Annotated in this window: 58 protein-coding genes and 1 pseudogene (2 of these 59 only partly in view); 31 read left to right on the top strand and 28 right to left on the bottom strand. The window is 68.7% G+C overall.

Features of this window, described 5'->3' with window-relative positions; genetic code table 11:
* Positions 1–599, top strand: partial view of a class II fumarate hydratase gene (locus ACRWNM_RS06880; protein ID WP_431964648.1) — the 3' end only. It extends 805 nt beyond the left edge of the window; only the last 599 of its 1,404 coding nucleotides appear in the window; its start codon lies beyond the left edge, outside the window; the stop codon is at positions 597–599.
* Between the two features lie 63 nt (positions 600–662).
* Here ACRWNM_RS06880 and ACRWNM_RS06885 read toward each other — a convergent pair whose 3' ends face one another.
* From ACRWNM_RS06885 to ACRWNM_RS06895, 3 genes are all read right to left on the bottom strand, one after another.
* Complete coding sequence (locus tag ACRWNM_RS06885; RefSeq protein WP_431964650.1) at positions 663–1,532, bottom strand: acyl-ACP desaturase; 870 nt, start codon at positions 1,530–1,532, stop codon at positions 663–665.
* Positions 1,533–1,637: 105 nt separating this feature from the next.
* On the bottom strand, positions 1,638–2,216 hold the full coding sequence (locus tag ACRWNM_RS06890; RefSeq protein WP_431964652.1) for an LGFP repeat-containing protein: 579 nt from the start codon (positions 2,214–2,216) through the stop codon (positions 1,638–1,640).
* A gap of 204 nt (positions 2,217–2,420) precedes the next feature.
* Positions 2,421–3,695 (bottom strand): PhoH family protein, encoded by a 1,275-nt coding sequence (locus ACRWNM_RS06895; RefSeq protein WP_431965371.1) that lies wholly within the window; start codon positions 3,693–3,695, stop codon positions 2,421–2,423.
* Between the two features lie 643 nt (positions 3,696–4,338).
* Between ACRWNM_RS06895 and ACRWNM_RS06900 the strand changes: the two genes are divergently transcribed.
* On the top strand, positions 4,339–4,611 hold the full coding sequence (locus ACRWNM_RS06900) for a hypothetical protein (protein ID WP_357452528.1): 273 nt from the start codon (positions 4,339–4,341) through the stop codon (positions 4,609–4,611).
* Between the two features lie 93 nt (positions 4,612–4,704).
* Here the strand turns inward: ACRWNM_RS06900 and ACRWNM_RS06905 are convergent, their stop codons facing one another.
* The gene (locus tag ACRWNM_RS06905; protein ID WP_431964654.1) at positions 4,705–5,130 is read right to left on the bottom strand and encodes a limonene-1,2-epoxide hydrolase family protein; all 426 of its coding nucleotides are present in this window, start codon (positions 5,128–5,130) and stop codon (positions 4,705–4,707) included.
* Between the two features lie 78 nt (positions 5,131–5,208).
* A complete protein-coding gene (locus tag ACRWNM_RS06910) occupies positions 5,209–5,964 on the bottom strand; it encodes a TetR/AcrR family transcriptional regulator (protein WP_431964656.1) in 756 nt (251 codons plus the stop codon).
* 112 nt (positions 5,965–6,076) lie between these two features.
* On the opposite strand from ACRWNM_RS06910, the gene ACRWNM_RS06915 reads away from it, so the two are divergent.
* From ACRWNM_RS06915 to ACRWNM_RS06925, 3 genes are all read left to right on the top strand, one after another.
* Complete coding sequence (locus tag ACRWNM_RS06915; RefSeq protein WP_431964659.1) at positions 6,077–7,258, top strand: FAD-dependent monooxygenase; 1,182 nt, start codon at positions 6,077–6,079, stop codon at positions 7,256–7,258.
* Between the two features lie 86 nt (positions 7,259–7,344).
* Positions 7,345–8,901, top strand: coding sequence for a hypothetical protein (locus ACRWNM_RS06920; protein WP_431964661.1), 1,557 nt, complete (start codon positions 7,345–7,347; stop codon positions 8,899–8,901).
* The gene (locus ACRWNM_RS06925; protein ID WP_431964663.1) at positions 8,901–9,638 is read left to right on the top strand and encodes an ESX secretion-associated protein EspG; all 738 of its coding nucleotides are present in this window, start codon (positions 8,901–8,903) and stop codon (positions 9,636–9,638) included. Before ACRWNM_RS06920 ends, ACRWNM_RS06925 begins: the two co-directional genes overlap by 1 nt.
* A gap of 65 nt (positions 9,639–9,703) precedes the next feature.
* Here ACRWNM_RS06925 and ACRWNM_RS06930 read toward each other — a convergent pair whose 3' ends face one another.
* The gene (locus ACRWNM_RS06930; protein ID WP_431964665.1) at positions 9,704–10,573 is read right to left on the bottom strand and encodes a helix-turn-helix domain-containing protein; all 870 of its coding nucleotides are present in this window, start codon (positions 10,571–10,573) and stop codon (positions 9,704–9,706) included.
* Between the two features lie 102 nt (positions 10,574–10,675).
* Between ACRWNM_RS06930 and ACRWNM_RS06935 the strand changes: the two genes are divergently transcribed.
* Together ACRWNM_RS06935 and ACRWNM_RS06940 are read left to right on the top strand one after the other, a co-directional pair.
* Positions 10,676–11,713: an SDR family oxidoreductase gene (locus ACRWNM_RS06935; protein WP_431964667.1), complete on the top strand. Its 1,038-nt coding sequence runs from the start codon at positions 10,676–10,678 to the stop codon at positions 11,711–11,713.
* A gap of 79 nt (positions 11,714–11,792) precedes the next feature.
* Entirely contained in the window at positions 11,793–12,725 is a 933-nt protein-coding gene (locus tag ACRWNM_RS06940) for an alpha/beta hydrolase (RefSeq protein WP_431964669.1), read from the top strand.
* A gap of 89 nt (positions 12,726–12,814) precedes the next feature.
* On the opposite strand, the gene glyA is transcribed toward ACRWNM_RS06940, so the two are convergent.
* Both glyA and ACRWNM_RS06950 read right to left on the bottom strand, forming a co-directional pair.
* Complete coding sequence (gene glyA, locus ACRWNM_RS06945) at positions 12,815–14,110, bottom strand: serine hydroxymethyltransferase (RefSeq protein WP_431964671.1); 1,296 nt, start codon at positions 14,108–14,110, stop codon at positions 12,815–12,817.
* A gap of 55 nt (positions 14,111–14,165) precedes the next feature.
* Positions 14,166–14,723, bottom strand: coding sequence for a TetR/AcrR family transcriptional regulator (locus ACRWNM_RS06950; protein WP_431964673.1), 558 nt, complete (start codon positions 14,721–14,723; stop codon positions 14,166–14,168).
* Positions 14,724–14,817: 94 nt separating this feature from the next.
* On the opposite strand from ACRWNM_RS06950, the gene ACRWNM_RS06955 reads away from it, so the two are divergent.
* Both ACRWNM_RS06955 and ACRWNM_RS06960 read left to right on the top strand, forming a co-directional pair.
* Complete coding sequence (locus tag ACRWNM_RS06955; RefSeq protein ID WP_431964675.1) at positions 14,818–15,270, top strand: PaaI family thioesterase; 453 nt, start codon at positions 14,818–14,820, stop codon at positions 15,268–15,270.
* 11 nt (positions 15,271–15,281) lie between these two features.
* The gene (locus ACRWNM_RS06960; RefSeq protein ID WP_431964677.1) at positions 15,282–15,722 is read left to right on the top strand and encodes a nitroreductase family deazaflavin-dependent oxidoreductase; all 441 of its coding nucleotides are present in this window, start codon (positions 15,282–15,284) and stop codon (positions 15,720–15,722) included.
* A gap of 248 nt (positions 15,723–15,970) precedes the next feature.
* Here ACRWNM_RS06960 and ACRWNM_RS06965 read toward each other — a convergent pair whose 3' ends face one another.
* Positions 15,971–17,167: a DUF885 domain-containing protein gene (locus ACRWNM_RS06965; RefSeq protein WP_431964679.1), complete on the bottom strand. Its 1,197-nt coding sequence runs from the start codon at positions 17,165–17,167 to the stop codon at positions 15,971–15,973.
* A 181-nt stretch (positions 17,168–17,348) separates the two neighbouring features.
* Between ACRWNM_RS06965 and coaA the strand changes: the two genes are divergently transcribed.
* Together coaA and ACRWNM_RS06975 are read left to right on the top strand one after the other, a co-directional pair.
* Positions 17,349–18,281, top strand: coding sequence for a type I pantothenate kinase (gene coaA / locus ACRWNM_RS06970; protein ID WP_431964681.1), 933 nt, complete (start codon positions 17,349–17,351; stop codon positions 18,279–18,281).
* Between the two features lie 206 nt (positions 18,282–18,487).
* Positions 18,488–18,727: a hypothetical protein gene (locus ACRWNM_RS06975; protein ID WP_431964683.1), complete on the top strand. Its 240-nt coding sequence runs from the start codon at positions 18,488–18,490 to the stop codon at positions 18,725–18,727.
* Between the two features lie 4 nt (positions 18,728–18,731).
* On the opposite strand, the gene ACRWNM_RS06980 is transcribed toward ACRWNM_RS06975, so the two are convergent.
* Together ACRWNM_RS06980 and ACRWNM_RS06985 are read right to left on the bottom strand one after the other, a co-directional pair.
* Entirely contained in the window at positions 18,732–19,343 is a 612-nt protein-coding gene (locus tag ACRWNM_RS06980; RefSeq protein WP_431964685.1) for a hypothetical protein, read from the bottom strand.
* A 29-nt stretch (positions 19,344–19,372) separates the two neighbouring features.
* Positions 19,373–20,161, bottom strand: a complete 789-nt coding sequence (locus ACRWNM_RS06985) for an isoprenyl transferase (RefSeq protein ID WP_431964687.1) — start codon at positions 20,159–20,161, stop codon at positions 19,373–19,375.
* Positions 20,162–20,309: 148 nt separating this feature from the next.
* Between ACRWNM_RS06985 and trhA the strand changes: the two genes are divergently transcribed.
* Both trhA and ACRWNM_RS06995 read left to right on the top strand, forming a co-directional pair.
* On the top strand, positions 20,310–20,984 hold the full coding sequence (gene trhA, locus ACRWNM_RS06990; RefSeq protein WP_431965373.1) for a PAQR family membrane homeostasis protein TrhA: 675 nt from the start codon (positions 20,310–20,312) through the stop codon (positions 20,982–20,984).
* Positions 20,985–21,211: 227 nt separating this feature from the next.
* Positions 21,212–23,212 (top strand): adenylate/guanylate cyclase domain-containing protein, encoded by a 2,001-nt coding sequence (locus ACRWNM_RS06995; RefSeq protein WP_431964689.1) that lies wholly within the window; start codon positions 21,212–21,214, stop codon positions 23,210–23,212.
* Positions 23,213–23,248: 36 nt separating this feature from the next.
* Here ACRWNM_RS06995 and ACRWNM_RS07000 read toward each other — a convergent pair whose 3' ends face one another.
* The gene (locus ACRWNM_RS07000) at positions 23,249–24,130 is read right to left on the bottom strand and encodes an NAD(P)-dependent oxidoreductase (RefSeq protein ID WP_431964691.1); all 882 of its coding nucleotides are present in this window, start codon (positions 24,128–24,130) and stop codon (positions 23,249–23,251) included.
* Between the two features lie 49 nt (positions 24,131–24,179).
* On the opposite strand from ACRWNM_RS07000, the gene ACRWNM_RS07005 reads away from it, so the two are divergent.
* Positions 24,180–24,587, top strand: a complete 408-nt coding sequence (locus ACRWNM_RS07005; RefSeq protein ID WP_431964694.1) for a MerR family transcriptional regulator — start codon at positions 24,180–24,182, stop codon at positions 24,585–24,587.
* 157 nt (positions 24,588–24,744) lie between these two features.
* Here the strand turns inward: ACRWNM_RS07005 and ACRWNM_RS07010 are convergent, their stop codons facing one another.
* Together ACRWNM_RS07010 and ACRWNM_RS07015 are read right to left on the bottom strand one after the other, a co-directional pair.
* Entirely contained in the window at positions 24,745–26,799 is a 2,055-nt protein-coding gene (locus tag ACRWNM_RS07010; protein ID WP_431964696.1) for a thioredoxin domain-containing protein, read from the bottom strand.
* 298 nt (positions 26,800–27,097) lie between these two features.
* Positions 27,098–27,496, bottom strand: coding sequence for a DUF255 domain-containing protein (locus ACRWNM_RS07015; RefSeq protein WP_431964698.1), 399 nt, complete (start codon positions 27,494–27,496; stop codon positions 27,098–27,100).
* Between ACRWNM_RS07015 and ACRWNM_RS07020 the strand changes: the two genes are divergently transcribed.
* Positions 27,403–29,580: a HEAT repeat domain-containing protein gene (locus ACRWNM_RS07020; RefSeq protein WP_431964700.1), complete on the top strand. Its 2,178-nt coding sequence runs from the start codon at positions 27,403–27,405 to the stop codon at positions 29,578–29,580. The genes ACRWNM_RS07015 and ACRWNM_RS07020 overlap by 94 nt on opposite strands.
* Positions 29,581–29,946: 366 nt before the next feature.
* Here ACRWNM_RS07020 and ACRWNM_RS07025 read toward each other — a convergent pair whose 3' ends face one another.
* Positions 29,947–30,369, bottom strand: coding sequence for a hypothetical protein (locus ACRWNM_RS07025; RefSeq protein WP_431964702.1), 423 nt, complete (start codon positions 30,367–30,369; stop codon positions 29,947–29,949).
* Positions 30,370–30,567: 198 nt separating this feature from the next.
* Positions 30,568–30,666 (bottom strand): annotated as a pseudogene (locus ACRWNM_RS07030) (recombinase family protein); the annotation flags it as partial.
* 202 nt (positions 30,667–30,868) lie between these two features.
* On the opposite strand from ACRWNM_RS07030, the gene ACRWNM_RS07035 reads away from it, so the two are divergent.
* Positions 30,869–31,558 carry an esterase/lipase family protein gene (locus ACRWNM_RS07035; protein ID WP_431964704.1) on the top strand — a complete coding sequence of 230 codons (690 nt, stop codon included), beginning with the start codon at positions 30,869–30,871 and terminating at the stop codon, positions 31,556–31,558.
* 276 nt (positions 31,559–31,834) lie between these two features.
* Entirely contained in the window at positions 31,835–32,398 is a 564-nt protein-coding gene (locus ACRWNM_RS07040; RefSeq protein WP_431964706.1) for a GyrI-like domain-containing protein, read from the top strand.
* A 54-nt stretch (positions 32,399–32,452) separates the two neighbouring features.
* Here ACRWNM_RS07040 and ACRWNM_RS07045 read toward each other — a convergent pair whose 3' ends face one another.
* From ACRWNM_RS07045 to mca, 3 genes are all read right to left on the bottom strand, one after another.
* The gene (locus ACRWNM_RS07045) at positions 32,453–33,016 is read right to left on the bottom strand and encodes a TIGR03086 family metal-binding protein (RefSeq protein WP_431964708.1); all 564 of its coding nucleotides are present in this window, start codon (positions 33,014–33,016) and stop codon (positions 32,453–32,455) included.
* Between the two features lie 363 nt (positions 33,017–33,379).
* Positions 33,380–33,655: a hypothetical protein gene (locus ACRWNM_RS07050; protein WP_431965375.1), complete on the bottom strand. Its 276-nt coding sequence runs from the start codon at positions 33,653–33,655 to the stop codon at positions 33,380–33,382.
* Positions 33,655–34,521: a mycothiol conjugate amidase Mca gene (gene mca / locus ACRWNM_RS07055; protein WP_431965377.1), complete on the bottom strand. Its 867-nt coding sequence runs from the start codon at positions 34,519–34,521 to the stop codon at positions 33,655–33,657. Before mca ends, ACRWNM_RS07050 begins: the two co-directional genes overlap by 1 nt.
* Positions 34,522–34,639: 118 nt before the next feature.
* On the opposite strand from mca, the gene ACRWNM_RS07060 reads away from it, so the two are divergent.
* Positions 34,640–35,104, top strand: a complete 465-nt coding sequence (locus ACRWNM_RS07060; RefSeq protein WP_431964710.1) for a DUF4307 domain-containing protein — start codon at positions 34,640–34,642, stop codon at positions 35,102–35,104.
* Positions 35,105–35,496: 392 nt separating this feature from the next.
* Positions 35,497–35,994, top strand: coding sequence for a transcription elongation factor GreA (gene greA, locus ACRWNM_RS07065; protein ID WP_355001973.1), 498 nt, complete (start codon positions 35,497–35,499; stop codon positions 35,992–35,994).
* Positions 35,995–36,137: 143 nt separating this feature from the next.
* Here the strand turns inward: greA and ACRWNM_RS07070 are convergent, their stop codons facing one another.
* Entirely contained in the window at positions 36,138–37,283 is a 1,146-nt protein-coding gene (locus ACRWNM_RS07070; RefSeq protein WP_431964713.1) for a cystathionine gamma-synthase, read from the bottom strand.
* Positions 37,284–37,436: 153 nt separating this feature from the next.
* On the opposite strand from ACRWNM_RS07070, the gene ACRWNM_RS07075 reads away from it, so the two are divergent.
* Positions 37,437–38,615 (top strand): acyl-CoA dehydrogenase family protein, encoded by a 1,179-nt coding sequence (locus ACRWNM_RS07075; RefSeq protein ID WP_431964715.1) that lies wholly within the window; start codon positions 37,437–37,439, stop codon positions 38,613–38,615.
* 99 nt (positions 38,616–38,714) lie between these two features.
* On the top strand, positions 38,715–39,086 hold the full coding sequence (locus ACRWNM_RS07080; protein WP_431964717.1) for a DUF6401 family natural product biosynthesis protein: 372 nt from the start codon (positions 38,715–38,717) through the stop codon (positions 39,084–39,086).
* 52 nt (positions 39,087–39,138) lie between these two features.
* Here the strand turns inward: ACRWNM_RS07080 and ACRWNM_RS07085 are convergent, their stop codons facing one another.
* On the bottom strand, positions 39,139–40,251 hold the full coding sequence (locus ACRWNM_RS07085) for a mechanosensitive ion channel family protein (RefSeq protein ID WP_431964719.1): 1,113 nt from the start codon (positions 40,249–40,251) through the stop codon (positions 39,139–39,141).
* Positions 40,252–40,663: 412 nt separating this feature from the next.
* Positions 40,664–42,052: a cystathionine beta-synthase gene (locus ACRWNM_RS07090; protein WP_431964721.1), complete on the bottom strand. Its 1,389-nt coding sequence runs from the start codon at positions 42,050–42,052 to the stop codon at positions 40,664–40,666.
* Between the two features lie 187 nt (positions 42,053–42,239).
* On the opposite strand from ACRWNM_RS07090, the gene ACRWNM_RS07095 reads away from it, so the two are divergent.
* The 3 genes from ACRWNM_RS07095 to ACRWNM_RS07105 all read left to right on the top strand — a co-directional run bounded on the left by ACRWNM_RS07095 (position 42,240) and on the right by ACRWNM_RS07105 (position 45,018).
* Positions 42,240–42,698 carry a hypothetical protein gene (locus ACRWNM_RS07095; protein ID WP_431964723.1) on the top strand — a complete coding sequence of 153 codons (459 nt, stop codon included), beginning with the start codon at positions 42,240–42,242 and terminating at the stop codon, positions 42,696–42,698.
* Positions 42,699–42,761: 63 nt separating this feature from the next.
* Positions 42,762–43,754: an SGNH/GDSL hydrolase family protein gene (locus tag ACRWNM_RS07100; RefSeq protein WP_431964725.1), complete on the top strand. Its 993-nt coding sequence runs from the start codon at positions 42,762–42,764 to the stop codon at positions 43,752–43,754.
* 43 nt (positions 43,755–43,797) lie between these two features.
* A complete protein-coding gene (locus tag ACRWNM_RS07105) occupies positions 43,798–45,018 on the top strand; it encodes an acetyl-CoA C-acetyltransferase (RefSeq protein WP_431964727.1) in 1,221 nt (406 codons plus the stop codon).
* 157 nt (positions 45,019–45,175) lie between these two features.
* Here ACRWNM_RS07105 and ACRWNM_RS07110 read toward each other — a convergent pair whose 3' ends face one another.
* Both ACRWNM_RS07110 and ACRWNM_RS07115 read right to left on the bottom strand, forming a co-directional pair.
* Positions 45,176–46,030 (bottom strand): Bax inhibitor-1/YccA family protein, encoded by an 855-nt coding sequence (locus tag ACRWNM_RS07110; protein WP_431964729.1) that lies wholly within the window; start codon positions 46,028–46,030, stop codon positions 45,176–45,178.
* 127 nt (positions 46,031–46,157) lie between these two features.
* Positions 46,158–47,309 (bottom strand): class I SAM-dependent methyltransferase, encoded by a 1,152-nt coding sequence (locus ACRWNM_RS07115; protein WP_431964731.1) that lies wholly within the window; start codon positions 47,307–47,309, stop codon positions 46,158–46,160.
* 621 nt (positions 47,310–47,930) lie between these two features.
* Between ACRWNM_RS07115 and ACRWNM_RS07120 the strand changes: the two genes are divergently transcribed.
* The 4 genes from ACRWNM_RS07120 to ACRWNM_RS07135 all read left to right on the top strand — a co-directional run bounded on the left by ACRWNM_RS07120 (position 47,931) and on the right by ACRWNM_RS07135 (position 50,763).
* Positions 47,931–48,509, top strand: a complete 579-nt coding sequence (locus ACRWNM_RS07120; protein WP_431964733.1) for an AMIN-like domain-containing (lipo)protein — start codon at positions 47,931–47,933, stop codon at positions 48,507–48,509.
* Positions 48,510–48,675: 166 nt separating this feature from the next.
* Positions 48,676–49,338, top strand: a complete 663-nt coding sequence (locus ACRWNM_RS07125) for a hypothetical protein (RefSeq protein WP_431964735.1) — start codon at positions 48,676–48,678, stop codon at positions 49,336–49,338.
* An 88-nt stretch (positions 49,339–49,426) separates the two neighbouring features.
* Positions 49,427–50,041 (top strand): DUF305 domain-containing protein, encoded by a 615-nt coding sequence (locus ACRWNM_RS07130; protein ID WP_431964737.1) that lies wholly within the window; start codon positions 49,427–49,429, stop codon positions 50,039–50,041.
* 188 nt (positions 50,042–50,229) lie between these two features.
* On the top strand, positions 50,230–50,763 hold the full coding sequence (locus ACRWNM_RS07135) for a hypothetical protein (protein ID WP_431964739.1): 534 nt from the start codon (positions 50,230–50,232) through the stop codon (positions 50,761–50,763).
* A gap of 40 nt (positions 50,764–50,803) precedes the next feature.
* On the opposite strand, the gene ACRWNM_RS07140 is transcribed toward ACRWNM_RS07135, so the two are convergent.
* Positions 50,804–51,142, bottom strand: coding sequence for a hypothetical protein (locus ACRWNM_RS07140; RefSeq protein WP_431964741.1), 339 nt, complete (start codon positions 51,140–51,142; stop codon positions 50,804–50,806).
* A gap of 157 nt (positions 51,143–51,299) precedes the next feature.
* Positions 51,300–51,767, bottom strand: coding sequence for a hypothetical protein (locus ACRWNM_RS07145; RefSeq protein ID WP_431964743.1), 468 nt, complete (start codon positions 51,765–51,767; stop codon positions 51,300–51,302).
* A 347-nt stretch (positions 51,768–52,114) separates the two neighbouring features.
* On the opposite strand from ACRWNM_RS07145, the gene ACRWNM_RS07150 reads away from it, so the two are divergent.
* From ACRWNM_RS07150 to ACRWNM_RS07160, 3 genes are read left to right on the top strand one after another with little or no spacing between them, the layout of a single operon-like run.
* Positions 52,115–52,345, top strand: a complete 231-nt coding sequence (locus ACRWNM_RS07150; RefSeq protein ID WP_431964744.1) for a DUF6480 family protein — start codon at positions 52,115–52,117, stop codon at positions 52,343–52,345.
* 55 nt (positions 52,346–52,400) lie between these two features.
* Positions 52,401–53,042, top strand: coding sequence for a GntR family transcriptional regulator (locus ACRWNM_RS07155; protein WP_431964746.1), 642 nt, complete (start codon positions 52,401–52,403; stop codon positions 53,040–53,042).
* Positions 53,042–54,280 (top strand): MFS transporter, encoded by a 1,239-nt coding sequence (locus ACRWNM_RS07160; protein WP_431964748.1) that lies wholly within the window; start codon positions 53,042–53,044, stop codon positions 54,278–54,280. Before ACRWNM_RS07155 ends, ACRWNM_RS07160 begins: the two co-directional genes overlap by 1 nt.
* A 46-nt stretch (positions 54,281–54,326) precedes the next feature.
* Here the strand turns inward: ACRWNM_RS07160 and ACRWNM_RS07165 are convergent, their stop codons facing one another.
* Entirely contained in the window at positions 54,327–55,031 is a 705-nt protein-coding gene (locus ACRWNM_RS07165) for a flavodoxin family protein (protein WP_431964750.1), read from the bottom strand.
* Between the two features lie 144 nt (positions 55,032–55,175).
* Positions 55,176–55,661, bottom strand: partial view of a DsbA family oxidoreductase gene (locus ACRWNM_RS07170; RefSeq protein WP_431964752.1) — the 3' portion only. It continues 228 nt past the right edge of the window; 486 of the gene's 714 nt are visible here — the last part of the coding sequence; its start codon lies off the right edge, out of view — the gene reads right to left on this strand; the stop codon is at positions 55,176–55,178.

Below are 55,661 nucleotides of genomic sequence, written 5' to 3' on the forward strand. Positions count from 1 at the left end.
ACGGTCTCGTCGAGCTGTCCGGCGCGCTGCGCACCGTCGCGGTGAGTCTCACCAAGATCGCCAACGACATCCGGTGGATGGGATCCGGCCCGCTCACCGGCCTGGCCGAACTCCAGCTGCCCGATCTGCAGCCGGGCAGCTCGATCATGCCGGGCAAGGTGAATCCGGTACTGCCCGAGGCGGTCACGCAGGTGGCGGCGCAGGTCATCGGCAACGACGCGGCGATCGCCTTCTCCGGCGCGAACGGCGCCTTCGAGCTCAACGTCTACATCCCGGTGATGGCGCGCAACGTGCTCGAATCGATTCGCTTGCTGGCCAACGTGTCCCGGCTCTTCACCGACAAGTGCGTGCGCGGCTTGACCGCCGACGTGGAGCGGCTGCGGACGCTGGCCGAGTCCTCCCCCTCCATCGTCACACCGCTGAACTCGGCCATCGGCTACGAGGAGGCGGCCGCGGTGGCCAAGGAGGCGTTGAAGGAGAAGAAGACCATCCGGCAGACGGTGATCGATCGCGGTCTGCTCGGCGACCGGCTCACCGAAGCCGAGCTCGACCGCCGCCTGAACGTGCTGTCCATGGCCAAGGTGGAAGACGAGAAGTAGACGCACGGTGCGCCGGGCGGATCGAAACCGCCCGGCGCACTACGTGATTCAGGACCCGCGAAATCAGGCGGGCGAGACCACGCGCAGGTGCTCCAGTTCGGCGCGGGCCTGCTCGCCCTCGAGACCGAGGTCGGTCCGGTCGAAGACGTTCCACCGGCGCAGCAGCGGCGCGAAGACCAGTTCGCCCTCTTTGGCGCGATCGTAGATGCCCGCTTCGGCCAGCACCTCGTCGCTGCCGCGGCCGTCCGGCAGCGCGACGGCGGGCACCTCGAAACCGGCGACCCGGTCGGCGATCGCGCGCATCGTCTGATCGGGCGCGATGGCGAACGCCGCGGCGACCAGGTCGGCGAAGAACTCCGACTGCAGCTCGTCGTCGGCCGCGATGCGCGCGGCGATGGCGGTGACCATCGGGTTCTCGTTCAGCGCGGCGATATTGCGGTGCCGGATCCCGGAGGCGGCCTCCTCGAACGCACAGCTGGCGAGGATGTCGAGCAGATGCAGGGCCGGACGGCGGAATCCCGCCGTCATGTGTGCCATCCGCTGCCGTTCCAGGTCCACCGGGTCCACCGACCTGGTCACCATCAGGTAGTTGCGGATCAGGATCTCGTGCCGGTTCTCCTCGGCGGTCCAGCGACCGACCCAGCGCCACCACGAGCCGGTGCGCAAGTGCTTGCCGATCTCCCGGTGGTAGGAGGGCAGGTTGTCCGCGATGAGCACGCTGACGGTCAACGCCACCTTGGCGAGCTCGCTGAGCTCGGACTGCTCAGGGGTCCAGTCCTCGCCGCCGAGGAAGGCGAAGTTACGGCCGTCGTCCCACGGGACGTAATCGTGCGGCTGCCACCCGTCGGCGACGGCGATGTGGCGCCGCAGATTCAGTTCCACCTCATCCGCGAGCGCCTCGAGCAGCTCACGGTCGGTCAAGAGATTTTGCACGATGACAACCTAGCCGTTCGGCCCGCGCCGCGGGACTCTACCGATGGGAATGGGAACGGCGCCCGAGCCGCGCTGGTGCGCGATCTCGGGCGCCGTGTCGATTCACTATTTCATGGTGACGGTGATCTGCCCATTCACCCAGGTGATGGTCCCCCCGCTGAACTCGGTCTGCTTGCCGCCGGGGATGTCGGTCTCGTCGCTGACCGGGTAGCCGAGCTCACCCGCGGCGCCGCCGTTCTCCTCCCACGCCTTGCGGATCTCGCCCCACACGATGTGCGGCTCGCCGTCCTCGGGCTCGTAGATGGTGCCGCCGACGAAGTCCTGGTACTTGCCGTTGTTCGGGGCGTTCTCCACCGGCTCCAGTGGCGCACCGAGCGGGCCGGTCGGGCCGCCCGCCGCCATGTACTTGTCGTAGATGTCGCCGGAGACGGTCACTTCGGCGCCGCCCGCGGTGGGGATCTTGGTCTCGTCCGGGGTCTCGTCGCGCTCCGGGGTCCCGGTGCCCTGGGTGCCGTGCGCCTCGCTGTGCGTGGTGGCCATCGCACCGGTCGTCGTCATGCCGATGGTGGGGGTGGTCAGGACCGACTTGGAGTCGCTGTCGTTGTCGTCACCGCAACCCGCGACCAGCAGTGCCGCGGCCGCCAGTGCGATGGTGAATCCAGCCGTGCGTCGAGCGTGGTGCATCAATCGTCCCCTCTCGAGTGTGGCTCCGACGGCGCCCTGACACCGGCGCCGCGCGTAGCCTAGGCCGATGTTCGGCAACAGTCCGGCGAATCGCTTCGCGACGCGCCGGACTGCTGCTCAACTGGTAACTCGGCGGATATTACCCACTCGATGTGAGACGAAACACACCCCGAGTATTAGCTCAGGGTGTGTTTGCGCCCCTGCTCATGCGTTCGGGCCGTACTCCTCCAGCATCTCGGTGACCAGCGCCGCGATCGGCGAGCGCTCGCTACGGGTCAGCGTGATGTGCGCGAAAAGCGGGTGTCCCTTGAGCTTTTCGATCACCGCGGCCACGCCGTCGTGCCTGCCGACGCGCAGGTTGTCGCGCTGGGCCACGTCGTGGGTGAGCACGACGCGCGAACCGGTGCCCAGTCGGCTGAGCACCGTGAGCAGCACGTTGCGTTCCAGCGACTGCGCCTCGTCCACGATCACGAAGGAGTCGTGCAGCGAGCGACCGCGAATGTGGGTGAGCGGCAGCACCTCCAGCATGTCGCGGCTGAGCACCTCCTCCATCACCTCGGGCGAGGCGAGGCCGTCGAGGGTGTCGAAGACGGCCTGCGCCCACGGACCCATCTTCTCGCTCTCGCTGCCGGGCAGGTAGCCGAGGTCCTGGCCGCCGACCGCGTAGAGCGGACGGAACACCACGACCTTGCGCTGCGTGCGCCTTTCGAGCACCGCCTCCAGACCGGCGGTCAACGCCAGCGCCGATTTGCCGGTGCCCGCCTTGCCGCCGAGCGAGACGATGCCGACGCTCTCGTCCATCAGCAGATCCAGCGCGATGCGCTGTTCGGCCGAGCGCCCGTGCAGCCCGAAGGCCTCACGCTCGCGCACCAGTTGCACGCGCTTGTCCGGGGTGACCCGGCCCAGCGCGCTCGAGCTCGTGCCGAGCAGCCGGATTCCGGTGTGGCAGGGCAGTTCCCGCGCCTCGTCCAGGTCGATCACCGACTCGGCGTAGAGCTGATCGATCCGAGTGGAGGAGACGTCGATCTCGACCATCCCGGACCAACCGGAGGTCACCACGTCCTGCGCGTGATATCCGTCGGCGTGCAGACCCACCGCGCTCGCCTTGACGCGCAGCGGAATGTCCTTGGACACCATGACGACCTGGCGACCTTCGGCCGCGAGATTCAAGGCGCAGGCCAGGATCCGGGAATCGTTGGTTTCGGTGCGGAAGCCCACCGGCAGAACCGTGGGGTCGGTGTGATTGAGTTCCACCTGCAGCGTTCCGCCCTCGGTGCCGATCGGCACCTGCTCGTCCAGCCTGCCGTGCCGCAGGCGGAGGTCGTCCAGGTTGCGCAGGGCTTCCCTGGCGAACCAGCCCAGTTCGTGGTGGTGCCGTTTGGCCTCGAGTTCGCTGATGACGACCAGCGGGAGGACGACATCGTGCTCGCCGAACCTGGTGAACGCCCAGGGATCGGAGAGCAGGACCGAGGTGTCGATGACGAACGTCTTGGCACCGGGAGTGTGGGAGAGCGAGGGGCGGGCCCCCTTGGTGTCCGAAGAGACAGCGGCGCGCTTTCCTGTGCCAGCGGAACGGGAGGAGTGCGCCGAGGGGGCGGGAACGGAGCGTGCAGCAGTCACGGTGGGCTCCTTTTGTGTCCACACGGCACCCGCGTGGACGATCTCGCTGGACCGGTCCGTCCTTCTGGATCCGACTTGCGTCAGATGCCACGAGGGCCGGGTGCCGGCCCCCTCGTACTGAGTAGCTCAGTCACGGTCAGGACCTCCCGTACGAACCACACCGACGCGGTCCGCATCTCCGAAGTTACCGCCGACTGGCCGGTCTGCGCTCGGGGACCGTGAGGCGTGTCGGTGAAGATCCCGTTAACGCGCGCCTCAGCTCGGCCGCCGGATCTGTTGTCGCCGCAGCTCACCGGAGGCGAACCGTCATCTACGCCCCGGCCATTCGCGGGTTTTCGCCAGAATGCGTCCAGCCCTGCGGACCGCCTCCGTTCCGGCTATGCGCGGGGTCTTCGGCGGACTTCACCCGGCTGCGCCGACCAGGCGCACCTCCGGCTTCAGTTCCGGCAATGCGCGAGATTTTCGACGGACTTCGCCCGCCTGTGCCGACTAAAGTCGAAGCATGGCCGGTAACGAGGAATTCGAGAACCTGTCGTCCAAGGAGCTGCACGACCGGGCGGTGCGGCTGGCCGTGCGCCGCGGTGACATCAAGTACCTGTGGCAGCTGCTCACCCGCATTCCCGCCGCCGAGGCCGCCGCCGGGAACGTCGGCGACAGCGAGGCGGACATCAAGTACGTGCTGCCGCTGCTCGACAATTACATCCACGCGGGCGACGGCGCGGTGGCCGAGCAGCTGCGGCCGTTCTACCTGGACTACCTGATCGCGCATTCGTGACAGCACGGCCGCGGGCAACGCGGCCGCGACCGTCCGGCAATCGGCGCCGAAAGCCGCTGCGCCCCGGGCGAATCGATAACGGCGAGCGTGGATTCAGTGGCGGGCGAACACGGCGCGGAAGAGTCCGACGGCGGTACCGCGCAGGAAATTCTCCCAGCTGAAGTGGTCGTGCCACAGCGCGATTCGGCCGTCGCGCAGTGCGAAGGTGCCGGTCACCCAGAACCCGATCTCCACCCGGCCCAGGCGCAGGTAGTCGGTGCGGTCGGTGAGCACGATGTCACCGTCGCCCGCGATGTGGTGTATGTCGACCCGGAAGCCGAACACCGGCCGGTCGAGCCCGCGCAGCACGCCGCCGACGCGTTGGATGCCGCGCACGTCCGGTAGCGAGGTGTTCTTCCAGACGATGCCCGGGTCGAGCAGTTCCAGCGCCTCGCCGACCGCGCCGAGCTCCAGCGCGGCGAAGAATTCCCGCACGGTGGTGATGGCGTCCTGCTGCAGTTCGGGTTCGTCGTCGGACATGCTTCGACTCTAGGCCCTGTGTCGAGGTCCGGCCGGATGCCTTCGTGAATCGGATCGTCGCCTGGCAAGGCGGAGGACCTATGCCGCCGGGCCGCCCGCTGTGGTGTCGGCGGCCCGGCGCGCCACCAGGACCGCGAGGCCGTCGAGGACGCGCTCGATCCCGAAGGAGAGTGCGTCACCCGGGTCCTGTGTGTAGGGCGGGTGCGCCGCCTCCTCGGCGAAAGCCGCCTTGACCGCGGGATAGCGATCGGCGGCCGCGTCCATCGTCTCGGCGAACTGCCGGACCACCTGCTCGGCGAGATCCGTGTCGCCGACGGCGCCGACCTGCTGGGCGAGGCTGCGCACGTGGCCGTTGAGCAGGACCACGGTGTCCAGCCGCTCGGGCCCGGTGAGCCCCATGCCGTCCATCGCGGTCACGGCGGCCTCCAGCCAGCCCATCTCGTTGGGGCCGATCGGGCGCGCTCCGACCGCGACCTCGATCGTCCACGGGTGCGCGCGGTAGCGCTCGAAGATGGCCAGCGCCCAAGCGCGCAGGGCCGCCCGCCAGCGCTCGGGACCGGAGGCGTTCCCCGGCGGTTCGGGCGGCTCGCCCATCGCGGCGTCGAGCATCAGCGCGATGAGCTGCTCCTTGCCGGGCACGTACCGGTACAGCGACATCTTCGTGTAGCCGAGCCGCTCGGCGAGGCGCTGCATGGACAGGTTGGCCAAGCCCTCGGCATCGGCGAGCGCGATGGCTTCGCCGACGATCCCGCCCAGCGTGAGCGAGGGCTTGGGCCCGCGCCGCGGCGGCTGCCTGGTCCCCCACAGCAGTTCGACGGTGGTCGGTGACGGCATTGGCGAATCCTCCAGGACTGACGGGTTGACCCGGAACTGTGTCTACCATACGCTGATCTGCGTCCGCCGGAAACAGAATACGTCGGACGCAATTCCTATCTCAGGAGAGATCATGCGCAACCTGTCCGTTCTCATCTCCGGCGCCGGGATCGCGGGCCCCTCGCTCGCGTACTGGCTGCGCCGCTACGGCTTCGCCGTCACCGTGGTCGAGCGCGCCGCCGCGCCGCGCCCCGGCGGGCAGGCCATCGATTTCAAGGGCCGCACGCATCGCACCGTGCTGGAGCAGATGGGCGTCTGGGACGAGATCCAGGCGCACCGCACCGGCGCCTCGGACGTCGTGTTCGTCGACGAGCGCGGCACGCGGCTGGCCGTCATGTCCGGCGATTTCACCGGCGGCGACGTCGAGATCCTGCGCGGCGACCTGGCCGAAATCCTGTACCGCCGCAGCGCGAGCGACTGCGAATACGTCTTCGGGGATTCGATCACCGGACTCACCGAGACCGCCGACGGCGTGCAGGTGACCTTCGAGCGCGGACCGGCGCGCACCTTCGATCTCGTCTTCGGCGCCGATGGAATCCATTCCCGGGTCCGGAGTCTGGCGTTCGGGCCGGAGCGCGACTTCGTGCGGCACCTCGGGCACTACTACTGCGTCGCGGGCGCGAGCCCGTGGAGCGACTCGGCGACGCCGCGCGAGCGCGCCGTCGCCTTCGGCTACAACGCGCCCGGGCTGCTCGCGATCAGCGGCGGCTCCAAGGCACAGCAGCTCTATCTGTTCGCCGCACCGGAACTGGAATACGCGCGCGACGACGTCGACGCCCAGCGGCGCATCATCGCCGAGCACTACGCCGGATTGGGCTGGGAGGTGCCGCGGATGCTCGCCGAACTCGCCGAGTTCGACGACGTGTACCTCGATTCGATGGGCCAGGTGCGGATGGACAGCTACACCGCGGGGCGGGTCGCGCTCGTCGGCGACGCGGCGTACGGAAACACGCTGGGCGGCTTCGGAACCGGGCTCGCGGTGGTCGGCGCGTACGTGATCGCGGGCGAACTCGCGCTCGCCGATGGTGACCACGCCGCGGCCTTCGCGCGCTACGACGAGATCATGCGCCGATACGCCAAGATCGCGGGCAACTCCAGCGCAGGCCGGTTCCTCGCGCCGACCACCGCTTTGGGTATCCGGCTGCGCAACTGGTTCCTGGAATCGCGGCTCTTCTCGCTGATGACGAAGTACGGCGACAACGCCGCCAACGACATCGACCTGCGCGACTACCCCGCCCTGCTGGCCGCCCGCTGAACGGATTTCGCGAGTTTCGGTGGAACCGCGCCGGGCTCGGGCGCGTCTATTAGGTTCAAACAGCACTGACGGAAGGGGCCACCGCGATGGCAGTGCATGGCACCGACGGCCGCGCGATCACCAATCCCGAGAACGCGCAGAGCTTTTCCCACGCGGAGATCAAACAAGCCGCGGACCGAATGAATCCCGCCGGGCTGGCGAGCGCCCACGCCTCATGGTCCGCGCTCTCCGCCGCGGTCGGCACGGCGAGCGAACAGTTCGGCTCCGCGCTGCAACGCGCGGTCGAGCAGCGGTGGGAGGGCGCGGCGGCCGATGCGGCGGTGCGCGGCGTCCGCGACTTCGTCGCGCAGCTGGGGGAACTGGGGGCGGCGCTGGGCCGACAATCCGAGCCACTCACGGCGGCGGGGAGCGCCGCCGCCGAATTCAAGGCGGCTATACCGGATGCGGCGGCCGGGAATTCGACGGCGCCCGAGGAGCGCAACGGGCGCGAGGAGCAGGCGCGCGACGACATGCACAGGCTCTACATCCGGCCGTACGGCGCGACGGCGCCGCGCATTCCGACGCTGCCGTCGCCGGTGGGTCCGAGCGGCGGGGGAATGATGGACGGACTGCTCGGCGGAGGTGGGCGTCCGGGGTCCTCGTCCGGGGCGGCGCGGCCGGATGGAGCGCATCCGGTGACCGATTCGGAAGCGGCGGAGGGGGTTTCGGGGTCGCATCGCGACGAGGTGGTCGGCTCGTCGACGTCGTCGGGACAAGGGGCCGACGGGCAGGCATCCACCGGGGTTCAGCCCGGTGCGGGTGCACAGGGTGATCGAACCGGCAACGGAGCCCGACCGGAGGCGGGAGACCCGATCTGGAGCGGTGCGCAACCGGGGAACGGCGCACAGTCCGACCCTGGTGCGCAACCGGAGCCCGGCAAACCGCCCGAGTCCCATGCGCAGCCCGAGGGCGACGCGCCGCCGCCCGATACCGGAAACCGACCCGGTGGTGGAGGCGAGCCCGAGGGCGGACCGCCTTCGGATACCGGAGCGCACGGGTCGGCGGTGACCAAGCCGGAGACCGGCCAGGGAGACGAATCGGAACCGTCACCCGGCGCGAACGCTCAACCGCATGCCGATACGGATTCCGTCGCCGCGCAGTCTGTCTCGTCGCCGACAAGCACCCCATCGGCACCGCCGTCCCCCTCGCCCGCACCTTCCTCGTCACCCACGCCTTCCCCCGCACCTGTCTTCTCGACGCCGACCACTCCCCTCGCACCCACCGCCCCGCTCGGCGCATCCCCCGTCGCGAGTCCGCCGTCTCCCCTCGCTTCCGCCACGCTCCACGAAACCTCCGCCCGACCCGCCGCGCCCGTCCCACTCGGATCCACCAGCGCTCCGGCGACGCCGCCACCCGGGCCCGGCTCCTCGGTACCCGCCCAACCCGCGGCCGCCCCGAACTCCGCACCGCCGTCGGGCGTTCCGGCCCGTCCGGGCGCTCCCGGTGCCACCGGCTACGCGGGCGTGATGCCGTCCGCTCCCCGGACCCGCACCGAGGAGGACGGCGAACACCGGACGGCGCGGTACCTGCGTTCCGAGGAGCACGGCCAAGAACTGATCGGCGAGACGCCCAAGACCGTCCCGCCCGCTTTGGGAGCCGACTGATGGCGCAGTGGACACTCTCGGCCGAACAGTTCGCGGCGGTGTGGTTCGGCACCGGTCTGGATCGGATGCCCTTCCCCTTCCGCTTCACCAGCCGCTACCCCGGCCTCCGCGAGTACCAGGCCTTCCAGCGCGATTTCCGCACCGAGCTGGATCACGACGAGCACATGCCGCTGCGCCGCGCCATCGGTGTGCTGGCCCGACCCGATTGGCGCATCGAGCTTTTCGGCATCGACAACCGGCGGGGCGGCGCCGAGCTGCGCGCCATTGGCTGCGCGCACCGGGGCGGTTCCGGCGTCGTCGCGTTGCAGAACCCGGCGCCCGACGGCGGGAAGATCCGCCTGCGCCGCTGCCGAACCGACCAGCTCGCCACCGAACTCGTCCGGCTGCTTCCCGACCACGAACCGGGGACCGTCGCCGAAAGGACCTATCTCCTGGACGATCTCGCCGACGACCGCCCCGACCCCTTCGGCTCGGCACCGGCCGCCGGGACCCGGGACCGCTACCGCCGCTTCTGGCGGCAGTCGTGCACCACCCGAGGCACCGTCACCGTTCTGCTCGGCCCCCGCAACGCCGACCCACTGCGCACCGGCAAACTCCGCTGGATCGACACCGACGACGGGCGCTACTGCGAGATCCCCGCCAACCGCGCCCTCATGATCCGCCCCGGCTCCAGCGCCGACATCGGCCGCTACCTGGACGAATCGATCATCCGAGCGCGGGCCCGCATGGACGGGTAGCCATTCGTCACCGAGCCCGTCCGCAATCGTGACGACCAGTGCGATGGCCTCGGTCGACAGCCGGGTCAGGTAGCTGCGTCGGCGCTCTTGTCGGTGGCCACGTCACGAGCTGTTGCTGGGGGCAGGGTGGCGGAGGCGAGGATCGCGAGTTTGTCGGCGTCGTCGCTTCCGGTGTCGGCGTGGTACATGACGAGCATCATTCCGTTGGTACTGGTGATGAGGAGCTTCTCGCGGTTGAGAACCAGGCGGCCGACCTGGGGGTGGTCGAAGCGCATGAGCGTGCCCTGTCGCGGTTTGACGTCGTGCCGGGCCCAGAGCCGGAGGAAGCGGGGGCTGGCGAGGGAAAGTTCGCCGACGAGCTCGATGAAGCGGGGATCGTCGATGTCGGTGCCGACCGACTGTCGGAAGCCCGCGATCAGACCCTCGGTGGCGATCTCCCAGTCCGGGAACAGGGAGCGCTCGGCGGGGTCGAGGAACACGTCGCGCAGCCTGTTGGCTCCGACCGTGAGGCGCGGCGACAGCGCCGTGGCCAGGGGATTGGCGGCGAGGACGTCGAGGTAGCGCCCTTCCACGAACGCTGGCAGCGGAAGAGTTCCCAGAAGCTTCACGATGCTGGGCGGCACGGTCTCCTTGACCGGTCGCCGCCGGCGTCGGGGCTTGTCGGCGGCGAGCCCGAGCAGGTAAGCGCTGGTGTCCTCGTCGAGTTGCAGTACGCGGGAGATGGATTCGAGGACCTGGACCGAAGGCTTGCGGTCGCGGCCTTGCTCGAGGCGCAGGTAGTAGTCGGCGCTGATGCCGGCGAGCATGGCGACCTCCTCGCGGCGCAGGCCGGGGACCCGCCGCACACCCAGGACGGGGATCCCGACCTGCTCAGGGGTCACGAGCTCGCGGCGGGCGCGCAGGTAATCGCCCAGCAAGTTCTGTTCACCGGTCACGTCCCCACCGTAATCCGCGAGGCCGGAACGTGACTGGTCCTGACACCCCCAGGAACGCGAAGGCGCTGGCTGTCGGCCTGCCCGACACGGAACATGGCGGTTATGACCCAGCAACTCGTGCTTGTCACCGGCGGATCGGGCTTCATCGCCGGTCACTGCATTCTCCAACTCCTCGAACAGGGCTACCGCGTGCGCACCACGGTCAGGTCCCTGCGCCGCGAGCCCGCTGTGCGATCCGTGCTCACCGACGCGGGCATGGCGAGCGGCGACAACTTGAGCTTCGCCGCCGCCGACCTCACTGACGACGCCGGCTGGGCCGAAGCCGTCGCCGACGTCGACTTCGTACTGCACGTCGCCTCCCCCGTCCAACCCGGACACGTCCACATCGAGGACGACCTGGTCCTCCCCGCCCGCGAAGGCGCCCTGCGAGTCCTGCGCGCCTCCCGCGACGCCGGTGTCGAGCGCGTCGTCCTCACCTCCGCGTTCCACGCCGTCAGCTGGGGCCACCCGCACGACGGCCACGTCTTCACCGAGGCCGACTGGACCCTCCTCAACGGCCCCGGCGTCGACGCGTACGCCAAGAGCAAGACCCTCGCCGAGCGTGCCGCCTGGGACTTCATCGACGCCGAGGGGGGTTCGATGGAACTGTCCACGTTGCTCCCCGTCGCAACGATGGGGCCTGTCATGGGCGCGGACGTCTCGGGTTCGAACCACCTCATCCAGGCGCTACTGGGCGGCGAAATGCCTGGTCTCCCAAACCTTTTCATCCCGATCGTCGATGTACGCGACGTGGCCGCGGCACATATCCTGGCGATGACGACGCCGGAGGCCGCCAGCCAGCGCTTCCTGCTCTCGAACGGGCCGGCGATCCCGATGAAGGAGATCGCCGCCATCATCAGGGCACACCTCGGCGACGCAGCCGACAACGTCCCGACCCGCAACATCCCGAACATCATCGTGCGGATCGGCGCCGTGTTCTCCACACAACTGCGTTCTGTCGCGCCCGACCTCGGCTACGCCAAGAAGACCTCCAACGAGAAGGCCCGCCGCGTACTGGGCTGGCGGACGCGCAACCCCGAGGACGCCATCATCACCGCCGCGCAGAGCATGACAGCGAAAAACCTGGTGAAAAAGCAGTGAAGAGGACCGCCCCGGCGCCCTGGCTGCACACAAATTGCACCGCCGCCACCAGCGCCGGCAACCGACAGGAACGACCCGCATGAGCAAGCAACAACGCGCCCGGCTCGACGCGATGCTCCGACAGCCCCGACCGCAAGGCCCGCAATCGGTCGAGGCGTTCCGAGACCGATTCAAGGCGACGATGGACCAGATGATCATCCCGGGTGGCCTCCGCACCACGCGGACGACGCTCGGTGACCGACCCGCACTGCACGTCGAGCCGGACAACAACCCACGCCCCGCAACGATCCTGTACTTCCATGGCGGCGGCTGGGTGGCCGGTTCCCCCCAGACCGCGCTCTCGTTGACCGGGAACCTCGTGGCCAAGACCGGGTTCAGGTCGTACTCACTGGACTACCGGCTCGCCCCTGAGCACCCGCTCCCAGCCGCGATCGACGACGCACTCAGCGCCTACCGCGCCCTCCTCGACAGCGGGCACGATCCCTCGGCCATCGCGTTCGCCGGAGACTCCGCCGGCGGCGGCCTCACCGTCACCACCTGCCTCGCCGCCCGCGACGCAGGACTCCCGCTACCCGCCGCGATCGTCGCCTTCTCCCCATCCCTCGACGCCACCGGGTCGGGCGAGAGCATGGACACCAAAGCAGGTATCGACCCGATCTTCACCCGTGAGTACCTCGAGGAAACCATCGCCCCCCTCTACCTCGCCGGGCAGGACCCACACCAGCCGATGGCGAGCCCGGCCCTGTGCGCCGACCCGACAGGTCTCCCGCCGATGCTCCTCCAGGCCGGTACCAACGAGGTCCTCCTGGACGACTCGACCCGTATGGCCGCTCGCGCCCGCGACGCCGGCGTGAACGTGATCCTCGACATCACCGCCGACGTGCCCCACGTCTTCCAGTCCTACGCCGGCGTTCTCGACGAAGCCGACCAGGCACTCGAGCGCGCAGCCCTCTTCCTGACCCAACACATCCGCAGCAGCAACACAGCAGCCACGCCACCACGGTCAGCGTGACCCACGGCGATCCCGCGTCAGTTCCGACAGCGCAGCGAAAGGCGAACGCCCCCACGGTGTCCCGTGAGGGCGTTCGCCAAAGGCACGGCTCAGCCGAGCAGGCGCCAGTCCTCCAGGCCCTGGTAGAGCGGCACGCTCTGGGCCAGCTTGGTGACGCGGCCGCGCAGGGTCTCGACGTCGGAGCCGCCGACCAGTGCGGTGGCGATGGTGTCGGCGACCTCGGTGAACTCGGCGTCGCCGAAGCCGCGGGTGGCCAGTGCGGCGGTGCCGATGCGCAGGCCGGAGGTGACCATCGGCGGGCGCGGGTCGAACGGAACGGCGTTGCGGTTCACCGTGATACCGATCTCGTGCAGCAGATCCTCGCCCTGCTGGCCGTCGATCGCGGAGTTGCGCAGGTCGACGAGCACCAGGTGCACGTCGGTGCCGCCGGTGAGCACGCTGATGCCCTTGTCCTTGACGTCGGCGCCGTTGAGGCGCTCGGCCAGGATCTTGGCGCCCGAGAGGGTGCGCTCCTGGCGGTCACGGAACTCGTCGGTGGCGGCGATCTTGAACGCGGCGGCCTTGGCGGCGATGGCGTGCATGAGCGGGCCGCCCTGCTGGCCCGGGAACACCGAGCTGTTCAGCTTCTTGGCGAACTCCTGCTTGGCCAGGATCAGGCCGGAACGCGGACCACCGAGGGTCTTGTGCACGGTGGAGGAGACGACGTCGGCGTAGGGCACCGGGGAGGGGTGCAGACCGGCGGCGACCAGACCGGCGAAGTGTGCCATGTCCACCCACAGGTAGGCGCCCACCTCGTCGGCGATCTCGCGGAATGCGGCGAAGTCCTGGTGACGCGGGTAGGCCGACCAGCCCGCGACGATCACCTTCGGCTGTGCCTCCAGCGCGATCTTGCGGACCTCGTCCATGTCGACGCGGTGGTCTTCCTTGCTCACCCCGTACGAGTGCACCTCGTAGAGCTTGCCGGAGAAGTTCAGCCGCATGCCGTGAGTCAGGTGACCGCCGTGCGCGAGGTCGAGGCCGAGCAGCTTCTCACCCGGGTTCATCAGCGCCATCAGCACCGCGGCGTTGGCCTGCGCACCGGAATGCGGCTGCACGTTCGCGAATTCGGCGCCGAACAGTTCCTTGACGCGGTCGCGGGCGAGGGTCTCGACGACATCGACGTGCTCGCAGCCACCGTAGTAGCGACGGCCCGGGTAGCCCTCGGCGTACTTGTTGGTCAGCACGCTGCCCTGTGCCTGCAGCACGGCGCGCGGCACGAAGTTCTCCGAGGCGATCATTTCCAGGGTGTCGCGCTCGCGGGCGAGCTCGCCTGCCATCGCGGCAGCGAGCTCGGGATCGAGCTCACCGAGGGACTGGGTATTGACAGAGGCGGTCGTCTGCGTCACGGGCCTCAGTCTATTGGGGCCTGGTCGGGCTTCCGGCAGGGGGTTGGCGGTCCGTTCACCCGGCGCGGAGCAAGATCACGAGGTTGTCCCGTACATCGTCGAGCGGGCGGGTCGATTTCGTCGCGCGCGCCTGGACGATCGCACCCTCCACGGCGCTGATCACGAAGCTCGCCAGTGAGCTCGCTCGCGCGGCGTCGACGCCGCGGTTCGTCAGGGCGGCGGCCAGCACTTCGGTCCAGCCCGCGAAGGCGATGCCCGCGGCGGCCTGCACACCGGGCTCGGATTCGGCCAGCGCGGCGCCGACGACCGGACAACCGGCGACGAAGCCGCTGGACTCCAATGCCTGCTTCCACCAGCCGACCAGCGCGCCGACCCAGCCCTCCGGCTCGCCGGTCCGGGTCAGCGCTTCGATGACGGCCGACATCCTGCGGCCCGCCACCTCGGTCGCGGTCGCGACCAGCTCGCTCTTGCCCGAAGGAAAGTGCTGGTAGAGCGAGTTGCGCGAGGTATTGCTCCGGTCGAGCAGCGCGGCCAGCCCTGCGCCGTGCACACCCTGCTCACGCACCAGTTCGATGGCGCCCTCGATCAACCGCGCGCGCGGACCCTGCGTCATGACCTTCCTCTCCGGCAGCTTGCGTGAACCGATCGGTCCATGCTCCAATCATGACAGATGTGGACCGATCGGTTCATCGAAAGGACGGAAATCCATGAATGCGCCCGCGCAGATCGATCCGGCCCGCCTTTCGGGCCTCGAATTGCTGAAGATCGCGATGACGCTGAAGGACCGTCCGCCGTTCATCGGCGACCTGCTCGGCATGGAGGCCGAGACGCTCGAGCACGGCAAGGTGGTGTTCAGCCTGCAGACCCGCCAGGAGTTCGCCAATCCGCTCGGCAGCACGCACGGCGGCATCTGCGCGACGCTGCTCGACTCCGTGATGGGCTGCGCGGTGCACAGCACCCTGGAAGCCGGCGTCGGCTACAGCACGCTGGAGCTCAAGGTCAACTACATCCGCTCGGTGCCCACCGACGGCCGCAAGCTCACCGCCACCGGCACCACCATCCACGTCGGTCGCACCACCGCGACGGCCGAGGGTCGCGTCGTCGACGACCAGGGCCGCCTCGTCGCCCACGCCACCACCACCTGCGTCATCTTCCGCTGAGGAGCATCGCCGTGACCGAACGTGACACCCTGCGAAAGTTCAAGCGGGAGAGGCTGATCGGCCGCTACATCGCGAACCCCGCGGTGGCGGCGCTCGACCGGCTCGGCATCCGCACCGCGCTGGTCTCCGAGCTGGAGACCACCGGCGCGAAAACCGGCCTGCCCCGGCGAGTTCCGGTGACGGCGTCGTTCGACGACGCGGGCGCCTGGATCATCTGCCAGCACGGACCGCGTGCGGGCTGGGCGCGCAACATCACCGCCGACCCCCGGGTCCGGCTGCGCCGCGGCGACCGCTGGTACACGGGAACCGCGGCGTTCGTCCCCGACGACGACGTGGTGGCCAGGGCACGCAGCTTCGCCACCGGCAGGATCGCCCGGCCGGTCCTGGCGTGGACGATCAAGGCGCTGGAGACCGAGCCGATCTCGGTGCGCGTCACCTTCTCGGCGGCCTGAGCTCCCTGCCAACGCTTTTGGGGGCAGCTCGGAGCGTAACGAGGCGGATGGGGCGGACCGGTTTCACAGGTGACGTCGTCCCCGTCGAGTCACCGAGGAGATCACCGTGCTTCATCTCGCCTCCGTCCCCAGCAACCCGATCGAAGCGCTGCTGCGGACGCTGTCCCTGCTGATGTGTTCCCTTTCCTCCGGCGAGGGGTGCGCGGTCATTCAGTGACGAACCGCGCGCCCACGCCGTACCTTGCCGTTCACATTTCGCGCAGTGCGCCGGGGGTGAGCGGCTCGTCGAGCAGTCGCCGGAAACGGTCGGCGCGGTCGTCCGCGTCGACGGCGCGGTCCAGCCAGCCGCCGAGCAGGCGATATCCCTCGACATAGGTGCTGATGTAGGCGCGCCACAGCGGCGAGGAGAGGAACCGCAGCGACTGACGCGCCCGCTCCGGCGTCACCAGATTCCACCGCTGCAAGAACTCCGCGACCTCGGTCTCGTCGCGGCGCCGATCGTGCAGCAGCAGGGCCGCGTCCTGGCGCACGGAGAGCAGCTTGGCCGAGGCCGTCGACAGGCGCTCGGCGCGGTCGCCGTCGAAACGCAGACCGAGGTCGGCGTAGATCTCCTGCGCCCACTTGCCCCAGCCGGGCCCCACGATCGAGCGCAGCGCCTGATCCGCGAGGCCCTCGGCCATCAGACACTGGGGCGTGTTGACCACGAACAAGGTCTGCTCGGCCTGCCCGGCCGCCACCAGACCGGCCTCCTTGCGGCAGTGCTCGGTGTGGTGGCCGGGGTAGGACTCGTGCGCGATCAGGTGCGGCAGGTTCGCCATGTGCTGCTTCAGATCGGAGTTGATCGCGACCGTGGAGCGGTAGTTGCCCAGGTAGTAATTGAATCCGGACCACGGCTTGTCGCCGACCACCTCGTAGGTGACGTGCTCGTGGTCGGGCAGCGGATAGCGTTCGCGCACCAGCTCGCGCAGCGCGCCGGAGAATGCCTCGACACAGTCGCGCAGCCGCTCCGGCGGAATCTCGTCGGCCTTGCGGTGTGCGGCGACCCGCTCGGCCAGCAGTCCGTCGCCCGCGAGCACCTCGTCCATCTGACGGTGCGCGTCGCGATAGGCCTCAGTGTCGCCTGGCGCGATGTCGACGTCGAAGTAGGCGCGCACCTCGTCGACGAAGCCGATGTTCTCGCCGGCGAACTTGCGACCCGAGCACTCCAGCGCGCGCAGGTGCACGTCGAGGAACTCGGTGCGCTCCGGCGCGAGACCCGCGTCGGGCAGCGCCGCGCGCAGGTCGGCGGCGCGCCGGGCCAAGTCGCGGGGCTGGGGTGCGGGGGCGTTGTCCACCTCGCGACGCAGCCGCGGATCGCCGGTGTAGGCGTCGACGAAACCTTCCTCGAGCCGGTCGAAGGCCAGGCCGAGTCGCAGGTACTCGGTGACGAGCGGATGCGCTTCCATGCCAGCCGACACTAGCGGGTACCGCGCACGGTATCGAGGTGGTTACCAGCCGGTAGCGGCACCCCCCGTTTCACACAATGGTGAAGCGGAGGAGAATTCGACCATGCGGCGAGAGCTAGATCGAATCTCACAGGGCCGAACCGGCTTGTGTGCGTGTTTGCCGAAATGGAGCGTCGGGTAAGTGGCACGAATGAGCGAGCCGAGCCCCTATGTGGAATTCGACCGTAAGCAGTGGCGAACGCTGCGCAAATCGACTCCGCTGGTGCTCACCGAGGAAGAACTGATCGGCCTGCGCGGCCTCGGCGAACAGATCGACCTCGAGGAAGTCGCGGAGGTCTATCTGCCGCTCGCTCGTCTCATCCACCTCCAGGTGGCCGCCCGGCAGCGCCTGTTCGCCGCCACCGCCACCTTCCTCGGGGAGAAGCACCCGGATCAGCAGGTGCCGTTCGTGATCGGCGTCGCGGGCAGCGTCGCGGTCGGAAAGTCGACTACTGCGCGTGTGCTGCAGGCGTTGCTGGCCCGCTGGGATCACCATCCGCGTGTGGATTTGGTCACAACCGATGGGTTCCTCTACCCCACCGCCGAACTCACCCGGCGCGGCATCATGCACCGCAAGGGTTTTCCGGAGAGCTACGACCGGCGCAAACTGCTGCGCTTCGTCACCGAGGTGAAATCGGGTGCGCCCGAGGTGTGCGCCCCGGTGTATTCGCACAATTCCTACGACATCGTGCCCGGCAAATTGCACTGCGTGCGTCAGCCGGACATCCTCATCGTCGAGGGACTGAATGTGCTGCAAACCGGTCCGCGCCTGATGGTTTCGGATCTGTTCGATTTCTCCATCTACGTCGACGCGCGTATCGAGGACATCGAAAAGTGGTATGTGCAAAGGTTTCTCACCCTGCGCAAGACCGCCTTCGCCGACCCCAACGCCCACTTCCACCACTACGCGGGCTTCACCGACGACCAGGCGACCGCCACCGCCAAAGAGATCTGGAACTCCACCAACCGCCCCAACCTGGTCGAGAACATCCTCCCCACCCGCCCCCGCGCCACCCTCGTCCTCCGCAAGGACGCCGACCACAGCATCAACCGCCTCCGGCTTCGGAAGTTGTAAATCACCTCCCCACAACGGGTTACGCTGCGAACGGGAGTACCATCCAGCCAGTAGCAAACAGCTGCAATCCCCCAGCCCCTAGTTCCTATCGCCTATCTCCTTGCTGCCCAAGGGTTTCCAGCCTGCACGCGGCAAGCTAGTATCGGGGCGATCGATGCGGGGGCACAACGGGGGGTACTGTGCAATCTCTGACGTGGTGGCGATTCTTGACGATTCCGGCCGCCTTCGCTGCGGCATATCCGTTCATGGGCGTGTACATCGGCACCTTCCCTGACCACGAGCTGATTCCCTACCCGTGGAACTGGCGCACGGTGGCGCTTGCGGCACCGCTGATTTCGGCTGTTGTGTGGTGGAAGTTTCCACGCGCTCGCGACGAAGCCGTCGCATTCGTGGCGGGGGTCTGGGCGTGGACCGCGGTCTTCGCCAGCATCTTCTTGGGTCTGTAAACCCCTACAACCGCCAGGCCTGGTCCAACCGGCTCGCCACATCGATGTCGAGCACCGCCGCGATGTGGGGTTTGCGGATTTCGGTGGCGATGTAGCGGGCGACGAAGCGGCGGATCTCGTGGTCGACGCCGACGAGGACGCGCAGGAGTTGGGCGCGTTTGGTGCCCGCGGCCACGTTGACGTGCACGTCGCGCCGGCGAGGTTCGGCGATGTCGATGAGGACCCGGAGCGGCTCGGCGGTGCGGGCGGTGAGGTGCAGGTGAACCGTGCCGTCCACCTCGAAGCGGTGCCGATCGATGCCGAGGTCGACGAGAATGCCGACGCGCAGCGGGAGGACCAGTTCGAAGGTGATGACCTCGTCGAGGCGGCGGTGCACGCGCGGAATGCCAAGGCGCACATGGGCGACGACCTTGGCCAGCCGCGCCGGGCCGACCCGCAAGGGGCCGACATCGAATGCCGCGCCGGTCAGCTCGCCGAACGCGGCGGCGACGCGTTCCTCGGACACGGCGTACTCGAGGAAGCGGCGGCCGAACTCCTCGTAACCGATCTGCCGACCCGGTCCGTCACCGTTCGGCGCCGGGGCGGGCGCCGGCGGGGTCTGCGTCAGAACATGCACAGACCGGACGGTACTGGAAGGTGGCCGTTTCAGACCCCGAAACGGCGATGTCGAGCCGCGTAATCGCGCAAGGCGCGGAGAAAATCCACCCGGCGGAACTCGGGCCAGTAGACCTCGGTGAACCATATCTCCGAGTATGCGCTCTGCCACAGCAGGAAGCCCGAAAGCCGCTGCTCACCCGAGGTGCGGATGACCAGATCCGGATCCGGCTGACCCGAGGTGTACAGATGCTGACCGATGGCGTTGACGGTGATCGACTGCACCAGATCCTCGCCGGTCTCCCCCGCCGCCATCTCCTGGCGCACCAGCGACCGCACCGCGTCGGTGATCTCCTGACGCCCGCCGTATCCGACCGCCACATTGACGTGCACGCCCTTGCGCCCCTCGGTGCCTTCCGCCGCGGTCCGCAACCGCTTGGCGATCAGCTCGGGAAACCCGTCGAGCGAACCGACGATCCGCACGCTCCAATCCCGTTCGGGCGCCGAGAGCTCCTCGACCACATCGGTGATCACCTCGAACAGCGTTTCCAGCTCGTCGGGGTCACGCTGGAGATTCTCGGTCGAGAGCAGGTAGACGGTGACCATCTCGATGCCCTCGTCCGAACACCAGCCGACCAGCTCCGCGATCTTCAGCGCACCGACGCGGTGGCCGTGACTCACGTCGGTGAAACCGTTCTCCCTGGCCCACCGGCGATTGCCGTCGCACATGACCGCGACGTGGCGTGGGTGTTGTTTATCGGCCAGCTGCTTGGACAGCCGGGCCTCGTAGATGCGGTAGGGCAGACCACGCACCCGGCTCCGAAGCTCCACGGCGTCCAACAGTACGCCTCGAAGGCACGATCACGGCATCGGCCGCGATTCCCCGGTACAGTGACAGCCGGAGTCAACCTACGGTCGCGTAGGTTACTCACCAGTTAACTAGGAGGTCACTCACGTGTCCGAATCTGTCGGCGCCGCCGACGCGGAGCTGGTCGGAACCTCTCCGGCGGAGGCGCTCGTCGCGCTGGTGAAGCCGCGGATGCGCGGCTGGATCCACACCTGGGCGGTCGGCATCGCCGCGATCGCGGGGATCACACTGGTCGCCGAGGCGGCCACCGTGTCCGCGACGGCGGGCTGGTCCACCCTGGTGTATGGCCTCACGGTGTGCGGATTGTTCGGCATCAGCGCCGTCTACCACCGCATCACGTGGCAGACCCCGCGCACCCGCATCAGGATGAAGCGCGCGGACCACTCGATGATCTTCCTGTTCATCGCGGGCAGCTACACCCCGTTCGCGCTGCTCGGCCTGCCGGGAAGCACCGGGCAGACGCTGCTCGCGGTGGTCTGGGCCGGCGCGCTCGCGGGCGTCGCGCTGAAACTCCTGTGGCCGACCGCGCCACGCTGGGTCGGCGTACCGCTGTATCTGCTGCTCGGCTGGGCGATCGTGCCGGTGGCCGGGCAGCTCAACGACCAGATCGGCATCGCGCCGCTGATCCTGCTACTGATCGGCGGGCTGATCTACAGCGGCGGCGCCATCCTCTACGCCACCAAGTGGCCCAATCCGTGGCCGACGGTCTTCGGGCATCACGAGTTCTTCCACGCCGCGACGGTGCTCGCGGCGCTGAGCCACTACATCGCGATCTGGTTGGTGGTGCTGCGCTGAGTTGTCGAAGCTGCGCTTAGTCGTCGGGAGCCGCGCTGAGCGGTCGTCGGCGCTGCGCTGAGCCGTTGGAGCTCGCCGGGTCGTCGAGAGCGCCGCGCTGAGTTGTCGGAGCTGCGTGAGTTTCGCATTGCCGCCCCTCCGCCGAGATTCGGCCGGATAAGCTGCTCTTTCGTGTCACTTCTCGCCGCCTGTACCCGGTCGACGTTCTCGGCGGGTGGTCGCGCGTCGTGATCGCCAAGCTCGTCGTCTGGGCGCTGAAGGCCCGCTGGGGTCTGTCGGCGGTGGTCATCACCGCGAACCTCAGCGGTCTCGCCGTGATCGTCACCGGGCTGTGGCTGAGCGGGTTCTTCGGCAGGCTCGGTGCGGACTGGATGCGCACCATGGCCCTGGTCGCGATCTATCCGCTGATCGGACTCCTGGCCGGTGTCGGGTTGGCGATGCGCGACCGGGGCAAATACTTCGGCTGGCTAGACCAGACCCGCAAGCCGACGCCCGAGGAAGCGAGCAGACTGCTGCGGCTGCCGATCGCGATCACCGTCCGGGCGCTCGCCCTCTGGATACCGGGCGTGATCGTGGTGACGGCCACCTTCACCCACCTGACCGAGATCGACGCACCCGGCGTGACGGCGGCGCTGTTCACCCTCGGCGCGTTGCAGTCGGCGGCGGTGACCTTCCTGATCGTGGACCGGCTGATCCGGCCGACCATTCCGGTGGTGTCCGCCGTGCTGAGCGACACCATGCACTGGAGTTCCTCGGTGCTCATGCGGGTCGTCGTCACGTGGGCGGTCGCGGGGGCCATGCCGCTCGCCATGCTGATCGCGGTACTCGCCGACCCGGCCACGCCCGCGTCGGACCGCATCCGCACCGCCATCTATCTGTCCGCGGTGGGCATCAGCGTCGGCGCGCTGGCCACCGCCATCTTGGCCCGCGCGGTGGCGAGCCCGATGCGGACGCTGCGGCTGGCGCTGGATCTGATCAGCAGGGGCGAGACGAACGTCCGGGTGCCGGTCGGCAGCAGCAGCGAGATCGGGCGGCTCGAGCACACGGTCAACGAGCTGGCCGCGAACCTGCGCGAACGCGAACGGATGCGCGCGGTGTTCGGCAGGCACGTCGGCGCGCAAGTGGCCGAGCGGGCGCTCACCGGAGGCATGGACCTGACCGGTGACGTGCGGATCGTCTCCGCGCTCTTCGTGGACGTGACCGGATCGGTCGCGCTGTCCACCGGCCTGCCGCCGCAGGAGTTCGTCGCCAAGCTGAACCGGCTGCTCTCCATCGTCGTCGCCGCGACCGAGGACAACGACGGACTGGTCAACAAATTCGAGGGCGACGCCGCGCTGTGCATCTTCGGCGCGCCGATCGCGCTGCGGGACAACGCGACTCCGGCGCTCCGCGCCGCCCGCCGGATCCGCGACGAGGTGACCGCGAGCGGCGAGCTGGACATCGGCATCGGCGTCGCGCACGGCCAGGTCTTCGCGGGGGACGTCGGCACCGACACCCGCCTGGAGTTCACCGTCATCGGCGACGCGGTCAACGAGGCCGCCCGCCTGACCACCGAGGCCAAGGAGGCGCCCCGCCGAATCCTGGTGAGCGGCGCGGTGATCGAGGCCGCGGCCCCGCACGAGCGCGAGCAGTGGACCCTGTACGACAACATCCTGCTGCGCGGCATGCAGGAACCGACAGCCTGCTGGACCGACACCGAGCAACCCGCGATCCAGGGCGATGATGCCCCGGAACCCGCGCTCGGCCGCGACGAAAGCCGCGTGCCCAACCGCATCACCCCGGAACGCACACCCGGGAGCGCCGACAGCCGCGCGTCCGACAACACCACGCTCGAACCCGCACTCGACGACGTCGAGGACCGCGTGCCGTCCGATGCCAAGCACCCCACGCCCCTGGGCGACGACGGCCCGGAACCCACACTCGGCCGCGACGAAAGCCGCGTGCCCAACCGCATCACCCCGGAACCCACACCCGGGAGCGCCGACAGCCGCGCGTCCGACAACACTACCCCGCAACCCACGCCCGAAAGCGCCGACGACCGCGCGCTCACCAATGCCACTCCGGAACCTGCACCCGGCGGCGCTGACAGCGGTGCGACTGGCGACTCCGCCCCGGAACCGGTCGCCAACACCGCACCCGAACCCGAGCCCGCCGCCGATAACGCCGACGATCCGGCACCGATCAGCGCCGTTGCCGAAATACGAAGCGCCGCAACGGAAGCTGAGTAGCCGGGCGCGCGCGGCCGATCCCGGCGGCGGTATCGGTCAGGCGCTGCGAGGTTTGCCGAACTCTTCGATCAGCACCGGATACTGCTCACCGCCGTGCCCGGCGGCGATCGCGCGGTCGGCCATCGCCTTGATCAACTTCGGCAGTTCGGCGTTGACACCCACCGCCTCGCTCTCCTCTATCAAGTGCGCCATCGCCCGCGCGTCGGTCTCCAGCGCGGACACTTCGGCCGGGAAAGACCCGTTGTCGATCTGCTCGGCATACCCGGGCAGCCACTCGGCCACACCGGCGGCGATCTGCCGCGCGAACGGCGCGTAGGTCGCCGCGTCGACACCGACCGTCCTGAGCAGCGCGGTGCCCTGGAGCCAAGCGTTCAAGACGCTCCACATCATGGCCAGGCCCGCCACGTCGTACAGGGACGCCAGCCCGTGATCCGCACCGAGATAGGCAACGGTGCCGAGCGCGTCGAGTGTCGGCTTGTGCGCGTCGAAGTCCGGCTGCGGCCCGCTGTGCAGAATCACCGCCTCGGCGGTGCCGATCGCGGGCGGGATGGCCATGATGGCGCCGTCCAGGTAGTTGGCGCCGCGCTCCCCGGCCCATCGGGCGGCTTCCCTGGCCTGGGCCGAGCTGCCCGAGGTCAGGTTGATCACTGTCGTTCCGTCCAGGTCGATTTCGCTGCCGCCGAGCAGTTCGTACACCGCCTGGTAGTCGGTGACGCAGAGGATCGTCAAGGAGCTCGCCGCGAGCGCGTCGGCGACCGTCGGCGCCAGCCGTGCACCCTCGGCCACCAGCCGGTCGGCCTTCGAGGTCGTGCGGTTCCACACGGTTGTGGGATGCCCGGCTTTCAGGAACGCGCCCGCGAGCGCCTGCCCCATCAGTCCGAGTCCGATGACTGTCACGGGTGTTTCGGTGTTGTTCATGGCAGCATCGTCATCGTTGATACCGGTGTGAAGGTCAAGCGAGGATTCGATGCGAATCGGGGAACTGAGTCGTCGGACGGGCGTCAACGCTCACCAGTTGCGCTACTACGAGGCGCAGGGTCTGCTGGAGGCCGATCGCGGCGCGAACGGTTACCGCGAGTTCGACGAGAGCGCCGTGCTGCGGGTGAAGCAGATCCGGCACCTGCTCCGTGCGGGTCTGTCGTCCGAGGACATCGCGTATCTGCTGCCCTGCGCGGTCGGCGAGGCCCCCGAGCTGCCCGGGTGTCCCGAGCTGCTGGCCGCGATGCGTTCCCGGCTGAAGCGACTGAACGATCAGATGGACCGGCTCGCTCGATCCCGCGACGCGCTCACCGGCTACATCGACGCGGCCGAGCGCATGGGCGGCGACAACTATCCGCCCTTCGACGATGCCGCCGTGCAGCGCGTCCCCGCCTGAGCAGCTTGCGCGCCGGAACATTCACCACCGCACCGAACTTCACCTTCGAGCGCACCGCGGTCTGCCGAAGCCGGGCGCGTTCGCGCCGACGGCATCCGGCAGCCACCGCGCCGGGCGATGGTGAGCGGCACAGTGATTCGGAGTCGCCCGTACGAATTCAGCTGCGGGCCAGCGACTCCCGCAGATCCTCTGCCGTGGTGACCGGCAGGTCGCAGACCGACCCGCGGCAGACATAGGCCGCCGCTGCGCCCGCCACCAACGGCCGATCGACGAGCAGCGGTGCGGAATCCGGCGCTCCGGCCAGAACGACCGAGCCGCCAGGCGCGAGCTCGCGCGCCACGGCGAGCAATTCCGTTGCGGTGTCGGCATTCTCTGCCACCGCGGCGACGGCGATCTGGACCGGACCGCGCAGGGCGGCTTCCGCCACGGTGAGCCACTGGCCCGCCGAGCGCGGCGCGCGAGCGAGCACGACCGCGCCGCGCCGGAGCGTCGTTTCCGCGAGTTCCCGGTAGCGCGCCGCCCGCTCGACATCGCTGACCGCGGCGGCGGTGAGCAGCGCCTCGGCGAGTGCCGACGCACCGGCCGGGGTGGCGCCGTCGATCGGGTCGCGCGGACGGGCGACGAGGGTTTCGGCGTCGTCGGCGGTGTCGAACCAGCTGCCGGGCGCCTCGGCATCGGCGAAGCGTTCGACGGCGGTGTCCAGCAGCCGCTGCGCCTGATCGAGCCGCTCCGGATCGCCGGTGGCCTGATACAGCGCGAGCAGGCCGGTGACCAGCCAGCCGTAGTCCTCGAGCACGCCCGCCGAAGCGCCGACCGCACCGCCCAGCGAGGCCCGCCGCACCCGCCAGTCGACCACGTGCTCGGCGAGCAGGAACCGCGCGCAGCGATCAGCGGCCGCCACCCAATCCGGCCGTCCGAGTGCCGAACCCGCCTCGGCGAGCGCGGTGATCGCCATGCCGTTCCACGCGGTGACCACCTTGTCGTCGCGGGCGGGCTGCGGGCGACGGCCGCGTTCGGTGCGCAACGTCTCCCTGATCCGGTCGAACCGCTCCTGCTCGGCCGCGTCCCGCGGATCGCGGTAGCGGGTGAGCACCGAGGTGCCCTGTTCGAAGTTCCCCGCCGTCGTCACGCCGAAAACGTCTGCGGCCCAAGCGCCGTCGATGGGACCGAGCGCGCCGACCAGTTCCGCGGGCGTCCACACGTAGGTCGCGCCCTCGACGCCGGGGCCGCCCGGTTCGAGATGGGTGTCGGCGTCGAGCGCGGAGGCGAACCCGCCGTGCTCGGTCCCGAGATCGTCGAGGATGAAGTGCGCGGTCTCGCAGGTGATACGCAGCGCGAGCGAGTCTTGCGCGTGCGGCGTGCGACGCGCCAGATGCGCGTAGCCGCGCAGCAATTGCGCGTTGTCGTACAGCATCTTCTCGAAATGCGGTATGAGCCAGCGATTGTCGACCGAGTAGCGGGCGAAACCGCCGCGCAGCTGGTCGTAGATGCCGCCGCGCGCCATCGCGTCGGCCGCGCGCTGCACGACATCGCGCACGGCCTGGTCGCCCGTGCGCTCCCAGCTGCGCAGCAGCCCCTCGAGCAGCGCGGACGGCGGAAACTTCGGCGCCCTCCCGAACCCGCCGTGCTCGGCGTCCTCGTCGCGCAGCACCGCCGCCACCGCGTGGTCGAGCAGCGCGGCGGAGAGGGTCAGATCGGCGTCGGGCAGACCGGCGGCCTGCGCCCGCAGGGCCTCGGCGACCTGCGCCGACGCCTTGTCGACATCCTCGCGCCGGTTGCGCCAGGTGTCGCCGACGGCGGTGAGCACCTCGGCGAACGAGGGCATCCCGCCGCGCCGATGCTTCGGGTAGTAGGTGCCGCAGTAGAACGGCTCGCCGTCGGGGGTGAGGAAGCTGGTCATCGGCCAGCCGCCCTGACCGGTCATGGCGACGGTGGCGTTCATATAGACCGCGTCGAGGTCGGGCCGCTCCTCGCGGTCCACCTTCACGCAGACGAAGTGGTCGTTCATCAGCGCGGCGGTCGCCTCGTCCTCGAACGACTCGTGCGCCATCACGTGGCACCAGTGACAGGAGGCGTAGCCGATCGAGAGCAGGATCGGCACGTCGCGCCGCCGCGCTTCCGCGAGCGCCTCGGCATCCCATTGCCGCCAATCAACCGGGTTATCGGCGTGCTGACGCAAATAAGGGGACGTCGCGCTGGCCAACTGGTTCACGACTCCAGCCTGCCACACCGGCGGGCATACGAACCGGTCCACACACAGCCCCGCGCAACCGATGTTCCCCGTCCCTCTCGCCACCGTTTCTGGTGGAGCTCGCCATGCGGGTGGCGCTGTGGCTGCTCACCACCGGGCGCGGGGCGGCGAGCGAACCGTCCGGCCGCAGCCCCAGCTCCTGAAGGCGGGCCGGTGCGGAGCGTCTCCGCCCCGGGCTCGCTCGGGTGCCTGGAGGTCGGGCGACGGACCGCACCGCGCTGCCGGTGGCGCGACGGGCTTCCGGGCCGGACGATCCCCATCACGGACAACGACGGCCGACCGAACAGCGGCACATGCCGCACAAGTGGCAGCTCGCGTCGCCGATGGACAGCGGGATCGGCATGTCGCGGCACCCTGCCTCGGCCAAGGCATCGGCATCCCACGACCTCCAGTCCACCAGGTTGTCCACGTGCTGACGCAGAATCGCGCGGTCACGCTGGCCGATCGGTTCACCATGCCACCCGGTACGGAGTCGGCCCTGTGATCGAAAGTTGTTGTCACCGTGCGGCTCTACAGTGACGGCAAACATCTCGGGTCCGGGAAGTACACGCATGGAGGTGCTGGGTGTCCGCCGAATTGGATGATGTCGACTGGGAGTCGGTGGATGTTCGTTACGGATCGGATACCGGCATTCCCGAGTTGTTGCGCGAGGTCGCATCGGGAGATGACTTCGAGCGCACGGAGGCGCTGCGGGAGCTCGAGGATCAGCTGCATCCGGACGGCAAGGTCTACGACGACGACTACGGCTATCAGTACGACTACGACCACGACTTCGAACGGTCGCCCGTCGATGAATCCCGCGCTGCGCGATTGGCGGCGTTGTGTACGCCGTTTCTGCTCGAATTGGCAGCACGGCCCTTTGGACCCGACCGGCTCAGGATGCTACGGCTCATCGCCGCGCTCGCGCTCGTGGGCGAGGACGAGGACGAGGACGAGGAACAGCCGTTCCGACTCTGGTCCGATACCGAACTGTCAGCCAGTGTCGCGTTGCGGAACCGGCAGGAAGTCCGCCGGGCCATCGGCCGCGCACTGCGGGAGTTGCTCGATCTCCTCGACGATACCGACGCGGACATCCGCGTGGCCGTCGTTCGGGTACTCACTGTCTGCGAAGAGCAGTGGGCAACGGTGGTCCCGGCACTACAGGCGCGACTCGGCTTCGAACCCGATTCGAAGATCAGAGTCGCGATGATCGGGGTCATCGGCGCGATCGCGCTGTACCGGCCGGAACAGGCGGCTCGTCTGGGAATTCCGCAATGGTTCGCCGAATTGCTCTGCGCAAGCGAAGATCCGATAGATCACCTGACGGCGTTGGACCACCTTCTGGCCGCGGACCCGCAGGCACTCCCCGGCCGCGTGGTACCGATCGTGATGGGTGCCGCACATCGGATTCTGGAGCCTTCAGGAGATCATGCCGAGACCCTTCACACGCGAAGGGATGTGTGGCCGATCAGAACTGTCTACACACGGATGGCCTCGCGGCCCGAGGAACAATTCGACCTCGTCCGGGGCCTGATCGGCAGCGAACTGCCGACCGCCCGGGGTTTCGCATGCGAGCTGGCCGAGGACCTGATCCGCACCTGGCGCACGGATCACGTGGAGTTGCTCGAAGCCATCACCGACCAGTTGGCGGACTCGGGAACCTGGTTCGCCGCCGCACAGGTGCTCGCTCGTCTCGGAACGGCAGCCGCACCCGTGATCGACCGCATTCTCGAACAACTCGAGCGCTATGAGCGGGTCACCGAATGGCACGGGCAGGCGACGAGATTCCCACAGCCGCTGGAACTTCCGTGGCTGTCACTGCATACCGAGCTCCCCATGCTGAACCAGCCCGGTCCGCTGCTGCGGGCCGCCGCCAACACCGGCGACGCACGCGCGGTGCCCGCGGTGCGCTGGGCATTGGAACTCGACGAGACACCGGATCGGCTCGAGGAAATCCTGGCGCCTCTCGGCACGCATGCGATCGAGCTGGTGCCGCTCATCCGAGACCGTATGGTCCATACGCATACTCATCCAGCGGACCCCTACCTGGACATGCGGGCTTACCGGTTGGCGCGCGCACTCGGGGCGATCGGCGAACCGGCCGCGGCGGCCGCCCCGGACATCGCGGGCATGCTGTCGGACAGGAAAGCGGAGTTGGTCGAGGTGCTGGGCCAACTCGGCGTGGGCGCGCGGTCGACCGTCGAGACGGTACGCCGGTTCCTGGATCACGACCGCCCCAGAGTTCGTTTGGACGCCGCGGTCGCGCTGTGGCGGTTCACCGGCGATCCCGAACCAGCGCTGGCGCAATTGCACGCGGTGCTGGCGGATGACGATGACGCCGTGCGCGCGGTGAAGCTTCGCGCTCATGCCATCGAGGTCGCCGGGACCTTGGGGTTCGCGGCAGGCGACTGTGCCCCGGCGTTGCGTCGGCTCATCGACCTCGACACGGACCGGTGGGCGACGACCGCCGCCGCCATCGCGTTGTGGCGGGTCACCGCAGACCCCGAACCAACGCTGACTCTGCTGCTCGATCTGAGCGCCGGAGAGCCCGCCGATCCCGACACTTCCGGCACCGAGCCACGGCCGCATTGGCTGACGGTCGCGGCGGAGTGCTTCGCCGAGATCGGACCCGCCGCGCGGGCCGCCGCACCCCTGCTGGCCGCCGAACTGGCTCGACCTCGCCGCCGTCCGGGCAGCGTGCCCGCCGACATCGAGCTCTGCCACGCCTGTCGACGCGCACTCGACGCGATCTTCGCCGCCTGAGGCGCTCGGCCACCGCCGGGACCTCCTCCGGTCGAAACCGATCGAGACCGAATCAGCGCGCGCACGACGATGGGCGGTCGGTGTCCCCGCAAGTCGTCAGGTCCTGACTGAGGTCTGGGGATCGCTGGTTCTCGCTCAGGTTCGTGGGGCGGTGCTGTCGATGACGATGCGGTGGATGGTGGAGCGGGCCGTCCCCGGCACTGTAGTGTTCGCCGCTGAGGGACCGGCGCGTCGAGCGGCCGGGATGGAGGAGATCCCAGTGGACTTGGGCAAGTACCACGACGCGACGAACGGTGGCCGCGAAAGTTCTCGACTGGATCGGCCCAGAATGAAGTTCGATCACGAACGGCGAGCCGCCATACTGCGTCAGCGACCGAAGGTGAAATTCTCTGTGGGGATGAACAATGCGGGGGCGGAATCGAAATGCACACGCACGCCTTCAGGTTGCCAGTCGACGACGCTGATGACGAGTCGATGGTCGCTCGGGACGTCCACGAAGTGGCCGTATCCCATGTTCGGGTAACGACCGGCGTAGATCTCGTACGGCAGCCGCCGGTGGAACAGCGCACTGCGAACCTCGATCAGGCCGATGTAGTGGGTCGACCCGTCGGCGTAACGGACATCGGCAGGCTGCTCGAAGCGCTGCAGCTGCTCGGTATCGTGCATCAGGGTATCGGCGAAAACCAGAGCACCAGCCACTGCCAGCACCAGGCAGACCGCTAACGCGACAAACCGGCGACGCGAAGACGGCCCGACATCAGGTTGTTTCTCCGGTACCGGGCCGTTCACGGGGCAAATGTATCAGAAGTTGATCATATGGCTGGACGGACCGGTGTCGCCCCAATTGTGCTGTAGGAGCGTTCTTTTCCGAGCTCGGGCAGGTACTTGGACACGATGCTGCGGGAGACCAGCCGAGCCGGGCGCCCGAGGAGACGGTCTCCTCCGGTCGAGTCAGGATGGCGCGGGCTTGGCGGATCTGTTCGGCGGTCATGGCCGGCGCTTGCGGAGTCCGGCCACGATCGAGATCAGGTCCTGCGGCGAGCGGCCGAGGCGGTCCAGCGACGGCACGACGAGGGTATCCCCGGGGCCGAGCGCGACACTTGCCCCCTGCTGTCAGCACGGCGGCACGGCGCAGCTTCGCCCGCGATCTCCGCACGGAATGCCGCGAGAGATCCCCCTGATCCGGCGGCAAGTTGAAATAGTCAAGTTTCACAGTGCGCGAGATTAAACTTGCGACGCTAGTTTTCTGTCTGCCCGCAATGAAGCGAGCAGATCGGAGTCAACACACATGCACATCACATCGACCATGCGCCGCCTCGGGATGGCCGCGATCACCCTGGTCGCGACGGCCACCGCTGCACTCGGCATAGCCACGCCACAGGCCACCGCGGCGCCGGCACGGGATCCGATCCTTTTCGTCCACGGATGGCAGGGAGGGGCGTGGAACTGGGATTACATGTGGGGCCGATTCCTGGGCGCCGGGTACTCCCCGGGGGAGATGGCACGATTCAGCTACGACAGCTCACAGTCGAACAAGGACATCGCACTGGAGGTGAAAGCGCAGGTCGATGCGCTACGCGCGAAAACCGGTGCGGCCAAGGTCGACATCATCACCCACTCGATGGGCGGTCTCAACAGTCGCTGGTACCTGAAGAACCTCGACGGCCTGGGTTTCGTCGACGACTGGGTCTCCATCGGCGGCCCCAACCACGGCACCGAGGTCGCCAACGGATGCGCCGACGCCTCCTGTGTGGAGATGCGGCCCGGCTCAGCCTTCCTGGCCGAACTCAACAGCGGCGACGAAACCCCCGGCCAGGTGAACTACGGCACCTGGTGGTCACCGTGCGACGAGATCATCAACCCCGATCAGAGCACCATTCTCAGCGGTGCCACCAACACCCAGACGCTGTGCCCCGGACATCTCACGCTGCTGTCCTCGTCGACGGTTTTCGAGGGCGTGCGCGACTTCGTGAAGTAGTCGGCTGAATCCTGCCGACGGAGTGGTGGACCAGATCGTCGCCATGCTCCGGAGCTGATGAACAGCATGTTCCCGGGCATGCCGATGACGAGGTCATCACGCACCGCTGAAAGCCCGATGCCGTCGACTGCACTGCCTTCGGCGGCATCGGCCTGCTCTGACATTCGACGTAGTCGCCGGTAAGGCCCGACCATCGGCGGCCGGAAACCCGTTTCGCTTGACTCTCCCGCCACTGGAGACCGGAGGCTCGATCCGAGTCCGACAGGAGGAGACATCGTGAAACTCGATCTGGCCAAGAGCGACAAGCAGTACTACACCGCACCGGCCGACCCGGTCTTACGCGCGTTCGACGGCTACGACTACGCCATGATCACCGGCTCCGGCGCGCCCACCGGCCCGGCGTACACCGACGCCGTCAAGCTGCTCTATCAGGCCGCCTACCGCGCCAAGAAAGCCGCGAAGGCGGACGGGCGGGATTTCGTGGTGCCGAAGCTCGAGGGTCTGTGGTGGGTCGAGTCGGACGAACCGCCGCTCTCGGTACCGCGCGAGCAGTGGCACTGGACCATGATGATCCGCATGCCGGACGTGGTCACCGCGGGGATGATCGGCGAGGGGCCCGTGCGGTTCGAGCGCCTGGTCGAGGGCGAGTCGGTGCAGGCGCTGCACGCCGGGCCGTACGCGACGGAGCCGGAGACGCTGGCGCGGATGGAGGCGTTCATGGCGGCCGAAGGACTCACCGCCCACGGACGCCACCACGAGATCTATCTGACCGATCCGAGCAAGAGCCCGGACAGCAAGACCAGGACGATTCTTCGCCAGCCGGTTCGGCGGCCGAGCTGATCGACCGCGCCGCCGTTATCGTCCGGCCCGCGGCCTATCGACCGCGCGCCGGATTCACCACTTACGGCCGGTGTAGGCCAGCAGTTTGCGGTGCGGCGGGGCGTCGTCCGGAATCGGCACCTCGGCCTCGTAGATCCCCGGTGTGCGGAAGATATCGATGCCGCCCATGCTCCGCATGGTCGCGAGCAGCTCGGCACACAGCGCGTCGTCGGCCAGGTCGGGCCGGTCGAGCGCCAGGGCGATGTCGACGCCGTGCACCACCACCTCGGTGAGGTGGATCATCGCGGCGGCCGGGCCTGGCATGGGGCCGAGGCCGATCTGCACCGTCGCCGTCGGCACGTCGGGTCTGCGCCAGGCGGCGCGATCCACTTCGGCCGCGGCCGCGTAGGCGCCCTGCGGGTCCCCGCCCAGCCAGTCGTCGCCGCGCGCGCCGCGCGGATCGTTCCCACTCAGCGCGGCCGCGAAGGTGTGCATGCCACCCACCGTGTGGTTCAGCACGGCCCGCACATCCCAGTCGCTGCACGGCGTCGGCGCGGCGAGCAGGTCGTCGTCGACTGCGGCGACGATTGCGCCGGTCATGTCGAGAGCGCGGTCGATCTGGCCGATGAGAGTGTCCATGGGCATCCTTCGGTCGAGCGGAGTTGGAGCATTGATAGCACGACCGGGTGACAGGCGTCGGCCGACGCACGAAGCGATGCGTCCAGCCCGAACGGCGGCGAAAACGATTGCGCCCCGCCGAATGTCGCGAATCAGCAACCGCGCCGTAGCTCGCCTACCTCAGCAAAAGCGTTGTGCGACAACAGAACTGAATATCGACGTAGCGATTGCCGGAACCGCGGTTCGGAAACCTGTTCTCGCGCGATCTGTGACGAACTCGGCACCCGATCGGGCGTCAGCCCACTCGACAACGCATTTTCCCGAGCCCGGAAATCCCGGCTCGGCGGGCGAATTCGCGCTACCGCGCCGACGATCGCGCTGGGCTCAGCTGGTTTGCGGTCGCCCCTCGGCGCCGGCGTCGTCGGGTCCGTCGGGACGGTGCACGGCGCCGTGATCGGTCCCCTCGTCGGCTTCCTGATCCGGTTCCGGATGCTCCGGCTCGAAGGTCGGCGGCAGGTTCTTCAGGTGCCGGTTCATCGAGCGGACCAGCAGGAAGGTGCCTGCGAGCAGCAGCAGGATGACGGCCAGGCCCAGCGGCGAGGCCTTGCCGAATTCGGGGCCGGTCGGCGTCCCCGGGGTTTGCGCGAGCAGTACCAACATCACCGGGTCGCGTCCTCGATGCCCGCGAACAGGTCGGTCTCCGGGATGGCGGTGCGGACCCGGGTCTTGGCCAGCTCGAACTCCTCGGTCGGCCACAGCCGCTGCTGCATCTCCAGCGGGATCGCGAAGAAGGCGCCGTTCGGGTCGATCTGGGTGGCGTGCGCGCGCAGCGCGTCGTCACGCTGCGGGAAGTACTTGCCGCATTCGATCTGCGTGGTCACCCTGGACATCACGTCGCCGCGCTCCACCGCGTAGGCGCGGATGCGATCCAGCCACTCCTGCAGCGGGAAGGGCTCGCCGATCCGCTCGTACTCGGCGGCGAACAGTTCCAGCCGCTTCATGCTGAAGCCGTGGTCGTAGTAGAGCTTGAGCGGGGTCCACGGCTCGCCCGCGTCGGGGAAGCGCTCCGGATCGCCCGCCGCCTCGAACGCGGCCACCGACACCTGGTGGCAGCGGATGTGGTCGGGGTGCGGATAGCCGCCGGTCTCGTCGTAGGTGGTGATCACGTGCGGCCGGAACTCGCGAACCACGCGCACCAGCGCCTCGGTCGCCTCCTCCAGCGGCACCAGCGCGAAGCAGCCCTCCGGCAGCGGGGGCAGCGGGTCGCCCTCGGGCAGGCCGGAGTCGACGAAACCCAGCCAGGTCTGCCGCACGCCGAGCGCACGCGCCGCGGCCGCCATCTCCTCGCGCCGGATCTCATCGATGCGCTCCAGCACCCCGGGTGTGTCCATCGCGGGGTTGAGGATGCTGCCGCGTTCGCCGCCGGTCAACGTCACGACGAGGACCTCATGGCCCTCGTCGGCGTATCGGGCGGTCGACGCGGCACCCTTGCTGGATTCGTCGTCTGGGTGGGCGTGCACCGCCATGAGGCGAAGGCCACTCACGTCTCGTTCACCATCGCTCTCGGTCGCGGGTGTCGGGTCTTCGTTCCCTATAGTTCCATTCGACCGACTTTTGTTCCGACGTACCCCCCGGGAGCGAGCAGTGACGAGCGATCCCACGCCCGAGCGCAGCGGCGACTCGGCCGCCGAGCAGGCGCGGCGACACGCCGACCGCTACGGGACGACACCGCGGACGCCACGGCGCAAGCTGGCCGTCGCGCTCGGCGTAGTGGTGGTGGCCGCCGGATTTGGCGTCGCTTACCTCGGGTTCCAGAAGTTCGGTCCGGAGGACATCGACGCCGAGCAGCTCGGCTACACGATCGTCGACGAGTCCACCATGACCATCCGGTTGAAGGTCACCCGCGACGAGCCCGGTGAGCCGGTGGTCTGCTTCGTGCGCGCGATGGACCGCGACGGGGCCGAGGTAGGCCGCCGCGAGGTGCTGATCGGCCCGTCGACGAGCGGAACGATCGAACTCACCACCAGGGTCCGCTCGTCCGCCCGACCCGCCGCGGGCAACGTCTACGGGTGCAGCGACAAGGTTCCCGAATACCTCCGGGCGGGGTGATTCAGCACCGCCGCACGGGGTAGTTCAGTATCGCCGGACGGGGTGACTCAACGCCTACGGGCGGGGCGATCGCCCGCTCAGATCGGCGCCTCGCGGGGTGAATCGACGGCCCGACGCCGACAAAATCAACTCCGACCTGCATGTTTGTGATTCATGCTAAAATGGCGTGATACACGGTTCCGCACCCCGGAGCCGTGTTTGCTGCATTGGCGGCCAGCGCTGCGCGTTCCGGGTTTTCGGGTTTGCCCGGAACCGGGCCTGTCGGGGTTCGTAGAACCACCCCCCAGGATCGCTCTAGCCGTCGGCTGGTGCATGCCCTCCGCCAGGTGGGTAATGCGGCAGTGCTCAGGGAATCCCGGCCCGCCGGGAACAACTACTAGGGAGTGATCGAGATGACTGAGACGAACGTGACCTGGCTGACCCAGGAGTCGCACGACAGGCTCAAGGGCGAACTCGACGCGCTCATCGCCAACCGTCCGGTCATCGCCGCGGAGATCAACGAACGTCGGGAAGAGGGCGACCTCAAGGAGAACGGCGGATACCACGCCGCGCGTGAGGAGCAGGGCCAGCAGGAGGCTCGCATCCGCCAGCTCCAGGAGTTGCTGAACACCGCCAAGGTCGGCGTCGCGCCGACCAAGTCCGGCGTCGCGCTGCCGGGCTCGGTCGTGAAGGTCTACTACGACGGCGACGAGTCCGACACCGAGACCTTCCTCATCGCCACCCGCGAAGAGGGTCTGCGCGGCAACTCCAACCTGGAGACGTACTCGCCGAACTCCCCGCTCGGCGGCGCGCTCATCGACGCGAAGGTCGGCGAGACCCGCGAATACACGCTGCCGAACGGCAACACCATGAAGGTGACGCTGGTCAGCGCCGAGCCGTACCACAGCTGATCCCGCCGCGCGCCCCTCGTCTGCGCGCGGGCGCCGATCCGGTCGCCGACCGGATCCGGGCCGAGAAAACCCGACCGATACGCGAGCGGCCGCACTCGATCCCGAGTGCGGCCGCTTCGTCGTATCCATTCCTGTCTCTGTCCTTATTTCGCGAGCGCCTGCTCGACGTCGGCCAGCAGGTCGCTGATGTCCTCGATGCCCACCGAGAGCCGCACCAGATCGGCGGGCACCTCCAGCAGCGACCCCTCGGTGGACGCGTGTGTCATGGCGCCGGGGTGCTCGATCAGCGATTCGACGCCGCCCAGCGATTCGGCGAGGGTGAAGATCTCGGTCCGCGCGCAGAAGTCGTGCGCGGCTTCCTTGCCGCCGTGCAGGCGCACCGAGATCATGCCGCCGAACCGGCGCATCTGCTTGTCGGCCACCACATGTCCGGGGTGCTCGGGCAGGCCGGGGTAGATGACCTGGGAGATGGCCGGATGCTTGCTGAGGAAGTCGGCGAGGGTCTCCGCGTTGTCGCAGTGGCGCTCCATGCGCACCGCCAGCGTCTTGGTGCCGCGCATGGTGAGGAACGCGTCGAACGGGCCCGGCACCGCGCCCGCGCCGTTCTGTAGGAAGGCGAACGCCGCGTCCAGCTCCGCGTCGTCGGTGATCAGCGCGCCACCCACCACGTCGGAGTGTCCGCCCAGGTACTTGGTGGTCGAGTGCACCACGATGTCGGCGCCGAGCAGCAGCGGCTGCTGCAGGTACGGGGTGGCGAAGGTGTTGTCCACCACCAACTTCGCGCCCGCGGCGTGCGCGATGTCGGCGAGCGCGGGGATGTCGCCGATGCTGAGCAGCGGGTTGGTCGGGGTCTCGACCCAGATCAGCTTGGTGTTCGGGCGGATCGCGGCGCGCATCTCGTCGGTGTTGAACACGTGCGCGGGCGAATGCTCGATGCCCCACTGGCTGAACACCTTGTCGATCAGCCGGAAGGTGCCGCCGTAGGCGTCGTCCGGGATGACGATGTGATCGCCGGGGCGCAGCGTGGCGCGCAGCGCGCAGTCGGTGGCGGCCATACCGGAGGCGAAAGCCCGTCCGTAGCGGCCGGATTCGAGCGCAGCCAGATTCGCTTCGAGGGCGGTCCGCGTCGGGTTGCCGGTGCGCCCGTACTCGTAGCCGCCGCGCAGACCACCGACGCCGTCCTGGGCGAAGGTCGAGCTCGCGTAGATAGGCACGTTGACCGCGCCGGTCTGGGGGTCGGGATCGAATCCGGCATGCACGGCGCGTGTGGAGAATCCCAGCTCACTCATGGGGACACTGTAGAGGGAGCCATTTTCGGGCTATCCGGCCGGGGCGCGTCGTGACGCCCGTCTCAGCCCCGGTCCCGGCCGATCCGCGGGCGTGCGGCCGTGGCCGCTTCCATCCGGCGGACTTCCTTCGGCGGCGCAACTTACGCTGAATGCATGGTGACTGTCGAGGAACTGTTCGCGATCGATGCGCTGCTCTCCAGGGAGGAGCGGGAGATCAGGGATACCGTCGCGGCCTTCGGCGCGCAGCGGCTGCGCCCGCACATCGCGGACTGGTTCGAGGCGGGCACGTTCCCGGCCCGTGAGATCGCGCCGGAGCTGGGCAAGCTGGGTCTGCTCGGCATGCACTTGGAGGGTTACGGCTGCGCGGGGATGTCCGCGACGGCTTACGGCCTGGCCTGCCAGGAGCTGGAGGCGGTCGATTCGGGCGTGCGCAGCATGGTGTCGGTGCAGGGCTCGCTGGCGATGACCGCGATCCACAAGTTCGGCTCCGAGGAGCAGAAGCAGCGCTGGCTGCCGGAGATGGCCGCGGGCGCCGCGCTGGGTTGTTTCGGACTGACCGAGCCCGACTTCGGCTCCAATCCCGGCGGAATGCGCACCAGGGCCAAGCGCGACGGCGACGGGTGGGTGCTCAACGGGTCGAAGATGTGGATCACTAACGGCTCGGTGGCCGATGTCGCGGTGGTGTGGGCCTACGCCGAGGACGGCGACGCCAAGCCCGTGGTGCGCGGTTTCCTGGTGCCCGCGGGGACGCCGGGCTTCACCGCGCGGGAAATGCACCGCAAGCTCTCGCTGCGGGCATCGATCACGGCCGAACTCGATTTCGACGACGTCCGGTTGCCCGCCGACGCGGTGCTGCCGGAATCGCGCGGGCTGAGCTCCCCGCTGGCCTGCCTGAGCGAGGCGCGCTTCGGCATCATCTTCGGCGCGCTCGGCGCTGCCCGCGATTGCCTGAGCGCCACCATCGAATACGCCAGGACCCGCGAGGTGTTCGACAAGCCACTGGCCGCCTATCAGCTCACCCAGGGCAAGCTCGCCGACATGGCGCTGGAGCTCGGCAAGGGACAGCTGCTCGCGGTGCACCTCGGCCGGCTGAAGGATCGCGGCGAGATCAGCGCCGAACAGATCAGCGCGGGCAAGCTGAACAGCACCAGGGAGGCCATCGCCATCGCCCGCGAGTGCCGCACCATCCTCGGCGCCAACGGCATCACCCTCGACTACCCGGTGTTGCGGCACGCCAACAATCTGGAATCGGTGCTCACCTACGAGGGCACCGCGGAGGTGCACCAGCTCGTGCTCGGCAAGGCCCTCACCGACGCGAACGCGTTCCGCTGAGGTAGAGCCAGTAATTTGCTGGAAAATTCGGCGATACGCTCGGGCAATTAGTCGAACATCACAGTTTTATGGATTCTGGCCGATTGCTAGCATGGATGAGTGTTTTCGCTCGGCCCCGCGTTGCTCGAAGTATCGGCGCGAAGAATGTTGAACCGCCTGCACACGACGCACGGGGCCGGGGCACTCATGGCGGCTGCGGAATTCCCGTCGGTATCGGCGGCGCTCGATCAGCACGCGGCCGCCGTACGCGACATTCTCGACATGGGCATCGAAGGCGCGAGCTCGGTGCCCGCGACGGTGCTGCTCGCCGGATATGTCAGAGGGTTGCTCGACCACCCCTGCCCCGCGGACTCCGGCACGGTCCCGTTCGTCAGCGCCGCACCCGAGAACGCTCTCGGCTGGCTGAACGCCGACTGGCTACAGCTGCGTCTCGCCGGGGTCTGCCGCTACGCCGCAGGGCAACAGGACTGACAGAACGTCCGCCCCGGGTACGCACCCGAGGCGGACGTTTCGATCACCGGTCCTACCGCGTGTCGCGCGGCTCGTCGTACTCCGCGTACTCGCCGCCGCCCTGGGTGTAACCGCCCTGCGGGTAGTTTCCGCCCTGCGTGTAGCCGCCTTGCTGGTAGGCGGCGCCCTGCGAATAGCCATGCTGCCCGCCCTCGGGATAACCACCGCTCTCGGGATACCCGGCGCCCTCGGCGTAACCACCGCCCTGGCCGCCCAGCGCATGGGCGCCGCCCTGGCCGCTCTGCGGGTAGCCGCTGCCCTGCGGGTAGCTACCGCTCTGCCCCTGGGTCATGCCCGCCCGCTGCTGCGAGTAGCCGCTCTGCGAACGTCCACCCGTCATGGCCGCTTCCTGGACCCACTGCTGAGCGGGCACGGGCCTGCGCGCCCACTGCTGCTCGCGGGAAACGTCCTCGCGGCCGCGCTGGTAGGCGTCAGCGTGGCCTTTGACCACGGGCATCTCCGCCTCGAGATTGCGCAGCCACGTGTCCCAGCGCCGCTGCATCGGCCGGATCAGGCCGCCGCCGACGCCGACCACCAGGATGCCGCCGACGGTGGCGAGCACGGCGATCAGGATGGGGATGGTCACCGAGGTGGCGACACCGATCTGGTTCAGCGCCCCGATGATGCCGACACCCCAGACGAACACCGCCGCCACCCTGCCGAGCACGGCGCCGTAGGACAGGCCGCCGAGCATGCTGGTGATCATCTCGCGCACCGCGTGGGCGATCGCGCCCGCGACGACCACGATGATGATCGCGACCGCGGCCTGCGGCAACCAGGAGACGATGCCGTCGAGCATGTCGCTGACCGCATTCGGACCGAACACGCCGAAGCCGAGTTGCAGCGCGATCAGCAGGATCGCGTAGTAGGCGAGCTTGGCGATCAGGTTCGAGGCGTCGTATTTGCTGCGTTCGAGCATCTGCCTGATCCCGCCGCGCTCGACGAGCCGGTCGAAGCCGACTCGCTCGAGCACCTTGCCGACGATCGTCGCCACCACCTTGGCAACGATCCAGCCGATGAGGAGGATGACCGAGAAACCGGCGAGCTTGGGCACGAACGTCGCGATCGAACTCCACGCGTCCGAAAGTCCTTGCTGGAAATCGATAGCCAAACTGGAGGTGTACACCGCGCCTTCCCTTCGCTATCCGATTAAGCCAGGGCGATTGCCGTGGCGATGTCCAGGCCCGGTTATACCTCCGCGAGGCACTGAACTCCGGTTATTTGCGAAGAATTTGCCGTTCGCGCCATGGCGCCCTAATTCGGGGCCGAAGTCCATTCGACGCCTATCAGGAACGAAGCCGCCGCGCGGTCGAAGCGCCGAGAACCCCTCCAGCCGAACCGGATCCCGTTGCCATCACACGGCGCGACGACGCTCGCCACTCATGCACTACCTGCATGAAATGTGATCTAGAGCACACTCACCACGAACATGCCGGCCCTACCGGCCTACGGCGAAGCCGAACCAGAGCCTCTCGACGCCGCGCAGCCCGTGCAGGCACGGTGCGTCGAAAGACCTGCAGTGACGAGCTGCGCGGCGGTCAGTGACCGATGCGGCCGGTGCTCAGGAAGCCGAGCAGGTCGTGGCGGGTGATGACGCCGACCGGCTTGCCGTCCTCGACGACCATCAGCGCGTCGGTGTCCGACAGCGCCTTGGTGGCCGCGGAGATGGGCTCGCCGGAACCGATCAGCGGGAACGACGGGCTCATGTGCTCGGCCACCGAGTCGGTGAGCTGCGCGCGGCCTTCGAAGACCGCGGAGAGCAGGTCGCGCTCGGTGACGCTGCCCGCCACCTCGCCCGCCATCACCGGCGGCTCGGCGCCGACGACCGGCATCTGCGAGACGCCGTATTCGCGGAGGATCTCGATGGCGTCGCGCAGCGTCTCCGACGGGTGGGTGTGCACCAGGTCGGGCAGCTCGCCGGACTTGCCGCGCAGCACGTCGCCGACCAGCGGCTCCGGGCTGCCGTCGAGGCGGCTGCGCAGGAAGCCGTAGGAGCTCATCCACTCGTCGTTGAAGATCTTGGAGAGGTAGCCGCGACCGCCGTCCGGCAGCAGCACCACGACGACCGCGTCCGGGTCGCGGCGCGCCACCTCGATGGCGGCGACCACGGCCATACCGCAGGAACCGCCGACGAGCAGCCCTTCCTCACGGGCCAGCCTGCGGGTCATGTCGAAGGAGTCGGCGTCGGAGACCGCGATGATCTCGTCCGGCACGGCCGGGTCGTAGGCCGAGGGCCAGAAGTCCTCGCCGACGCCCTCCACCAGGTACGGGCGGCCGGTGCCGCCGGAATACACCGACCCCTCGGGGTCGGCGCCGATGATCTTGACCTTGCCGCCCGACACTTCCTTCAGGTAGCGGCCGGTGCCGGTGATGGTGCCGCCGGTGCCGACGCCCGCGACGAAGTGGGTGATCTTGCCTTCGGTGTCGCGCCAGATCTCCGGGCCGGTGGTCTCGTAGTGGCTCTGGGGGCCGCCGGGGTTGGAGTACTGGTCCGGCTTCCACGCGCCTTCGATCTCGCGGACCAGGCGATCGGAGACGCTGTAGTAGCTGTCCGGGTGGTCCGGCGGCACAGCGGTCGGGCAGACGACCACTTCGGCGCCGTAGGCGCGCAGCACGTTGCGCTTGTCCTCGGAGACCTTGTCCGGGCAGACGAACACGCACTGGTAGCCGCGCTGCTGCGCGACGAGCGCCAGCCCGACGCCGGTGTTGCCCGAGGTCGGCTCGACGATGGTGCCGCCCGGCTTCAGCAGTCCGGCCTTCTCGGCGGCGTCGATCATCTTCACCGCGATCCGGTCCTTGGCACTGCCGCCCGGATTCAGGTATTCGATCTTGGCCGCGACGAGTCCGTCGGTCGGCCCCACCACACTGTTCAACCGGACCAAGGGCGTGTTGCCGATGAGGTCCACGACATGATCCGCGATGCGCATAGCCCTATCGTTGCAGAAGGCTCCCTGTGACATGACCGACGGTCCCGGGGCAGGCAGCGGCGGCGTAACCATGCGGCGACCTGGGAACACCGCCGAGGGCGGCCTTGTGAGTTCGCGCACGTCCGTCCGGAGCGTCCGGTCGGCGACACGCCACGGAGCGGGCCTGCCGCCCTTAGGATCGGGAAACATGAGGCAGCCCACTATCACTCGCGCCGCCACCGTCCTCGCCGCGACGGCGACGGCCGCGCTGATCGGGACCGGAGCGCAGGCCAACGCAGGCACCGTGTCGTTCCCGCAAGTGCCGACCATGGCCCACGGCGGACTCTGCTGGACCACCATTCAGACCTGGGCCGACACCAGCCCCGATTGGCCGGGCCGCGCCATTCTGAACGTCCGCGCGCTGCCGGTCGCGGGCATCGGCCCCGGCCGGTACCCGCTGGCGCCGCTGTGCGAGGTGCGCACCACCGTCGCGTGGCGCAATCTGAACACCGGGGCGACCGGCGTTTACGAGAACACGGTGGTCACCGGCATCTACGGCAGCATCCAGTACGCGCTGTTCCAGGACACCGGGCCGGGCCGCATCGAGGTCACCGTCACCACCGACGCACTGAGCATTCCCGCGCGCGGCACCTTCGACGTCGCCTGACGGTTCCGTTCCTCGGGATTCGCTCGCGCCGAGCCCTCGGATCAGCCCGTAAAATTCCGGAACGTGGGAGCATCTCGGATCAGCCTGCGCACGGCCGCCGTCACCGGGGCTGCGACGTTGCTCGCCGGTTCCGGGGCGGGTACCGCATCGTGGGCCGCCTATCGGCTGCTCATGGCGCAGGCGGGCGTGGCGCGCGGCGTGATCGGCCGCGACACCTCGAAACCGCCGGTGGCGGACGGCGTCTACACCGCGGGCTGCGGCGCGCCCGAGCCGTGGCGCACCGGTAAGCACGCCGATCTGCACCTGATGATCTTCGGCGACTCCACCGCGGCCGGCGTCGGCTGCCTGACCGCCGACGGGGTGCCGGGCGTGCGCATCGCCCGCGCACTCGCCGAGGCCAGCGGGAAGCGAATCCGGTTGAGCACCAAGGCGATTTCCGGTGCCACCTCCAAGGGCCTCGCCGGCCAGGTGGACGCCATGTTCGTCGCGGGACCGCCGCCCGACGCGGCGGTGATCTTCATCGGCGCCAACGACATCACCAAGAAGCACTCCGTCAGCGCCTCGGCGCGCAGGCTCGGCGCCGCGGTGGCCAGGCTGCACCTGGCGGGCAGTGTCGTGGTGGTGGGCACCTGCCCCGATCTGGGCTCGGTGTCAGCGATCCCGCAGCCGCTGCGCACCATCGTGCGCAATTGGAGCGTGCGACTGGGCAGGGCGCAGTTCGCGGTCACCGCCGCCGCGGGCGGGCACCCGGTAGCACTGGGCGAGCTGGGTCCGGAATTCCGCACCGACCCCGAGCAGATGTTCTCCGCCGACGGCTTCCACCCCTCGGCGGCCGGTTACGAACTGGCCGCGGCGCGAGTGCTTCCCGCGCTGCTCGCCGCCCTGGAACAGCGCGGACTGCGCACCGACCGCGACGCGCACGGCCCGCGCCGTGGGCTCGCGGCCCGGCTGCGCGGGCTGGTTGCCCAGAAATCCGGCGTGATCGCAGCGGACGACGCCGAAGCGCGCAATGGCCGGGGTGGCGTTCCCGGCGCTCGACAGGTTCGGTACACATAGAAGTGCCAGTACAAAACTGAGCAGCAAGTACGAAGGAGCCCTCATGCCAGAGGCAGTTATCGTTTCGACCGCCCGCTCCCCCATCGGCCGGGCCCGCAAGGGCTCGCTGGTCGACATGCGGCCCGACGACCTGACCACCCAGATCGTGCGCGCGGCGCTCGACAAGGTTCCTGCGCTCGACCCCACCCAGATCGATGACCTGATCCTCGGCTGCGGCTCCCCCGGCGGCGAGCAGGGCTTCAACATCGCCCGGATCGTCGCGGTGCAGCTGGGCTACGACTTCGTTCCCGGCACCACCGTGCACCGGTACTGTGCCTCCTCGCTGCAGTCCACCCGGATGGCGTTCCACGCGATCAAGGCCGGCGAGGGCGACGTGTTCATCTCCGCGGGTGTCGAGACCGTCTCGCGCTACGTCAGCGGCTCGGCCGACAGCTGGCCGAACACCCAGAACCCGCTGTTCGACGAGGCCCAGGCCCGGACCGCGAAGACCGCCGAGGGCGGCGCGGGCATCTGGCACGACCCGCGCGAGGACGGCCTGATCCCGGACGCCTACATCGCGATGGGGCAGACCGCGGAGAACGTCGCCAGCCTTACCGGCATCACCCGCGAGGACCAGGACCGCTGGGGCGTGCGCTCGCAGAACCGCGCGGAGGAGGCCATCAAGAACGGCTTCTTCGAGCGCGAGATCACCCCGATCACCCTGCCGGACGGCACCGTGGTCTCCACCGACGACGGCCCGCGCGCCGGCGTCACCTACGAGGCCGTCTCCCAGCTGAAGCCGGTCTTCCGCCCGGACGGCAGCATCACCGCCGGTAACTGCTGCCCGCTCAACGACGGCGCGGCCGCGCTGGTCATCATGAGCGACACCAAGGCCAAGGAACTCGGCCTGACCCCGCTGGCGCGCATCGTGTCCACCGGTGTCTCCGGCCTGTCGCCGGAGATCATGGGTCTCGGCCCGATCGAGGCCGTGAAGCGCGCGCTGGCGCTGGCGGGCAAGACGGTCGACGACATCGACCTGTTCGAGATCAACGAGGCCTTCGCCGTGCAGGTGCTCGGCTCGGCCCGCGAGCTGAAGATCGACGAGGACAAGCTGAACGTCTCCGGCGGCGCCATCGCGCTCGGCCACCCGTTCGGCATGACCGGCGCCCGCATCACCACCACGCTCATCAACAACCTCCAGACCTACGACAAGCAGTTCGGTGTGGAGACCATGTGCGTCGGCGGCGGCCAGGGCATGGCCATGGTCATCGAGCGACTGAGCTGACGCTTTCGCTCCCGATGCGGCTCTCGATCCTCCGGGATCGGGAGCCGTTCTTCGTTCCGCCGCTGCCCGGCTGGTAATCGACTCCGCCGACGAACAAGGCGGCCGCCGGGAATCCCGGCGGCCGCCTCCGTCATATCGCGGCATCAGCCGCGCCTCACTAGTCGTTCTGGAAGTAGCTCAGCAGTCGCAGAATCTCGACGTAGAGCCAGACCAGCGTGACGGTCAGGCCGAGGGCGACGCCCCAGGCCGCCTTCTCGGGAGCCTGCGCCCGGATCAGCTGATCGGCGGCGTCGAAGTCGAGCAGGAAGCTGAACGCGGCGATCGCGATGCAGACCAGGCTGAACACGATGGCGAGCGGGCCGCCGTCGCGCAGGCCGAAGCCGCCGTCGGTGAAGAAGCTCGCGATCAGGTTGCCCAGCATGAGCACCACGACGCCGATGACGGCGCCGATGATCATGCGGGTGAACCGCGGCGTCACGCGGATCGCGCCCGTCTTGTAGACGACCAGCATGCCCGCGAACACACCGAACGTGCCGAGCACCGCCTGCCCGATCAGCGCGGCACCGCCCGCGCCGCCGAAGGTGATGTCGGTGAACATGAACGACAGCGCGCCGAGGAACAGGCCCTCCGCGACCGCGTAGCCCAGCACGAGCGCCGGGTTGTCCATCTTGTTGGCGAAGCTGGCGATCAGCACGAGCACTAGGCCGACCAGACCGCCGACGATGACGAACAGCGGCGCGAGGCTCGTGTTGGCCGCGGTGAGGCCGAAGGCGACGAGCGCCGAGAGCGTCAGCACGCCGAGCGTGATGCCGGTCTTGGTCACCACGTCGTCGATGGTCATCGCCCGGGTGGTGGGCGGGGCCTGCTGGTACGGCTGGTACTGGTTGGGGTACTGGTTACCGAACTGCTGTCCGAACTGCCCGGCACCCGCTACACCCGAACCGAAGTTGGCGTAGCCGCCGCCCTCTTGCTTGGGCAAATTTTTGAAGACCGGATTGCTTGTAGTGCGCACCGTGAGTGCCTTTCTGGAGTCGTTGCCGCTGTCTGCCGAGCTGGTGCTCGATATCCAACTGCCTGGTCCAACGTCCGGCACTCGTGCCGAGTTCCCGAGACGTTCGCCAAGGCGGACAATTCGGACTCTACCGTTGCCTGACGTCGTGCAGGCCACGCACCGATCGTGTCACGGTGAACTTCCGGTTCCGGCCGATCACCTCGGTGCGCCCGACCATCCGCTCCACCACGCCGCGATAGTTGAGATGGGTGTTGTACACGGTCCACAGTTCGCCGCCGGGGCGAAGCACACGGCCGGTCTCGGCGAACATCTTGATGGCCGACCCGGTGTGCACCGCCGCGCCGACGTGGAACGGCGGATTGCACAGCACCAGATCGGCGCTGTTGTCGGCGGCCGAGGACATCGCGTCGTCGCGCACCACCGTTACCCGGTCGGCCACGTCGTTGGCGGCCGCCGTGGCCCGCGCCGAGGCCACCGCGGCGGCCGATTGATCGGTGCCGACCACCCGCAGCGCCGGGCGCGCTTTCGCCAGTGCCACGGCCAGAATGCCGGTGCCACAGCCGAGGTCGATGGCGTCGCGGGCGTCCGGCTTCATCCACTTCAGGTGCTGCAACAGGAATCTGGTGCCGATGTCCAGGCGCGGACCCGAGAACGCGGCCCCGTGCGCGACGACCTCGATGCCCACCTCGTCCAGGGATTCGCGCACCGGGAACCTGGGATCGCCAACCGGTTTCGGCCCCTCGATGAAGAGCGTGCGCGACTTCTGCCTGCCCCGGCTGGCATTGACCGTCGAAAACGACTCGCTCAGCACGTCGTTCATCGACTTGGTCAGATATTTGTCGCGTCCGCCCGCGATCACGATCACCCCTGGGTCGGCGTACCGCGCGATGGCATCGGCCACCTCCGCCAAACCCGCCAGCACCCTCGGCAACCGAAGCAGCACGACCTCGACGCCGCTGAGCAGATCCGCGCCGAGCGCATGCGCGGTGTAGCGGTCCGCGAGCCCGAGCGTGCGAGCGTTGTTGGCCAGCGCCAGTTCGCCGGTGAGCAGATCCTGGTGCACGCGAACGTCGCGCAAGTCGTGCCGCGCGACCGCGCCGAGCGTCAGCGCACCGTAGCTGTCACCGATAACGGCAATCTTCCCGTTACCCGCCGACTCGATCGCATCGACGGCCACGTCGAGGATCAGCCGGTCGGCGGCATCGACGGCATAGAGGTTCAGCGCCTCCACATCCGGATACCGCCGCAGTCGGCCAAGCACATCCTCGACATCGTCCACACGTCAAGTGTGCTAGATCGTTGCCGAATAGTCGCGCCCGCCCCGGCAAATCGCGTACCCACACTTTGCGACCTCGGCGTATTCACTCTGAAACATTCTGCCACAGGAACACTCGCGACTTCCGGGGCCGCTCCGCCGGCCCCGGCGGCGGTGCGGCGGCGTGTCCGGTCGATCGATCCGAGCCCGCTCGGTCGTCGATTCGGTTTTGCGCGTACGACATCTCACGTTCACTCGAAGGCCGGTCGGTCCGTGTCCACGTCTCGGCGGCCGAACGGAGGAATTCGAACCGGAGAACCGCCGCTTCACATCCGGACTTCCGCGAGCGGCGCGGCTCAGGCGATCGGTGGGCGAGCTGGGGCGCCACCGAATCAACTGCCCAGCAATCGATCACCGGATCGTGTGTCGCCCCGCGTCCGAGTGGGTCGATGGCGGACTGGCCACCTCCCACGGCAACAACTCACCGCTCGAGGCGCGGGCGGCCGGATTCTCCCTGTGAGTTGGGTGCGTCGATCGGACGGCGGGCGTCCGGCCGCGTCGCGCGAAAGGGGTGATCGCGAATTCGCACACACCGAGTCCCGCATTGTCCCCTGTCAGGCCCACGTGCTGAGTAACATCAGCCCCATGCGCAACAGGATGGTGCTGACGGTCGCGGTCGCGGTAGCCCTGATCGCAGGCTGCGACAAAGCCGAAACCGACTCGGCCACGACGACAACCCCGCCGACCACCACGGGCTCGCTCGTGGAAGCGCCCGCCCAGGCGCCGGGTGACGCGGCCCCCAAGCGCGGCACGCCATCGAGCGGCGCCGGGCTGACCGTCACGGACCTGCGCATCGGCCACCATTCCGGTTTCGATCGCGTCGTCTACGACCTGGGCGGCACCGGAACTCCCGGCTGGATCGTGCAATACACCGATCGCGCCGTCCAGGATGGCAGCGGCAAGGAGATCGACGTAGCCGGACAGTCCGTCCTCGAAGTGCAGATCACCGGCTCGGCCTATCCCTTCGACAGCGGCGTCACCCCCTACTCCGGCCCCGATCCGGCCACCGACCCGAGCGCACCTGCCGTCGCAGGCGTCTACCGGACCGCGGTCTTCGAAGGCACCACCCAATCCTTCATCGGCGTCAACGCCGACCGCCCCGGCTTCTCGGTCACCACCATGTCCAACCCGACCCGCCTGGTCATCGACATCGCATCTCCCTGACCCTCCGAGGCGACCCTTCGACACGCTTCGCAGCGGCCACAACCTCTGCGAGGTGTGTGAACAATCTGCGACAACAGCCGAGCCGGACGCACGTGAGCAGGGACGGATCGCCGATACATACAGGGGGTATAGGTAGCCGCACGCGGCACCCGCTACCCTGATCGACGTGGCCGCACCGCACGCTTCCCAGCACGCATCCGGGTTCACCCGGCTGCTGGGCGTGCTCGCCTTGATCGCGGGCATCGCGGCCATGCACGTCGGCATCTTCACCACGCCCGCGACCGCCGCACACCACACGACTGCCGCGGCAGACGCGTTCACCGCGGTCACGTCGCACCATGCCGCCGCCACCTCGGGCACCAGTGCCGACCGCACACCGATCCCGGACCGCCCGGCCGACGGAGACCGAGCCGGCGACATTCCCGCGACGGCCGTCGATCCGACGGCCGTCGGTACCGCGTCCGCACCACACCGTCCCTGGCCGGGCCAGCAGCCCGAGTCGGGGCGGCATCCGATGACGGCCGCGGCCGGCAGCGTTTTGACCGAGGCTCCGGCGGACCACCCACTCACACAATCCGAATTCCTGGCGAGCCCCTCCGCGGAACCCGGGTGCACCGAGTGCGGCGACGGCCACGCGGGTCTGCATGCCTGCGTCTTCATCCTGACCGCGCTCGCCCTGGCGGTCTTGCTCGTGGCGCTGTACCGAATTCCGGGTGATCAGCCCGGTGACAGCGGCGGCCCGAAGGCTCGCCACTGGCGACCTCGACGCGAACGTCCACCGCCTTGGACCGTGTTGTCCCTGGCCGAATTGTCGATTCTGCGGATCTGACAGGTCCACCACGTCCGTGCTGCCAAACGGTCGCGGTATCCGCCTGCCCTTTTCACCGTGCTTTTCGCAATTCCCAAGGAGTTCAACCATGTTCATCACCCGTACCCGCATCGCCGTCGCCACCGTCGCGGCGGGCGCCCTGCTGTTCGCCGCCGGGTGTGGCGACGATTCCGATTCGACGTCCGGCACGGACCACGGCACGTCGTCGACCACCGCCGGGGCCACCTCCGCCGCTCGGACCGACTTCGACAACGCCGATGTCACCTTCCTGCAGATGATGTACCCGCATCACGCCCAGGCCGTCGAGATGGCGAAGCTGGTGCCCAGCCACAGCCAGAACCCGCAGCTGCTCGCGCTCGCGGCGGAGGTCGAGAAGGCGCAGGCGCCCGAGATGGAGCAAATCAGTTCCCTGTTGCAGAGTTTCGGCAAGCCCGCGCCGACGGCCGGTGGCGGACACGAGGGTCACGGCATGCCCGGCATGATGTCGGCCGAGCAGATGTCCGCGTTGCAGGCGGCGTCCGGCGCCGAGTTCGACCGCATGTGGCTGGAGATGATGATCCAGCACCACGCGGGCGCGATCGACATGGCCGAGACCGAACTGGCCGACGGCGTCAATCCCGATACGCAGGCGCTGGCCCGCTCGGTGATCGCCGCACAGGAGGCGGAGATCGCCACCATGCGCACCATGCTCGGCCAGAACTGAGCGCGCGACCGGTCCGCATCCGCCCTGATCCGGGGTTCGATGCGGACCGGTCGGACCGGTCCACGCCCGGCGGTATCGGTTGGCCATCGATATAGGCACGCCGAGCTGACGGGGCACGGCGCGCGAAGTAACGTCGTAAGGTCCGGTCTCCTCCGCGCCGGACGCACAGAGGGGAAAGGCGAACGGACATGCGACGACTGGAACGCGCAGGCCTGACCGCCGCCGCGGCGGCGACCGCGACCGGCATCATTTTCATCGGCGCCTGCTCCACGCAGGTCACCGGTAATCCCCAGGTCGATCAGACCGAGCTGGCCGCCTACACCTCCGAAGTCGCCGCATCCTCGGCCGCGGCGTCCTCGTCGCGAGCGGCGGCCGTCGAACGCGCGGCGGGCGCCGCCTGCGACGCTTTCGCGGCGGCGAACGAGAGCTCGGTGGATTCGTTCAACGCCTACATCGACGCCAGCAACAACAACGCGCCGGACGCGAACGCCAAGGCCACCGCCGCCGTCAGCACGTTGCGCGCCAATGCCCGCAACGTGGATCAGAAGCTGACCAGGGACGTCCCGACCGAGGTCGCGAACAGTTTGCGCGCCTACCGTGACGACACCAACGCCCTCGCCGATCTACTCGACCGCCGCGTGGACGTGGACACGCTCAACACCGCCATCGACAAGTTCAACGCGACCAAGAACACCGCGCGCGAGGCCTGCCGAAGCCACTGATCCGAGCCATCTCGCTGCCACCCCCGAAACCGCACAGGGCTCAGGACGGCGGGACGCTCGCTTGCCACGCCGCGTACGGCTCGTCCGCGCTCGAACGCTGCTGTCGCGCACGCTGATTCCTCCACTGGAAGACGAGCAGCGCGGCGCCGGTCGACAACGCGACGCAGGCGATGACGGCCACGAGCAGCGCCCACCCCTGGACACCGAGCGCCACGAGTGCGACCGCCGGGATCACCGTGAGCAATCCGATTCCGACCAGCACGAAACCGGCCCAATTCCGGGTGTCGGCCATAGTCGCCCCGGGTTGGGGTCCGGTCGTGCGGGCGATGTCCGGTGCGTCGTCGAGTGGGGGGATCTCCCACATGCCGTCGGATGCCATGGTGCGACCACCTCGTTCAGCGGATTGTGCGCGATACTCTCGGCAGCTGTATATCCCGAGTCACCGCGGCGAAACCGTCCGCGCGAACACACTGTGCCCCAAGGTAGTCGGTGTCACGTCGCCGTCGGATCACCCCGGCGGACTCGACCTATACCGCTCATCCGGCGAGTGCGCGACCGCGCAGGTCGCCGCGATGGACGAATCTGTGTACCGCGCCGAGCAATTCGGCGACGAACGGACCGGGTTGCGGCAGTTCGTAACCCGGCGGCCAGAGCCAGCGGCGTTCGTCGGACGTCGGCTTGCCGGATTCGCTGAGCAGCGGCAGCGCGACGTGTTCACCCCATTCCGCGATCCGTACGTCGGCCTCGGAGAGCAGGGCGCGGTGCGGTGATTCGCAGGTCGGGATGCCCGCGGTCAGGAAGACCCACCGACCGGTGTCCGGGTCGACGAATACGGGACCTGCCTGCTGCGCGGGCTGCAACAAGGACTGTAGGCGCGCACCGAGCGGGTCGGGCATGGAAACGACCCCCACGACGCCCACCCGGAGGACCACCTGGGTGCCCATGATCGCGACGGGGAATCGGTACATCTCCCGATAGGTCACGAGGTTCTGCCGCAATGTCATCGTCGCCATCCACCTTCCACGGGTCGGCAGGCTTGTGGAATCGACCGCGAGGCAGCGGCATCGATCCGCCGCGTCGCGTTCTCTTTCGATCGTCCAGCCGCGCAGCACGCCCGGCAACGCGATCGGCAATCGCTGGGGAAATCACCAGTTCGGCGCGCGCCGACCTGGAGATCCCACAACGCGCCGCCCCTGATTGGCCGGAACGATCGCGGGTAACCGGCGGATATGGAGCTACTGGTGGTCATCGGGATCGCCGTGCTCGTCGGCGCGGTGGTCCTGTCTCGCAAGATGTCCGGACGGCGACCGCACGCGCCCGAGTCTCCGGGCAACGACGGGGAGTGATTCTCATGGCGGCAATGGATCCCGATCCCGCACGCACCCCGGATCTGGAACCGGGCGGTGGCGTCGCCCCGGGTGCGACTCCGCCGGAAACGGCGCAGACCTCCGGCCTGTCCGCGCCGGAGCCGCGCACCAGGCACGGGTTCCCTGGAACCGGCGTCGCCGCGATGGTCGTGACGATCGCCTTGGTGGTCGCCTTCACGGTGGTCGCGATTGCGATAATCGTGTCGCTGATCTGACCGGGTGGTCGATCACACACGCCGGTGAGCCGGGTGCGCACCTAAGATACAACTTGTGTCTAAGACGTACTCATCGGCCGAGCACGCCTATCGCGAGGTCAAGGAGCGCATCCTCTCGGGCGCGCTGCCCGGCGGAGAGCTGATCAGCGAGGGCGAGATCGCCGCCGCGCTCGGCACCTCGCGCACACCCGTGCGCGAGGCATTTCTCCGGCTGGAGACCGAGGGCTGGATGCGGCTCTACCCGAAGCGCGGCGCGCTCGTCGTGCCGATCCCGCCCGGGGAAGCCGAGCACGTCGCGCACGCCAGGTACGTCGTCGAGACCGCGGCCGTCCGCGCACTGGTCACCGCCGACCCCGGCGCGGTCGCACCTCCCTTGCGCGCTTCCCTCGACCGCCAGCGTGCGCTGGCCGCGACCGAGGACCTGGACACCTTCGCCGTCGAGGACACCGACTTCCACCGCAGCTATGTCGTCGCGGCGGGCAATCCGCTGCTCAGCGGCTTCTACGATTCGCTGCGCGAACGGCAGCGCCGGATGAACAGCGTCGCCCTGCGGCGCGGTCCGCTGGACATCGACCGGATCATCGACCAGCACGCCCGGCTGGCGGAGCTGATCACCGGCGGCGACGTCGACGGTTTCGCGGCGGCGCTGATCGAACACCTCGCCGGGGTGCACCAGCTGGAACTACGGGGCCTGTGATGACGACCCTGACAGCCCTACGCCCCGCCGAATCCCCCGCAAGCACCAAGCACTGGTGGGGCCTCGCCGCCGCGGTATTCGCCATCGCCTGGGGCGGAAACGAATTCACTCCGCTGCTGGTCATGTACAAGAGCCACGGGCTGCCACCGACCACGGTGGATCTACTGCTCTTCTATTACGTGCTCGGCATCGTCCCCGCGCTGCTGATCGGCGGCCCGCTCTCGGACCGCTACGGCCGCCGCAGGCTCCTGCTGCCCGCGCCGATGATCGCCGCGAGCGGATCGCTGCTGCTCGCCTTCGGCTCCGGCTCGGTGCCCGCGCTCGCGGCGGGCCGGGTGCTGTGCGGCGTCGCGCTCGGCCTGGCGATGGCGGTGGGCAGCAGCTGGCTGAAGGAACTCTCGCAACCCCCGCACGGCCCCGCGCTGCCCGCGGGCACCGGCGCGCGCCGCTCCGCGATGAGCCTCACCGGTGGGTTCGCCATCGGGGCAGGAACCGCCGGGGTTCTCGCGCAGTGGGCGCCGCTGCCGAACACGCTCGCCTACCTGCTCAACGCCGCCCTCTGCCTCGCGGCGGCGGCATGGATGTCCCGGGCTCCGGAAACCGTTCCACCGCAGGAGAACCCACGCCGCCTCATCGACGACCTGAAGATCCCCGCCGCGGGCCACCGCCGCTTCCGCTGCGTCGCCCTGCCCGCGGCACTGTGGTTGTTCACCTCCGCCGCAACGGCTTACGCGGTGATGCCGACGCTCATGCTGCCGCGCGTGCACGGCGCGCCCATCGCGTTCTCGGCACTGATCACCGTGATCACCCTCGGCTGCGGGTTCGCCATCCAGTCGGTGGCCCGCCGCATCGACCGGCCGGGCACCGCCCGCGCCGCCGCCGTCGGCCTCACCCTCGTCACCTGCGGAATGCTCGCCGCGACTTGGGCTTCCGGCGCGCTCACCCTCGGCGCGACCATCCTCACCGCCGTCATCCTCGGTGCGGGGTACGGCATCGGGCTCGTCGCCGGTCTACAGGAAATCGAACGCATCGCCCGACCCGACGACCTCGCCGGGCTGACGGCGGTGTTCTACTCGGTCAGCTATTTGGGATTCGGTGTCCCCGCCGGATTGTCGTTTCTGCATCAGAATGCGGGGTTCGGTTACCCGGTGATGTACACCGGGCTGGCCGTGGCCGCGGCGGGCTGCTTGACGCTCGTGCTTCGGAATTATCGGGTGGCGCCGGAGGTTCGCCGCTAGGTCGCAGCCGAGACGCCACTGTGCGGGGCGCTGAAACGGGACATCGTCAGCGGTAGTCCGGGTTCTCGAAGTCGAAGCGGCAGCCCGCGTCCCATTCGGAGCGCTGGTTGCCGTGCGCGGGGATGCCGCCGTTGTCCTTCAGCATTCTGGCGAGGTGCAGGAGGTTCCAGGTCATGAAGGTGGTGTTGCGGTTGGTGAAATCGTTGTCCGGGCCGCCGGATCCCGGATCGAGGTAGGAGGGGCCGGGGCCCGCCTCGCCGATCCAACCCGCGTCGGCTTGCGGCGGGATCGTGTATCCGAGGTGCTGGAGGCTGTAGAGAACGTTCATGGCGCAGTGTTTGACGCCGTCCTCGTTGCCGGTGATCAGACAGCCGCCGACCCTGCCGTAGTAGGCGTACTGTCCGTGCTCGTTCAGGATCGAGGAGTTGCCGTAGAGACGCTCGATGACCTTCTTGGTGACGGAGCTGTTGTCGCCCAACCAGATCGGGCCCGCCAGCACCAGGATGTCGGCGTCCATCACCTGGCGCTGTAGTGCGGGCCATTCGTCGGTGACCCACCCGTGCTCGGCCATGTCGGGCCAGACGCCGGTGGCGATGTCGTGATCGACGGCACGCAGCTGGGAGACCCGAACCCCCTGCTCGGTCATGATGTGGGCGCTGCGGTCGATGAGCCCCTGGGTGTTGCTGATCTCTGGAGAACGCTTCAAAGTGCAGTTGACGAACAGTGCCTTCAGATCCCCGTAGCTCGCCATGGTTCGTCTCCTTCGTCCGCTGGAGGCTGTGTTCGCGGGAGATTTGGGAACCATAGCGAGAACAGCCCGCCGCCGGACCGGATCGGGCAACTCGAGGCCGATGCTCGACCCGGCTCGATGGGACTCGCGAGCCGAGCCGGACGGTCAGTCGCGGCTGGGGACCGCGCAGCCCTCGGGACCGCACGCGTCCGCGTCGCCCACGATTTGCAACGCTGGCTCGCGGTCGGCCCAGGCTCGCTCCAGCGCCTGCGTGAAGAGAGCCGGAGGCTGCGCGCCGGACACGCCGTACTTGTTGTCGAACACGAAGAACGGCACCCCGTTCGCACCGAGCCGCGCCGCCTCCCGTTCGTCGGCGCGTACCGCGTCGGCGTAGGCGGTGGGATCGGCCAGCACCGCACGGACCTCGGCTTCCTCGAAACCTGTCGCGACGGCGATCTCGACCAACCGCTCCGCATCGCCGAACAGGGACGTCTCCTCGGCGAAATTCGCGTGGTAGAGCGCGTCGAGAAGTTCGTCTTGGCGGCCCTTCGCCAGCGCGAAATGCAGGAGGCGATGCATGTCGAAGGAACTGCCGTAGTCACGTCCCTCGGTCAGGTAGGGCAGGCCGAGCTCCCCCGCCTGCGCGCCGAT

The sequence above is a fragment of the Nocardia sp. bgisy134 genome (assembly GCF_965341865.1).
GTDB lineage: Bacteria > Actinomycetota > Actinomycetes > Mycobacteriales > Mycobacteriaceae > Nocardia.

Coding starts and splice junctions, on each gene's coding strand:
- ACRWNM_RS06890 (WP_431964652.1), bottom strand. CDS start 2,216: ATGCACCACGCTCGACGCACGGCTGGATTCACCATCGCACTGGCGGCC.
- ACRWNM_RS06900 (WP_357452528.1), top strand. CDS start 4,339: ATGGCCGGTAACGAGGAATTCGAGAACCTGTCGTCCAAGGAGCTGCAC.
- ACRWNM_RS06905 (WP_431964654.1), bottom strand. CDS start 5,130: ATGTCCGACGACGAACCCGAACTGCAGCAGGACGCCATCACCACCGTG.
- ACRWNM_RS06910 (WP_431964656.1), bottom strand. CDS start 5,964: ATGCCGTCACCGACCACCGTCGAACTGCTGTGGGGGACCAGGCAGCCG.
- ACRWNM_RS06915 (WP_431964659.1), top strand. CDS start 6,077: ATGCGCAACCTGTCCGTTCTCATCTCCGGCGCCGGGATCGCGGGCCCC.
- ACRWNM_RS06920 (WP_431964661.1), top strand. CDS start 7,345: ATGGCAGTGCATGGCACCGACGGCCGCGCGATCACCAATCCCGAGAAC.
- ACRWNM_RS06925 (WP_431964663.1), top strand. CDS start 8,901: ATGGCGCAGTGGACACTCTCGGCCGAACAGTTCGCGGCGGTGTGGTTC.
- ACRWNM_RS06935 (WP_431964667.1), top strand. CDS start 10,676: ATGACCCAGCAACTCGTGCTTGTCACCGGCGGATCGGGCTTCATCGCC.
- ACRWNM_RS06940 (WP_431964669.1), top strand. CDS start 11,793: ATGAGCAAGCAACAACGCGCCCGGCTCGACGCGATGCTCCGACAGCCC.
- ACRWNM_RS06950 (WP_431964673.1), bottom strand. CDS start 14,723: ATGACGCAGGGTCCGCGCGCGCGGTTGATCGAGGGCGCCATCGAACTG.
- ACRWNM_RS06955 (WP_431964675.1), top strand. CDS start 14,818: ATGAATGCGCCCGCGCAGATCGATCCGGCCCGCCTTTCGGGCCTCGAA.
- ACRWNM_RS06965 (WP_431964679.1), bottom strand. CDS start 17,167: ATGGAAGCGCATCCGCTCGTCACCGAGTACCTGCGACTCGGCCTGGCC.
- ACRWNM_RS07000 (WP_431964691.1), bottom strand. CDS start 24,130: ATGAACAACACCGAAACACCCGTGACAGTCATCGGACTCGGACTGATG.
- ACRWNM_RS07005 (WP_431964694.1), top strand. CDS start 24,180: ATGCGAATCGGGGAACTGAGTCGTCGGACGGGCGTCAACGCTCACCAG.
- ACRWNM_RS07015 (WP_431964698.1), bottom strand. CDS start 27,496: ATGCGACCTCGCGCAACAACTCGGGAATGCCGGTATCCGATCCGTAAC.
- ACRWNM_RS07035 (WP_431964704.1), top strand. CDS start 30,869: ATGCACATCACATCGACCATGCGCCGCCTCGGGATGGCCGCGATCACC.
- ACRWNM_RS07045 (WP_431964708.1), bottom strand. CDS start 33,016: ATGGACACTCTCATCGGCCAGATCGACCGCGCTCTCGACATGACCGGC.
- ACRWNM_RS07050 (WP_431965375.1), bottom strand. CDS start 33,655: ATGTTGGTACTGCTCGCGCAAACCCCGGGGACGCCGACCGGCCCCGAA.
- mca (WP_431965377.1), bottom strand. CDS start 34,521: ATGGCGGTGCACGCCCACCCAGACGACGAATCCAGCAAGGGTGCCGCG.
- greA (WP_355001973.1), top strand. CDS start 35,497: ATGACTGAGACGAACGTGACCTGGCTGACCCAGGAGTCGCACGACAGG.
- ACRWNM_RS07070 (WP_431964713.1), bottom strand. CDS start 37,283: ATGAGTGAGCTGGGATTCTCCACACGCGCCGTGCATGCCGGATTCGAT.
- ACRWNM_RS07075 (WP_431964715.1), top strand. CDS start 37,437: ATGGTGACTGTCGAGGAACTGTTCGCGATCGATGCGCTGCTCTCCAGG.
- ACRWNM_RS07090 (WP_431964721.1), bottom strand. CDS start 42,052: ATGCGCATCGCGGATCATGTCGTGGACCTCATCGGCAACACGCCCTTG.
- ACRWNM_RS07095 (WP_431964723.1), top strand. CDS start 42,240: ATGAGGCAGCCCACTATCACTCGCGCCGCCACCGTCCTCGCCGCGACG.
- ACRWNM_RS07105 (WP_431964727.1), top strand. CDS start 43,798: ATGCCAGAGGCAGTTATCGTTTCGACCGCCCGCTCCCCCATCGGCCGG.
- ACRWNM_RS07120 (WP_431964733.1), top strand. CDS start 47,931: ATGCGCAACAGGATGGTGCTGACGGTCGCGGTCGCGGTAGCCCTGATC.
- ACRWNM_RS07130 (WP_431964737.1), top strand. CDS start 49,427: ATGTTCATCACCCGTACCCGCATCGCCGTCGCCACCGTCGCGGCGGGC.
- ACRWNM_RS07135 (WP_431964739.1), top strand. CDS start 50,230: ATGCGACGACTGGAACGCGCAGGCCTGACCGCCGCCGCGGCGGCGACC.
- ACRWNM_RS07140 (WP_431964741.1), bottom strand. CDS start 51,142: ATGGCATCCGACGGCATGTGGGAGATCCCCCCACTCGACGACGCACCG.
- ACRWNM_RS07145 (WP_431964743.1), bottom strand. CDS start 51,767: ATGACATTGCGGCAGAACCTCGTGACCTATCGGGAGATGTACCGATTC.
- ACRWNM_RS07150 (WP_431964744.1), top strand. CDS start 52,115: ATGGCGGCAATGGATCCCGATCCCGCACGCACCCCGGATCTGGAACCG.
- ACRWNM_RS07160 (WP_431964748.1), top strand. CDS start 53,042: ATGACGACCCTGACAGCCCTACGCCCCGCCGAATCCCCCGCAAGCACC.
- ACRWNM_RS07165 (WP_431964750.1), bottom strand. CDS start 55,031: ATGGCGAGCTACGGGGATCTGAAGGCACTGTTCGTCAACTGCACTTTG.